Annotated in this window: 60 protein-coding genes and 1 tRNA gene (2 of these 61 only partly in view); 29 read left to right on the top strand and 32 right to left on the bottom strand. The window is 34.2% G+C overall.

Translation table 11 applies throughout. The features are described from left to right. Both cdvB and cdvC read left to right on the top strand, forming a co-directional pair. A protein-coding gene (gene cdvB, locus BFU36_RS02000; RefSeq protein ID WP_069281849.1) for a cell division protein CdvB crosses the window boundary here: on the top strand, positions 1 to 696 show its 3' portion. The gene continues 75 nt to the left of window position 1, outside the view; only the last 696 of its 771 coding nucleotides appear in the window; its start codon lies beyond the left edge, outside the window; it ends in the stop codon at positions 694 to 696. 13 nt (positions 697 to 709) lie between these two features. After that, a complete protein-coding gene (cdvC, locus tag BFU36_RS01995) occupies positions 710 to 1,825 on the top strand; it encodes a cell division protein CdvC (RefSeq protein WP_069284542.1) in 1,116 nt (371 codons plus the stop codon). Between the two features lie 27 nt (positions 1,826 to 1,852). On the opposite strand, the gene BFU36_RS01990 is transcribed toward cdvC, so the two are convergent. The 6 genes from BFU36_RS01990 to BFU36_RS01965 form a co-directional block, all read right to left on the bottom strand. Next, a complete protein-coding gene (locus BFU36_RS01990; RefSeq protein ID WP_069281848.1) occupies positions 1,853 to 3,877 on the bottom strand; it encodes a DNA topoisomerase I in 2,025 nt (674 codons plus the stop codon). An 8-nt stretch (positions 3,878 to 3,885) separates the two neighbouring features. Further along, positions 3,886 to 4,182: a DNA-directed RNA polymerase subunit K gene (locus BFU36_RS01985; RefSeq protein ID WP_069281847.1), complete on the bottom strand. Its 297-nt coding sequence runs from the start codon at positions 4,180 to 4,182 to the stop codon at positions 3,886 to 3,888. Further along, positions 4,173 to 5,294 carry an alanine--glyoxylate aminotransferase family protein gene (locus tag BFU36_RS01980; protein ID WP_069281846.1) on the bottom strand — a complete coding sequence of 374 codons (1,122 nt, stop codon included), beginning with the start codon at positions 5,292 to 5,294 and terminating at the stop codon, positions 4,173 to 4,175. Before BFU36_RS01980 ends, BFU36_RS01985 begins: the two co-directional genes overlap by 10 nt. Continuing rightward, positions 5,291 to 6,262: an NAD(P)-dependent oxidoreductase gene (locus BFU36_RS01975; protein WP_069281844.1), complete on the bottom strand. Its 972-nt coding sequence runs from the start codon at positions 6,260 to 6,262 to the stop codon at positions 5,291 to 5,293. The genes BFU36_RS01980 and BFU36_RS01975 overlap by 4 nt, the downstream gene beginning before the upstream one ends. A 189-nt stretch (positions 6,263 to 6,451) precedes the next feature. Further along, positions 6,452 to 7,069, bottom strand: coding sequence for an N-glycosylase/DNA lyase (locus BFU36_RS01970; RefSeq protein ID WP_069281842.1), 618 nt, complete (start codon positions 7,067 to 7,069; stop codon positions 6,452 to 6,454). After that, complete coding sequence (locus BFU36_RS01965) at positions 7,011 to 7,604, bottom strand: hypothetical protein (protein WP_231961216.1); 594 nt, start codon at positions 7,602 to 7,604, stop codon at positions 7,011 to 7,013. The genes BFU36_RS01970 and BFU36_RS01965 overlap by 59 nt, the downstream gene beginning before the upstream one ends. A gap of 44 nt (positions 7,605 to 7,648) precedes the next feature. Between BFU36_RS01965 and BFU36_RS13480 the strand changes: the two genes are divergently transcribed. Beyond that, positions 7,649 to 7,867 carry a hypothetical protein gene (locus tag BFU36_RS13480; RefSeq protein WP_083216339.1) on the top strand — a complete coding sequence of 73 codons (219 nt, stop codon included), beginning with the start codon at positions 7,649 to 7,651 and terminating at the stop codon, positions 7,865 to 7,867. Beyond that, entirely contained in the window at positions 7,864 to 8,190 is a 327-nt protein-coding gene (locus BFU36_RS01960; protein WP_069284540.1) for a hypothetical protein, read from the top strand. Before BFU36_RS13480 ends, BFU36_RS01960 begins: the two co-directional genes overlap by 4 nt. A 281-nt stretch (positions 8,191 to 8,471) precedes the next feature. Here BFU36_RS01960 and BFU36_RS01950 read toward each other — a convergent pair whose 3' ends face one another. Both BFU36_RS01950 and BFU36_RS01945 read right to left on the bottom strand, forming a co-directional pair. Next, positions 8,472 to 8,858, bottom strand: a complete 387-nt coding sequence (locus BFU36_RS01950) for a hypothetical protein (RefSeq protein WP_069281838.1) — start codon at positions 8,856 to 8,858, stop codon at positions 8,472 to 8,474. Next, positions 8,833 to 9,816: an NAD(P)/FAD-dependent oxidoreductase gene (locus BFU36_RS01945; protein ID WP_069281835.1), complete on the bottom strand. Its 984-nt coding sequence runs from the start codon at positions 9,814 to 9,816 to the stop codon at positions 8,833 to 8,835. The genes BFU36_RS01950 and BFU36_RS01945 overlap by 26 nt, the downstream gene beginning before the upstream one ends. Positions 9,817 to 9,912: 96 nt before the next feature. Between BFU36_RS01945 and BFU36_RS01940 the strand changes: the two genes are divergently transcribed. Continuing rightward, positions 9,913 to 12,345, top strand: coding sequence for a valine--tRNA ligase (locus BFU36_RS01940; protein WP_083216431.1), 2,433 nt, complete (start codon positions 9,913 to 9,915; stop codon positions 12,343 to 12,345). Positions 12,346 to 12,366: 21 nt separating this feature from the next. Here the strand turns inward: BFU36_RS01940 and BFU36_RS01935 are convergent, their stop codons facing one another. From BFU36_RS01935 to BFU36_RS01895, 9 genes are all read right to left on the bottom strand, one after another. Continuing rightward, positions 12,367 to 13,566 carry a pyridoxal phosphate-dependent aminotransferase gene (locus tag BFU36_RS01935; protein ID WP_069281830.1) on the bottom strand — a complete coding sequence of 400 codons (1,200 nt, stop codon included), beginning with the start codon at positions 13,564 to 13,566 and terminating at the stop codon, positions 12,367 to 12,369. A gap of 18 nt (positions 13,567 to 13,584) precedes the next feature. Next, on the bottom strand, positions 13,585 to 14,328 hold the full coding sequence (gene trpC, locus BFU36_RS01930; protein ID WP_069281826.1) for an indole-3-glycerol phosphate synthase TrpC: 744 nt from the start codon (positions 14,326 to 14,328) through the stop codon (positions 13,585 to 13,587). Between the two features lie 3 nt (positions 14,329 to 14,331). Next, on the bottom strand, positions 14,332 to 14,919 hold the full coding sequence (locus BFU36_RS01925) for an aminodeoxychorismate/anthranilate synthase component II (protein ID WP_069281824.1): 588 nt from the start codon (positions 14,917 to 14,919) through the stop codon (positions 14,332 to 14,334). After that, a complete protein-coding gene (locus tag BFU36_RS01920) occupies positions 14,919 to 16,184 on the bottom strand; it encodes an anthranilate synthase component I (RefSeq protein WP_069281822.1) in 1,266 nt (421 codons plus the stop codon). The genes BFU36_RS01925 and BFU36_RS01920 overlap by 1 nt, the downstream gene beginning before the upstream one ends. Continuing rightward, positions 16,162 to 16,776, bottom strand: coding sequence for an N-(5'-phosphoribosyl)anthranilate isomerase (locus BFU36_RS01915; RefSeq protein ID WP_069281820.1), 615 nt, complete (start codon positions 16,774 to 16,776; stop codon positions 16,162 to 16,164). The genes BFU36_RS01920 and BFU36_RS01915 overlap by 23 nt, the downstream gene beginning before the upstream one ends. Continuing rightward, a complete protein-coding gene (gene trpD, locus BFU36_RS01910; RefSeq protein ID WP_069281818.1) occupies positions 16,766 to 17,809 on the bottom strand; it encodes an anthranilate phosphoribosyltransferase in 1,044 nt (347 codons plus the stop codon). Before trpD ends, BFU36_RS01915 begins: the two co-directional genes overlap by 11 nt. Then, on the bottom strand, positions 17,799 to 18,524 hold the full coding sequence (trpA, locus tag BFU36_RS01905; RefSeq protein WP_069284539.1) for a tryptophan synthase subunit alpha: 726 nt from the start codon (positions 18,522 to 18,524) through the stop codon (positions 17,799 to 17,801). Before trpA ends, trpD begins: the two co-directional genes overlap by 11 nt. Positions 18,525 to 18,531: 7 nt before the next feature. Further along, a complete protein-coding gene (locus BFU36_RS01900) occupies positions 18,532 to 19,812 on the bottom strand; it encodes a TrpB-like pyridoxal phosphate-dependent enzyme (RefSeq protein ID WP_069281816.1) in 1,281 nt (426 codons plus the stop codon). A 198-nt stretch (positions 19,813 to 20,010) separates the two neighbouring features. Next, entirely contained in the window at positions 20,011 to 20,283 is a 273-nt protein-coding gene (locus tag BFU36_RS01895; protein ID WP_069281814.1) for an acylphosphatase, read from the bottom strand. Between the two features lie 96 nt (positions 20,284 to 20,379). On the opposite strand from BFU36_RS01895, the gene BFU36_RS01890 reads away from it, so the two are divergent. After that, the gene (locus BFU36_RS01890; protein WP_069281812.1) at positions 20,380 to 21,459 is read left to right on the top strand and encodes an inositol-3-phosphate synthase; all 1,080 of its coding nucleotides are present in this window, start codon (positions 20,380 to 20,382) and stop codon (positions 21,457 to 21,459) included. 234 nt (positions 21,460 to 21,693) lie between these two features. Here BFU36_RS01890 and ppsA read toward each other — a convergent pair whose 3' ends face one another. Further along, complete coding sequence (gene ppsA / locus BFU36_RS01885) at positions 21,694 to 24,081, bottom strand: pyruvate, water dikinase (RefSeq protein ID WP_143576819.1); 2,388 nt, start codon at positions 24,079 to 24,081, stop codon at positions 21,694 to 21,696. Positions 24,082 to 24,167: 86 nt separating this feature from the next. Then, the gene (gene cdvB1/B2, locus BFU36_RS01880; RefSeq protein WP_069281808.1) at positions 24,168 to 24,833 is read right to left on the bottom strand and encodes a cell division protein CdvB1/B2; all 666 of its coding nucleotides are present in this window, start codon (positions 24,831 to 24,833) and stop codon (positions 24,168 to 24,170) included. An 83-nt stretch (positions 24,834 to 24,916) separates the two neighbouring features. Here cdvB1/B2 and BFU36_RS01875 point away from each other — a divergent pair, with 83 nt between their 5' ends. Continuing rightward, on the top strand, positions 24,917 to 25,198 hold the full coding sequence (locus tag BFU36_RS01875) for a hypothetical protein (RefSeq protein WP_069281806.1): 282 nt from the start codon (positions 24,917 to 24,919) through the stop codon (positions 25,196 to 25,198). On the opposite strand, the gene BFU36_RS01870 is transcribed toward BFU36_RS01875, so the two are convergent. Then, positions 25,173 to 26,618 carry a UbiD family decarboxylase gene (locus tag BFU36_RS01870; protein WP_069281805.1) on the bottom strand — a complete coding sequence of 482 codons (1,446 nt, stop codon included), beginning with the start codon at positions 26,616 to 26,618 and terminating at the stop codon, positions 25,173 to 25,175. The genes BFU36_RS01875 and BFU36_RS01870 overlap by 26 nt on opposite strands. A gap of 91 nt (positions 26,619 to 26,709) precedes the next feature. Between BFU36_RS01870 and thrC the strand changes: the two genes are divergently transcribed. The 5 genes from thrC to BFU36_RS01845 are packed head-to-tail and all read left to right on the top strand — an operon-like array spanning position 26,710 to position 32,117. Next, positions 26,710 to 27,900 carry a threonine synthase gene (gene thrC, locus BFU36_RS01865; protein ID WP_069281804.1) on the top strand — a complete coding sequence of 397 codons (1,191 nt, stop codon included), beginning with the start codon at positions 26,710 to 26,712 and terminating at the stop codon, positions 27,898 to 27,900. Beyond that, a complete protein-coding gene (locus tag BFU36_RS01860) occupies positions 27,884 to 29,224 on the top strand; it encodes an aspartate kinase (RefSeq protein ID WP_069281801.1) in 1,341 nt (446 codons plus the stop codon). The genes thrC and BFU36_RS01860 overlap by 17 nt, the downstream gene beginning before the upstream one ends. Further along, on the top strand, positions 29,217 to 30,269 hold the full coding sequence (gene asd, locus BFU36_RS01855; protein WP_069281799.1) for an aspartate-semialdehyde dehydrogenase: 1,053 nt from the start codon (positions 29,217 to 29,219) through the stop codon (positions 30,267 to 30,269). Before BFU36_RS01860 ends, asd begins: the two co-directional genes overlap by 8 nt. Then, complete coding sequence (locus BFU36_RS01850; RefSeq protein WP_069281797.1) at positions 30,269 to 30,928, top strand: PHP domain-containing protein; 660 nt, start codon at positions 30,269 to 30,271, stop codon at positions 30,926 to 30,928. Before asd ends, BFU36_RS01850 begins: the two co-directional genes overlap by 1 nt. Beyond that, a complete protein-coding gene (locus BFU36_RS01845) occupies positions 30,891 to 32,117 on the top strand; it encodes an Nre family DNA repair protein (RefSeq protein WP_069281795.1) in 1,227 nt (408 codons plus the stop codon). Before BFU36_RS01850 ends, BFU36_RS01845 begins: the two co-directional genes overlap by 38 nt. Here the strand turns inward: BFU36_RS01845 and argF are convergent. Further along, complete coding sequence (gene argF / locus BFU36_RS01840) at positions 32,110 to 33,033, bottom strand: ornithine carbamoyltransferase (protein WP_069281791.1); 924 nt, start codon at positions 33,031 to 33,033, stop codon at positions 32,110 to 32,112. The two genes, BFU36_RS01845 and argF, sit on opposite strands and share 8 nt — an antisense overlap. Before the next feature lie 31 nt (positions 33,034 to 33,064). Here argF and BFU36_RS01835 point away from each other — a divergent pair, with 31 nt between their 5' ends. From BFU36_RS01835 to BFU36_RS01815, 5 genes are all read left to right on the top strand, one after another. After that, positions 33,065 to 33,703 carry a DUF4443 domain-containing protein gene (locus BFU36_RS01835; protein WP_069281787.1) on the top strand — a complete coding sequence of 213 codons (639 nt, stop codon included), beginning with the start codon at positions 33,065 to 33,067 and terminating at the stop codon, positions 33,701 to 33,703. Further along, complete coding sequence (locus BFU36_RS01830) at positions 33,679 to 34,758, top strand: ATP-NAD kinase family protein (protein ID WP_069281785.1); 1,080 nt, start codon at positions 33,679 to 33,681, stop codon at positions 34,756 to 34,758. Before BFU36_RS01835 ends, BFU36_RS01830 begins: the two co-directional genes overlap by 25 nt. A gap of 85 nt (positions 34,759 to 34,843) precedes the next feature. Next, complete coding sequence (locus tag BFU36_RS01825; RefSeq protein ID WP_069281784.1) at positions 34,844 to 35,584, top strand: replication initiator protein WhiP; 741 nt, start codon at positions 34,844 to 34,846, stop codon at positions 35,582 to 35,584. A gap of 221 nt (positions 35,585 to 35,805) precedes the next feature. After that, on the top strand, positions 35,806 to 36,132 hold the full coding sequence (locus BFU36_RS01820) for a hypothetical protein (protein ID WP_069281783.1): 327 nt from the start codon (positions 35,806 to 35,808) through the stop codon (positions 36,130 to 36,132). Between the two features lie 35 nt (positions 36,133 to 36,167). Continuing rightward, positions 36,168 to 36,983: a hypothetical protein gene (locus BFU36_RS01815; RefSeq protein WP_069281781.1), complete on the top strand. Its 816-nt coding sequence runs from the start codon at positions 36,168 to 36,170 to the stop codon at positions 36,981 to 36,983. On the opposite strand, the gene BFU36_RS01810 is transcribed toward BFU36_RS01815, so the two are convergent. Continuing rightward, positions 36,922 to 37,653, bottom strand: coding sequence for a hypothetical protein (locus tag BFU36_RS01810; protein WP_069281780.1), 732 nt, complete (start codon positions 37,651 to 37,653; stop codon positions 36,922 to 36,924). The genes BFU36_RS01815 and BFU36_RS01810 overlap by 62 nt on opposite strands. 105 nt (positions 37,654 to 37,758) lie before the next feature. On the opposite strand from BFU36_RS01810, the gene thsA reads away from it, so the two are divergent. Continuing rightward, positions 37,759 to 39,429, top strand: a complete 1,671-nt coding sequence (thsA, locus tag BFU36_RS01805; RefSeq protein WP_069281778.1) for a thermosome subunit alpha — start codon at positions 37,759 to 37,761, stop codon at positions 39,427 to 39,429. On the opposite strand, the gene BFU36_RS01800 is transcribed toward thsA, so the two are convergent. Continuing rightward, positions 39,426 to 39,791 carry a hypothetical protein gene (locus BFU36_RS01800; RefSeq protein ID WP_069281777.1) on the bottom strand — a complete coding sequence of 122 codons (366 nt, stop codon included), beginning with the start codon at positions 39,789 to 39,791 and terminating at the stop codon, positions 39,426 to 39,428. The two genes, thsA and BFU36_RS01800, sit on opposite strands and share 4 nt — an antisense overlap. Positions 39,792 to 39,988: 197 nt before the next feature. Between BFU36_RS01800 and BFU36_RS01795 the strand changes: the two genes are divergently transcribed. Next, positions 39,989 to 40,285, top strand: a complete 297-nt coding sequence (locus BFU36_RS01795) for a hypothetical protein (RefSeq protein WP_069281775.1) — start codon at positions 39,989 to 39,991, stop codon at positions 40,283 to 40,285. Here the strand turns inward: BFU36_RS01795 and BFU36_RS01790 are convergent. Together BFU36_RS01790 and BFU36_RS01785 are read right to left on the bottom strand one after the other, a co-directional pair. Further along, entirely contained in the window at positions 40,271 to 40,654 is a 384-nt protein-coding gene (locus BFU36_RS01790) for a hypothetical protein (protein ID WP_069281773.1), read from the bottom strand. The two genes, BFU36_RS01795 and BFU36_RS01790, sit on opposite strands and share 15 nt — an antisense overlap. Continuing rightward, complete coding sequence (locus tag BFU36_RS01785; RefSeq protein ID WP_069281771.1) at positions 40,641 to 40,841, bottom strand: hypothetical protein; 201 nt, start codon at positions 40,839 to 40,841, stop codon at positions 40,641 to 40,643. Before BFU36_RS01785 ends, BFU36_RS01790 begins: the two co-directional genes overlap by 14 nt. A 54-nt stretch (positions 40,842 to 40,895) precedes the next feature. Between BFU36_RS01785 and BFU36_RS01780 the strand changes: the two genes are divergently transcribed. The 4 genes from BFU36_RS01780 (at position 40,896) to BFU36_RS01765 (ending at position 46,326) form a co-directional block, all read left to right on the top strand. Beyond that, positions 40,896 to 42,773, top strand: coding sequence for an arginine--tRNA ligase (locus BFU36_RS01780; protein WP_069281769.1), 1,878 nt, complete (start codon positions 40,896 to 40,898; stop codon positions 42,771 to 42,773). Then, a tRNA-Arg gene (locus tag BFU36_RS01775) sits at positions 42,774 to 42,848 on the top strand. A gap of 557 nt (positions 42,849 to 43,405) precedes the next feature. Then, positions 43,406 to 45,922: an adenosylcobalamin-dependent ribonucleoside-diphosphate reductase gene (locus tag BFU36_RS01770; protein ID WP_069281767.1), complete on the top strand. Its 2,517-nt coding sequence runs from the start codon at positions 43,406 to 43,408 to the stop codon at positions 45,920 to 45,922. Between the two features lie 47 nt (positions 45,923 to 45,969). Continuing rightward, positions 45,970 to 46,326 (top strand): transcriptional regulator, encoded by a 357-nt coding sequence (locus tag BFU36_RS01765; protein ID WP_069281762.1) that lies wholly within the window; start codon positions 45,970 to 45,972, stop codon positions 46,324 to 46,326. Between the two features lies 1 nt (position 46,327). Here the strand turns inward: BFU36_RS01765 and BFU36_RS01760 are convergent, their stop codons facing one another. From BFU36_RS01760 to BFU36_RS01745, 4 genes are all read right to left on the bottom strand, one after another. Then, on the bottom strand, positions 46,328 to 47,374 hold the full coding sequence (locus tag BFU36_RS01760) for a hypothetical protein (RefSeq protein WP_069281761.1): 1,047 nt from the start codon (positions 47,372 to 47,374) through the stop codon (positions 46,328 to 46,330). Positions 47,375 to 47,448: 74 nt separating this feature from the next. Then, the gene (gene gatE, locus BFU36_RS01755; protein ID WP_069281760.1) at positions 47,449 to 49,350 is read right to left on the bottom strand and encodes a Glu-tRNA(Gln) amidotransferase subunit GatE; all 1,902 of its coding nucleotides are present in this window, start codon (positions 49,348 to 49,350) and stop codon (positions 47,449 to 47,451) included. After that, positions 49,343 to 50,677, bottom strand: coding sequence for a Glu-tRNA(Gln) amidotransferase subunit GatD (gene gatD / locus BFU36_RS01750; RefSeq protein WP_069281758.1), 1,335 nt, complete (start codon positions 50,675 to 50,677; stop codon positions 49,343 to 49,345). Before gatD ends, gatE begins: the two co-directional genes overlap by 8 nt. 37 nt (positions 50,678 to 50,714) lie before the next feature. Beyond that, positions 50,715 to 50,879: a 30S ribosomal protein S30e gene (locus BFU36_RS01745; protein WP_069281756.1), complete on the bottom strand. Its 165-nt coding sequence runs from the start codon at positions 50,877 to 50,879 to the stop codon at positions 50,715 to 50,717. 67 nt (positions 50,880 to 50,946) lie between these two features. On the opposite strand from BFU36_RS01745, the gene BFU36_RS01740 reads away from it, so the two are divergent. The 5 genes from BFU36_RS01740 to BFU36_RS01720 are packed head-to-tail and all read left to right on the top strand — an operon-like array spanning position 50,947 to position 55,361. Beyond that, positions 50,947 to 52,179, top strand: coding sequence for a C/D box methylation guide ribonucleoprotein complex aNOP56 subunit (locus tag BFU36_RS01740; protein ID WP_197490540.1), 1,233 nt, complete (start codon positions 50,947 to 50,949; stop codon positions 52,177 to 52,179). Between the two features lie 6 nt (positions 52,180 to 52,185). Beyond that, on the top strand, positions 52,186 to 52,887 hold the full coding sequence (locus tag BFU36_RS01735) for a fibrillarin-like rRNA/tRNA 2'-O-methyltransferase (RefSeq protein ID WP_069281753.1): 702 nt from the start codon (positions 52,186 to 52,188) through the stop codon (positions 52,885 to 52,887). Positions 52,888 to 52,891: 4 nt separating this feature from the next. After that, positions 52,892 to 53,302 carry a DUF61 family protein gene (locus BFU36_RS01730; RefSeq protein WP_069281752.1) on the top strand — a complete coding sequence of 137 codons (411 nt, stop codon included), beginning with the start codon at positions 52,892 to 52,894 and terminating at the stop codon, positions 53,300 to 53,302. Positions 53,303 to 53,305: 3 nt separating this feature from the next. After that, positions 53,306 to 54,250 (top strand): helix-turn-helix domain-containing protein, encoded by a 945-nt coding sequence (locus BFU36_RS01725; RefSeq protein ID WP_069281751.1) that lies wholly within the window; start codon positions 53,306 to 53,308, stop codon positions 54,248 to 54,250. Further along, entirely contained in the window at positions 54,216 to 55,361 is a 1,146-nt protein-coding gene (locus BFU36_RS01720; protein WP_069281750.1) for a tRNA (guanine(26)-N(2))-dimethyltransferase, read from the top strand. Before BFU36_RS01725 ends, BFU36_RS01720 begins: the two co-directional genes overlap by 35 nt. Here BFU36_RS01720 and BFU36_RS01715 read toward each other — a convergent pair. From BFU36_RS01715 to BFU36_RS01705, 3 genes are all read right to left on the bottom strand, one after another. Continuing rightward, a complete protein-coding gene (locus BFU36_RS01715) occupies positions 55,350 to 55,724 on the bottom strand; it encodes a transcription factor TFIIIC (protein ID WP_069281749.1) in 375 nt (124 codons plus the stop codon). The genes BFU36_RS01720 and BFU36_RS01715 overlap by 12 nt on opposite strands. A 188-nt stretch (positions 55,725 to 55,912) precedes the next feature. Next, complete coding sequence (locus tag BFU36_RS01710; protein WP_069281747.1) at positions 55,913 to 56,794, bottom strand: transcription initiation factor IIB family protein; 882 nt, start codon at positions 56,792 to 56,794, stop codon at positions 55,913 to 55,915. Continuing rightward, positions 56,791 to 57,057 (bottom strand): H/ACA RNA-protein complex protein Gar1, encoded by a 267-nt coding sequence (locus tag BFU36_RS01705; RefSeq protein ID WP_069281745.1) that lies wholly within the window; start codon positions 57,055 to 57,057, stop codon positions 56,791 to 56,793. Before BFU36_RS01705 ends, BFU36_RS01710 begins: the two co-directional genes overlap by 4 nt. A gap of 176 nt (positions 57,058 to 57,233) precedes the next feature. Here BFU36_RS01705 and BFU36_RS01700 point away from each other — a divergent pair, with 176 nt between their 5' ends. Then, on the top strand, positions 57,234 to 57,671 hold the start of the coding sequence (locus BFU36_RS01700) for a coiled-coil protein (RefSeq protein ID WP_069281742.1). The gene runs 468 nt beyond the window's last position; 438 of the gene's 906 nt are visible here — the first part of the coding sequence; it begins with the start codon at positions 57,234 to 57,236; the stop codon falls past the right edge of the window.

The raw sequence follows: 57,671 nt of genomic DNA, 5'->3' as shown, positions 1-57,671 counted from the left end.
ATATCCCTTAAGCTAAAGGACCAGCAAACCAGATTAGAGGAAGCTATAAGAAGGTTAAAGGATAGAGACAAAGAATTATTTGAGAAAGTAGTGAGAGCACAAGTAGAAGGAGATGATGCTAAGGCAAAAATCTACGCTCAAGAAATAGCTGACATAAGGAAGATAATTAAAGTGATCTATACTGCATTTCTTGCGATAGAGAAGGTTAGATTAAAGTTAGATACTGTTCAAGAATTGCAAGGAGTATCTTTAGTTCTATATCCGGTGGCAAAGATATTAGGTGATTTGAAAGATCAGATAAAGGGAATAGCTCCAGAAGTCGCGATAGCTTTGGATTCAATAATAAGCAGCGTAAATGGCATCGCTGTGGAAACTGGGACTATAAATGATAGGGGTGTAATTCCAGCAGTAGTAGACGAACAAGCTAGGCAAATACTAGACGAGGCTCAGAAGATGGCAGAAATTAAGGTAAAAGAATTACTTCCTGATCTTCCACATCCTCCGATAGAACAACCAAGACTACAAAAGGTAAGTATCAAGAAAGTTACAGAGAAAGAGATTCTAGATTACATAATGACTAATGGTGGGTTCTTGGATATTGAGCACTTCAGTAGATCATATGGGGTGGATAAACAAGAAGTACTAAAGTTGTTAGAAGTGATGAAAAGTAAAGGTCTAATCTCAGTGGAAAGTTAGAATGGTGAACCTAATGAGCGCCCAAGTAATGCTAGAAGATATGGCGAGAAAATATGCTATACTAGCCGTGAAAGCTGATAAAGAGGGTAAGGTAGATGATGCGATAACATATTATAAGAAGGCAATAGATGTATTAGTTCAAATCATAACCTTATATCCGGATTCAGTAGCTAAAACCGCATATGAGCAAATGATAAACGAGTACAAGAAAAGAATAAATTATCTTCAAAAGCTAGTCCCAGTTTCAGAGGATGGAGATAGTACCGGAAAGGGTAATGAAGAAGTAATAATAACTGAGAAACCTAAAGTCTCATTTAATGAAATTGTAGGTCTAGAAGAAGTTAAAGAGGCATTAAAAGAGGCTATTATATATCCTACTAAAAGACCAGACCTATTCCCGTTGGGATGGCCTAGAGGAATTTTACTTTATGGCCCACCAGGATGCGGTAAAACTATGATAGCAGCTGCTGTTGCAAACGAGATAGACTCGATATTCATCCAGTTAGACGCTGCTTCAGTAATGTCTAAATGGTTAGGCGAGGCTGAGAAAAACGTAGCTAATACTTTCAAAATGGCTAGAGAAGAATCAAAAAAACAAAATAAGCCAGCAATTATATTTATAGATGAAATAGATGCCTTGCTAGGAGTGTATTCAACGGAAGTAGGTGGAGAAGCTAGAGTGAGAAACCAGTTTCTGAAGGAAATGGATGGTCTACTTGATAAGTCAGAGAATTATAAGGTTTATGTTGTAGGCGCAACCAATAAGCCCTGGAGACTTGACGAACCTTTCCTAAGAAGATTCCAGAAAAGGATTTATGTTAAGTTACCAGATTATGAACAAAGACTATCATTATTCAAGTATTATACATCAAAAATTAAACTAGCTAATGATGTGAGTCTTGAAGAATTAGCTAAGATGACTGAAGGTTATACGAGTAGTGACATCAGAGATATAGTACAGTCAGCTCACATTAAAGTGATAAAAGAAATGTTTAAGAATAACTTAACAGAACCTAGACCAGTTTCGATGGAAGACTTTAAAGAAATATTGAAGGTTAGGATGCCTAGTGTTAATCAAGAACTTATAAAGGCTTATGAAGCTTGGACTGAGAAGTTTAAAGCACTATAATATTCAGATACCCCAGAGTATACCTCATTAAATCGGCTTGGCATGACTTTCATCATTACTCATAAAATCTTTTATGACGTCCTTTATATATATACCTGTAATTTTACTGCTGTATAATTTCTTCAATATTTTATCTTCAGCATAACCAGTTCTTTCTTTCCAGACATTCAAAGAATCTAATAGTTTACGTTTAGCAGTATAATGATACACACATAAATCGTCCTTATAACTTTCAAAGTTACAATACTTGCATTTATTATATCTTAAAAATCCCAATGCTTTACCTAACCATATCCCCACGTTTTCCTTATTTTTTTCATATTCTTTAATAAATTGATTTAATCTCTCTATATTATATTTTACTACCTCCTCTTCTGAAACCTTACCTAACTTTATCATCTCTAATCTATTTTCCATGTCTGCAGTCAACTTTACATCAACTATAACTGGGAAAAACTTATTCAATATATCTGCTACGTAAAATCCAAGTTCAGTAGGCACTAGATACCTCCCATTTAATTTAACATATTTCCTCTTTATCAGTAATTCGATTATTCGACCACGTGTAGCTTCCGTCCCTAGCCCAGAAGATTCCATCCACTTAAGTAAACTCACCCTAGTGAATCTGGCATCAGATTTATTTAATACAATTCTAGCTCTGCCACTCGTGACAATACCTTCCTCACCAACTTTAAGATCAATCACTTTATCCTCCTTAATATAGTGATAAGGGTATAAGTCGAGCCAATTCCTCTCGACTATTTTATTGAACGATAGGGAAAACGAAACGTCCGTTCTGATACCCTTAATTTGATAGGTTACTATACTGACTTTAGCATCTTTAGATATTGAAGCTAAAAATCGTCTTACTATTAAATCATATAATTTGAACCTGTTTCCAACTAATTTAGTATTAAGTTGACCGGTAGGATGGATAGCTGGATGAGCAGGGTCATCCTTCTGACCCTGCCTAACAATAAATTTATTACCAGTCATCTCTTTTACTAGCCCTATCAATTTTCTATACTGTGTCCTCTCGAGATTTTGTACAATTTCAAATATATTGACCGTTTTAGGAATTCTTTGACTATTAGTTCTAGGATAACTTATTAGACCATCTAAATACAATTCTTCAGCTATTTTCTCCACATTATATGGTGAGATTCCGAACAGTTTACCCGCTTCAACTTGGAGGTCAGTAAGATTAAATGGGGAAGGTCTTTCTATAATCTTAAAATCCGTTTTCCTCTCTACGATCTTTACTCTTTTTCCGATAATATTATTCAGAAATTTTTTAGCGTCATCTAATTTATCGAATTGCTTGTCTAACGAGATATTAAACGTTAAATCACCAAACTTTACCGTTATTGTTATCCCGAATTTGGGTAACGGAATATGCAAATTTCTTTGAACTTCAGAATTAACGACTTGAACTAATGTAGGACTTTGTACTCTACCTGCACTTAATATAACTCTTTTTTTAGTTATACTATGCAACGCTATCATCAATGCTCTACTTATATTAATCCCCCATATCCAATCTATTTTGTGTCTAGCTATTCCAGCTGATATCATATTATAATCCAAATTTGAAATATTGTTAAATGCATTTATTATATCACTTTTGGTTAAAGCTGAGAATTTAATCCTTTTTGCTCTCTTAACGTCACCAAGAAATTTTATTATTAAATAGCCTATTACAGACCCTTCTACGTCGTAATCACAAGCATTGATAAAACTTTTCGCTCTCTTACTTAAAAGAGATAAAAGATTATAGTATTTTTTTGTATAATACGCTGTTTTATCAATATCCCACAAAGGTTTCCATTCAGCGTCAAAGACTGGAAAACCGTCTTTTCCTTCTAATCCAAATAAATGTCCAGCAGCAGGGGCTACAACATAATGAGTGCCTTTATAAAATATCACCCAATAACTGATACCATACTTTTTACACAATATGGGTTTATCTGAGAGTGCATCAGCAATTTTTTTAGCTGCTTTAGATTTTTCGGCAATTATAAGATTAAAATTGTTGATATTACATAAGTCCATCTCATGATTTAACTCTTCTTAACCGATATTAAAACCACCTTACCATTAGGTAACTTTCGTCTAATAGTAATCGGTAATGCACCCTTTTCAAGCTCAGCCTCAGCTATAGTCACAACGTCTAAATCTGGAGTATTTAAACTGCTTATATCAATAAGTGCAGGAGCTCCCATGGCCAACTGTAAAGCCCTAGCACTAACTATTCTGGCTTTCTCATACTTGGTTAACCTATTTTGCCATAAATAGACGAAAATCTCATTAAAATGTAAATCTTGTGAAGACAAAATTAAATTCCCCCTTAATCCCATATAACTTCTGCTTTTAACTCTTCCGGCAACTTACAATCGTTAGGTGGATCTTGATATATATTGGTGTGCAAGATCTCATTCATTGCATTAACTAATTTAATTAGAGCCCTATCATCAACTACACCTAAGATGCCTATTCTTATTATCTTAGTCGACAAGTTTCCCATTCCTTTACTAATCTCGATATTTCTCTTAGCTAATTCAGATATTAACGTATTAACTGGAATAGGAGGGAATGCTGCTATTACAGTATTTGAGAAATTATTCATATTCCCTAACACTTCAAAACCAATTTTACTCATAATTCCCCTTAAATATAATGAACATGCCTCATGTCTCTTCCATCTATTTTGGATTCCTTCACTATCTAATATTTTAGCAGCTTTCTCAGAAGCAAAAAATGCCCCAACTGTTGGCGTAAATGGTGTCTCTCCCTTATCTTGAAATTTCAAATGTAATCCTAAATCTAAATATGCTGGCAAATCAGAACTATTTATCTCATTAATCCCGTCATCTGATAAAGCTACAAAGCCTAGGCCGGGTATGCTAGCTAAAGCCTTTTGACTTGCAGTAGCTACTGCATCTATTTTCCACTTGTTAACATAAAGCGGGAAAGCAGCAAATCCTGATACAGAATCCACTAGTAATTTAAGTCCACTACCTTTAACCACTTTACTGATAGTTTCTAGATCCCTAAACGCAATACCAACACTCGTCTCGTTATGAACTAGAGCTACAGCTGTAGCATCCTTATTTTCCTCTATAGCCTTTTTAACCTCATCTATGGTAAAGAATTCCCCTTCTTTCTTCTCATAACTTACTACCTTTACACCTCTTCTATTCAAGGAATCTTTTAGCCTATTACCAAACTCTCCATAGGGAAATGTTATCACTTTTTCCCCTCGTCTTAATAAGGAGAAGACCATTGACTCTACGGCTAATGTGCCGGAACCGCTTAATAAAGCAACTCTAGTGGCATTGAAGTGATTGATCATTAAAGACTCTAAGTTCTTTACCGTTTCTCTAAACTTATCAGATCTATGATTAACAAGAGTTAGAGAAGCTTGCAATACACTTAGTGGAACGTTTACTGGACCCGGAATTAGCATCAAGTTATTACACCAATCTCCTTTAACGTGTTTACAAGGTTATTTGTAGTTACTACAGCTACTCTGTGCTGAGCCTCTTTAGTTTGTGCACCAATATGAGTTGTTACTATTACTCTCTCATTCCTTAATAATTCATATTCCCATTCCTCTTTTGGCGGCTCGTGCCAAAATACGTCAGTTGCATATACTATGTTCTTCTCTCTGATATATTTTAGAAGAGCTTTGCCATCCACTATCACTGCCCTGCTAGTGTTAATTATAATAGCATTATTTTTAACATATTTGAAATTATGTTCATCGAGTATTGGCTTAGCGTTTTTATCTACAGTTACATGAAAAGAAATTACATCGGCTTTGCTTAATAACTCTTCTAAACTATTAGCTATTTCTACTCCTAATTGTTTAGCTCTATCTTTAATATCTACTATGTCATAAACTATTACGCTCATATCTAATGCTTTACAAACTTTTGCTACCTTAGTTCCAATCCTACCAAAGCCAATAATCCCTATTGTTTTTCCAGCTAACTCAGTGCCTTCAACTTTCTTAAATATGTTAGCCTTAGCCATATTCATAGACTCATAAAGTCTTCTAGCAGCGACTATCATCAGCCCTATAGTTAGCTCGGCTGCAGAATCTGTAGAAGCACCAGGGGCATAAACTATTCTTATATTCCTCTTAGAGGCTTCGTCTACATCTATATTATCCAATCCTATACCAGCTCTTGCTATAACTTTAAGATTCTTCCCTCTCTCTATGATTTCTTTGTCTACCTTAGTTCTACTTCTCACTACTAGTATCTCGTATTGATCGATTATCTTCAATAGTTCTTCTCTAGATATTTCTGGCTTATAGTCCACAGCTAAACCATAACTTTGTAAAGTTTTTATCATGTATTCATCAACTGGATCGGTTATTATTACTTTTAGATTTAATTTATTTAAAGAGTTAACATTCTGGATAGTCTCCATACTACATCACCACATGGTGAAGTAGAATTAGTTTAACATGATGATGATGATGAGATAGGAAAAGCACTTACAGAATAAGAACTAGAGAAATAATTATTACCTTTAATCTTTAGATACACTCGATTTACCAATCGTAGTTGCATTTTAAAGTCATTAAAAGGTTCAATTACTGGTTTATATTTTTTATTGCTATTTTACAATAGTTTTAGTCTCTTTATACCATATAAATAAGTCGAGCACACCTACGTCTAAATTTAATGTATATGATATACTTCTTAAAATATTTTCAAGAAATATGTACTTCTTTTTAGTTAGATGTTTAACTTCTCTTAATACTCCAATTTCTTTTAGAAAGCTGATTATGTGTCTATCTATTATAGCTAAATTGAAATACCCAACATTTCTCAGAAAATGACTAGCTTCCTTCATTCCTAGGCCTTTAATTCGTAACAACTTTTCCCTAGCTAGAAATTGATCTAAGTCAGCAATGGGCTTAATCTGGCTTTTCAGTTTTGTATATACTTGCTCACGAGCTAAGAACATATATCTAGCCTTTAAATTATAGAACCTATACCCACAGGATATTAGATCGTCACGTAATTTATCCTCACTAGCGTAATAAATATCTTCTCCTAAACATTGTAATGCTTTATAGGCTGAAATAAACGAGGAATTAGCAGTAAGTATACAAAGGACTAACTCCTTAAACCACACATCCTCACTAGCAGAATTATTTAACTTAAACTCCTCAACCCTTTCTAACACTTTTGCTCTTATTTTGAGATTTTGAACTAGACTTCTTAGCACGTTTTTTACTCTTCCTCTTTCTCTTTTTAACTGATCTCTTCTTGTTCTTTACAACGGGTTTAGGTGGATTGAGATCTGACATCGAGAGTATTTTAGTTCCCTTATCTGAGTAGATTATGATAAATGGTAAATCTTTTTTAACTAATGTAAAGCCAACGACACTATTAACATTTAGATCAATCCTTTGAATTATAACTTGTTCATTGTTTAACTGTTGAGGGACTCCTACTGCTAATACATTTAATGGCTCTGAGAAATAGAAATCCAAATTACTCAAGTTTCCATTTAAATATCTCTCATTCTTATAGGTTATGATTACAATATCTGTTGTGGGATCAGGGGAAACTGATTCCAAATCAAATTTGCCATCTATAATTTCCTCTTGTTTAACTTTTTGTAGCGTAAAGATTTGCATTATATCAGCTATATTTAAAGGCTGTAGCTTATAATACTCTGCCAAATTCATAACAGTAGTATAAGGTAATTTGTAGACTAAAAATTCTTTTAAACAATACTGAGGTATAACAGAATGCATAAAAATATAAGTTATTATAGATGTTGAAAATATGGTGAAAAGGATTGAGCATAAGGATTAAGGGTTCCAACTCCTACGGTCATTTAGGCTGGCTTACAGTATATTGCAGGATTTGCAATAGGAAATTGGTAATAGGAACTGATATTGTATATAAGTGTCCAAAATGTGAGAAGAAATATTCTGCTTACTTCTGTGAAGCTGATAAAAGAGGTCTCAAGGGTAAATGTCCTTATTGTGGAACAGAGTTGGTACAAGTAATATGAGCGTAGTTCAGTACTACATTGATAATTTAAAATTTTCCATAATATATGAGGAAAATCGTACTATAATTTATATGGATATCAATCAAGAAATTAAGCAATTTTCTAAGAATAAGCTAGTCGATGATGACAAGAATAAAGTAATTTATGTAGATATGAATGAGAAAATTTCTAATGGCTCACTCAAAAAGATAATAATATGTAAGACGAGAATTTCTACCTATTTATGCAATGCTATAGTAGAAGTTAAGAACATACAAATAAATGAGAAAATATTATACGAAATTTATAAAGAAGTTCTTGAAGTTTCTAAGAGAGTTATATAAAAGCCTTGGCTTCTGAATCTATTATTGATTTCTTGAATAGTTTTTGTAATATACATTGCATCGTTAGAAATTATTTCAAGATGAACATTCATATCCCTAATTGATTGAGAGTTAAAATAAAGTAATATCAGTGTATTTTGACTAGGAGCACATATATAAGACGCGCCTACCTTAACTGGCTCACATATATCCTTAAAAATATTATTAATTGATTGAGTTAAGTACCTCAACTTCAAAGGATCATCAGATAGGACTTGAAACGATAAGGAAAACATTATCTATCACACTTTTATATTAGTATTTATCTTCTTTACTGGTATCTTAAGCTTGTCAAAAATTCTCTTCACATATTCGGCATACCTTCCTTCACCCTCTACTATTTTTAACTTTAATTTTCTATACTTCATAATCAAGACGACTCTTCCATCCTCATAAACTATGACTTTGCCAACAACTCTATCTTGTATATTTTTCAATAGATGAACGTAAACAAAAGTTCCTTTATTAGGTAAATTAACGATTTTTGCATCACCAACTACATAAGTAGGGCTTACCTTTTTACCTGATAACTCGAGTTGTGATATACTTTCTTTTTCTATTTTGAATATCAAAGTCCTTATAGCATGTTTACCAGATCTGCTCTTAGAATTCTCTACTAATATATCCATTTCCTTTCACACTTTTAATTGATTCTACTATACCATCTAAATCTATCTTATCTTCCAAATAAGCGTCTATGAGTACATCGTTTTTAAAGAACGTTTTCATCAAAGTTCTCCTCAAGGATATACTCGAATATTTGTAGATATTAAGCAACATTAGTTGAATATTTATCCTTTTTTCAAAAATTTTTAACTTATCATCTAAATAGTCATCCAGCTCCTTACCCTTATGAATAGCTTCAAACGCGTACTCAGCTGAAATGGCAGATGGTCTAATTCCTTCTCCGCTCAACGGAAATACAAGTCCTCTTGCCTCACCTACTCTACCTTTCTTAATAGAAGGGATTCCGATACTAATGGGGGCACCTCTAACGTCCTTAATCCTATAATCCTTAAATCTCTCTCTCAAGTATTCATTTAGTAGACTCTTAGAATTTTTATATTCCAAAAACCCTGCCCCTACATTATATTCATTTTCTCCACTAGGAAATATCCAATAAAATCCAGTATACTTGGTATTAAACTCAATCACCGCCTTATCATCAAAGCTCTTAGTTTCAATTATTGCTCGTGTTGTATAAACTACTTGCCTATCTAATGGATATGGACCCCTGCTATCTATAACATAATCAAATTTCTCTTTTAATGCTTCATGCGAAACTACGATCTTTGCGTGTTTACGCATACTATTTATCCAATTCCACTTATCTATAACTAGCCATTTAGTATGAGAGTACTCTACGTCATAAATCCTTTCTCCATCTATGCGAAAGGAGAACCTCTTTATGTTAAACTTAACTTCCCAATTAAAAGGTGGTGTATAGATATTTGGTACAATATCACCACAAGGTTTAACATACTTCTCATTTATATCAAAGATTGTGACTTCATGATTGGCTTTCTTTGATAATAAATACGCTAATGTGGATCCTGCCACTCCGCCTCCAATTATTGCTACCCTCATTCCTAAATCTTATAAATTATATGATTTTATATTTATATAAAGTAGCCATTATTAGGTGATGATCTATTGTTAAACCAAGATATAATAACAAAGAAGATGGAAGAGTGGCCAAAACATTATAACCCTAAAGAGATTGAGGAGAAATGGCAGAGGATATGGTTAAGTGAAGAGTATTGGAGAGATGTATTTAGGTTTAGAGAAGAGGACACTAATTCCCCAACTTATGTAATAGATACTCCTCCGCCTTTTACAAGTGGAGAGCTACATATGGGTCACGCATACTGGGTTACTATATCAGATACTATAGGTAGATTCAAGAGATTAGAAGGTTATAATGTACTTTTACCACAAGGTTGGGACACTCAAGGCTTGCCTACTGAATTAAAAGTACAGTATAGATTGAAAATTCCTAAAGAGAATAGAGAACTATTTCTCAAGAAATGCATAGAATGGACTGAGGATATGATAAAGAAAATGAAAGAAGCTATGATAAGATTAGGATACAGACCAGAATGGGAAAGATATGAGTATAAAACTTATGAGCCTAACTATAGAAAAATCATTCAGAAAAGCCTATTAGATATGTATAGAATGAATCTCATAGAAATACGAGAAGGTCCTGTGATTTGGTGCCCTAAATGCGAAACGGCATTAGCTCAAAGTGAAATAGGATACTTAGAGAGAGAAGGTATTTTAGCTTATATAAAATTTCCAGTCAAGGAAGGCGGTGAAATCATTATTGCAACTACTAGACCAGAATTATTAGCTGCTACTCAAGCAGTGGCAGTTAATCCAACTGATGAAAGATATAAGGACTACGTTGGTAAGACGGCAATTGTACCTATATTTAATCAAGAGGTAAAAATTATCGTCGATGAGATGGTAGAGAAGGAATTTGGTACTGGTGCTGTAATGATTAGTACTTATGGAGATCCACAAGATATAAAATGGCAATTGAAGTATAATCTAAAAACGAGAATAGTAATTGATGAGAAAGGGAGGATAGCAAATACTAATGGGATTTTAGACGGATTAACTATAGATCAAGCCAGGAAAAAGATAATTGATATACTCCAAAAAAATCAATATTTAGTAGAAATTAAACACATAAAGCATAATGTTTTGTCTCATACAGAAAGAAGTGATTGTTTATCCCCGGTAGAATTCTTAGTTAAGAAACAAATATACATAAAGACATTACAATTTAAACCAAAATTATTAGAAGAATATAAAAAGATGAAATTTAAACCCAGCAGAATGTCCTATTATTTAGAAGAATGGATAAACAACATAGAATGGGATTGGAACATCAGCAGACAAAGACTTTACGGAACACCGTTGCCTTTCTGGTATTGCGACAATGGTCATTTAATACCTGCTAGAGATGAAGATCTGCCAATAGACCCAGTTAAGGCTAAGCCACCAGTAGACAAATGCCCAAAATGCGGATTTGATTTGAAACCAGTTACAGATGTAGCAGATGTTTGGATAGATTCCAGCGTAACTGTACTTTACCTAACCAAATTCTATGAAAATAAAGAGTTATTTAATCGAATATTCCCAGCCTCCTTGAGATTACAAGGAACAGACATAATTAGAACTTGGCTCTTCTATACATATTTTAGAACTCTGATGTTAGCTAATAATATACCATTTACCAATGTTTTAGTCAATGGGCAAGTTTTAGGTCCGGATGGAACTAGGATGAGTAAGAGTAAAGGAAATGTTGTTTCACCTTTAGATAAGATAGATGAGTATGGCGCTGACTCTATAAGAATGACGTTGCTTGATGCAAGTATAGGCGATGATTTTCCATTTAAGTGGGATACCGTTAAAGGTAAAAAATTATTGCTTCAAAAGCTTTGGAACGCTTCCAGACTGGTGTATCCCTTTATAGCTAAAATAAGGATTGATAAACCAGAAAAATTGAGCAATGTAGACAAGTGGATCTTGCAAGAACACAAGAAATTTGTTGAAAAAGTGATTAATGCATATAGAAACTTCGACTTTTATGTAGTGATTCAAGAGATGTATAGTTACTTCTGGGAAATAATAGCGGATGAATACTTAGAAATGATAAAACATAGACTATTCCAAGATGACGCCTCTGCGAAATACACGATTCAGAGAGTGATAAGGGATATAATAATACTACTTCATCCAATTGCTCCTCACATCACAGAGGAGATTTATAGTAGACTATTTGGTTATAAAAAGAGCGTACTATTAGAAGGATTACCAAATGTAGACGATATTATTATAGATAGTGAAATTGAAAAATTAGGAGAAGCTATAAAGAAGTTTAACTCTATGGTAAGGTCAGAAAAAATAAAGAATAGAATATCAATGAATACACCAGTTAATGTAAAATTCTACGCAAATAAAGATGTTATAAAGTATTTAGAAGACGTGAAAGATGATTTAATGAAAACGCTGAAAATAGTCAACTTAGAGTTTATTGTTACTAATGATGGAGAAGAAAAAGTAGAAATAAAAGTTAATAATAGCTCTCAGTCCATGGGAGTTTAAATCATTTTACTTTTCTTACTATCAGGGTTTCATCATCCCTTCTATAAACTCTCTTATCCTTTCTACACCTTCTTTTATAACGTTTTCGTTAACAGCATAACTTAACCTTAAGAACTGCTTACCGACATTTAACGGAAATACCTCCCCTGGTATCGTCACTACACCTTTACTCTCAATAAGCCTTATTGCTAAAGTCTTAACATCAATGTTAGCTATTTTTAAAATTTCTCCTACATTAGGAAATATATAAAACGCACCATTAGGTTTCGAGACCTGTATACCTTTAATCTTACTTAATTCATCATATATTAAATCCCTTCTCTTCCTGAATAGTTTTACCATTTCATTGACTTCATCAAAAGTGTTAAAGGCTTCTAATGCACCCTTTTGAGCGAAACTCGTAGGACAAGTGTAAATGTTTGAAGCTAAAATGCCCATTTTCGTTATAGCTTCTTTATTGGCTATTATATACCCTAGCCTCCAACCGGTCATTGAAAAAGTCTTACTAAACCCATTAATATAAATCACGTAATCCCTCCAATTACTATCTTCAAGCACACTTTTCATTCTACCTTCGTATACAAAATGATCGTATATCTCATCTGAGAGTAATAATATTTTATTCTCTCTAGCTATTTCTATTATTCTCTCTACATCACTATGCGAAAAAAGAGAACCAGTAGGATTATGAGGATTATTGAAAACTATCATTTTAGTCTTTTTAGTAATCTTACTTCTAAGATCCTCAATATCAACTGAGAACCCTTCTGATTTATTCCACTTTAGGGGAGAATAAATTGGCTTACCACCTAACAACTTTACTACTTCTGCATATGAATAGAAGGATGGGTCAAATAGAATCACCTCATCTCCTTGATTAACATATAAGATAAACGCGAGGAAAAGTGCCGTCTTAGCACCTGGTGTTACAATTACTTCGTCAAGCTTAATATCGCTTCCATATTTCTGATTTAAATATTCTGCAATCTTTCCTCTTAATTCTTCTATACCTAAGGCTGAAGTATAGGAAGTGAATCCTTCATCTAAAGCTCTCTTAGCCGACTCCCTTATCCGCTTAAACGTCAAAATATCTGGTTGACCTACTCCAAAATCTACGATCTTAATTTTCTTATTTTTCTCTACGTTTCTAGCAATTTCCTTATAAAGTAATGTACTTTCTCCGGTCAACTGGCTAATATTAGAACTGAATGATGAGGACACACGAATAATTAATAAAACTCATATAAATTCTTTGATCTTCTCTGGATTATTCATTAAAGATGTTCCAACCAGAAAAGCATTAGCGCCAAATTTCTTTAACTCCTCTATTTCATTTTTATTTGATATTCCACTTTCAGCAACCTTTACTATGTTAGAGGGTATTAGAGAGAGAATCTTCTTCTGCTTCTCCTTATCTATTGCTAGAGTTTCTAAATCTCGTGAGTTGACTCCTATGAACCTAGCTCCTAGTCTTAAAGCGATCTCTAGTTCTGACTCATTAGTGACCTCCACTAGCGGTTCCATATTATAGGTCCTTGCATATTCCAATAATCCCTCTAATTCCCTTTCAGTTAAAATTCTGACTATCAAAAGAACGGAATCTGCTCCGAGGTTATAAGCATCATCTATTTGAGATTCCTTTACAACGAAGTCTTTCATAAGAATAGGTAGTGATACTGAATTAGCTATCTTTCTTAGCACCTCATAAGAACCGTTAAAAAATTTCTCCTCAGTTAATACACTAAGACCTACTGCATATTTTTCCATAAATTTAGCGTAATGTATTGGATCCATCTCTACTTTTAGCCCAGACGGGGAGTTTGTCTTATACTCAGCTATAATTGCAGTAATATTTGATCTATTAAATTCAATAATCCTATCATATAAAGAAATAATTTGTCTTTGACGAGACATACTAATAGGAGTCCTCTTTAGAGATAAATCTACTACTTCCTTAAGCCAACCTTTTAAGTATCTAGGCATATGTCATATTCTGTTTAGGAAATTATAAAATATCTTCTGACCTAGTTGTGTCCCTATGCTTTCTGGGTGAAATTGAACACCGAATATTGGATACTCTACGTGGTGTATAGCCATAATCTCACCGTCCTCTTTCGAGACAGCATCAATGACTAGAGGTGATTTGACATTATCAACTACAAGACTATGATATCTTGTAGCCTTAAACTCCTTAGGCAATCCAGAGTAAATTATTGGTATTTCATTGTTAACCAAGATAATATTACTAATTTTCCCATGAAATACTTTTTTAGCCCTCCTAATTACAGCACCGAAAGCATAACCTATAGACTGATGACCCAAACATATTCCTAGTATGGGAATCCTCTTTCCGAAGTATTTAATCACGTCCACACTTATACCTATGTCCTCCTTCTTTTCCGGCGTACCAGGACCGGGAGAGATAATTATCCTGTCCGGGCTGATCCTCTCTATACCCTTCAAGCTTATCTCATCGTTCCTAACTACTATTGGATAGCTTCCTAATTCTCCCACAGCTTGTGCTATGTTATACACAAAACTATCATAATTATCTATTATTAATGTTAAGTCCATTACTTAACACCTAGGGCTATTTTTAGTGCCATTAACTTATGTTCAGTCTCATAATATTCAGATTCTGGATTAGAGTCATAAACAATGCCGGCACCTGCATGAATTCTTAACAGATCTTTATTTATGAACGCTGTCCTTATAGTTATTGCAAACTCAGCATTTCCATCAGAGGAAATAAACCCTACAGCTCCAGCATAAGGTCCTCTTTTATATTCCTCTAAAGTTTCTATAATATTCATTGCCATAGGCTTAGGTGCACCACTTACTGTACCTGCAGGGAAAGTAGCTTGTATAACGTCTAAAACATTATTTCTCTTCTTTAACATTCCAATAACCCTAGAAACTATGTGTTGCACATGACTATATTTTTCAATAAACATGAGCTCCGGTACTTTGACAGTTCCAGGTACAGAAACTTTACCTAAATCATTCCTAGCTAAATCAACTAACATCAGATGCTCAGCCTTATCTTTTTCAGAGTTGAGTAACTCAAGTTCAAGTTTTAAATCCTCCTCTGGGTCATTGCCTCTTGGTCTAGTTCCAGCAATAGGATAGCTTTCCACAATATTATCTTGAATTCGGAATAGTAACTCTGGGCTAGATCCTATTAGATATCTATCCTTAAATTTAAGATAAAACATGTAAGGGGAAGGATTAATTTTCCTTAAATTATAATATATTTTAAGTGAGTCTCCTTTAAACAAATATCTATAAAATCTAGATAAAACTACTTGAAACGCATAACCAGCTCTTATGTACTCTAAGGTATCTGAAACTGATTTCATGAAATTATCTTTATTTAGAGATTCATCGTAAAAGCTTAGAGAGAAATTCTCTACATCTTCACAACCGCCTATGCTACTTATATCAGCGTTAACGTATACCTTACCATCGTTGTGGTCATAAATTATGATATTATTTGGGATAAAAAATTCCGCAGTAGGCCAATTTTCAGCATTAGGCTTAAGATCCTTTACCTTCTCCCAAAATCTTATCGCATCATAACTAATATAACCAATCATTCCGCCTTTAAATAAGCCTGGTATCTCAAGAATTTCCATATTTCTAATATAACTTTGAAGGACTTCCAATGGATCTCCATGAATTTCAATGTGACTTTTAGTATCCCATGCAATGATACTATATCTAGATTTATATTGTGGACCTACAATACTTTCCAGCAGAGAAGCTACTTCGTACTTTTTCTCAATACATTTAAATACATCAAACGGTGATGCAAAATCACTTATTGGATAGACTTCCACGCTTTACTACCTCTACTAACTTTTTCACTTTATCTAACGACTTCTTCCCGGGATAAATTTCTATGCTACTCGAAATATCAATCCACTTAGGATTAAAAGTGATAAACTGATATATATTATCCAAGTTTATTTTGCCACCTACACCTAAATATGGATATTCACTAAACAACTCTCTCACAACTTCCAAGTCTACACTAACACCTTTAATTAATGAGTCAATCAGTACGAGATCAGCAAAATCCACGACTTTCTTAAAGTAGCCCTTATATTCGCGAGATGCCGGCACATAAAAAATTATCCTTTTAGTGTCATATGATTTTAAAATTTCCAATTCTTTGTCATTCAATACTCTATGGATTTGCAAATAATCTACATTTTTAAGTTCCTTAAGTAAATCAATTATATTTCCATTTACTTTAACACTAACAATAGGCTTATTGATACGGCCTTTAATTATTGATAGTAGTTCAGTTTTAACAAATCTAGTACTGATAGGATCTGTTATGACACCTATATAATCCACGTCTAATTTGTCAAGTTCTAGAATATCTGAAATCGTAGCATTTCCACAAATTTTTAATTTAATTACCAATTACCTTCACCAACAAATTATTTAATTTATTCATATCACCATTTGCAGAAATCAATTCTTTTATTTTTTCTACAAATTTTTCTTTTAACAATTCTCCAGCATAATTATAACCTTCTTTAAAATCACTTACCTTTCCTAAGAGGAAGAGCCCAACTGAGGCATTAACTCTTATAAACTTCTCCACATACTCATCCTTTCCAATAGATGCCCTAAGCACTCTAATTGCTGAATCCTCTGCAGAGTTTACAATTAATTTATCAATAGGAACTTCATCTATACCAAAATCAGAGACATTTAACGTTAGTTTTTCAATTGAGGACTTTTTAATTATATACAAATAAGTTTTTCCTTGAAGAGTCACCTCGTCTATTCCGGGCTCTCCGTGGACTAATATAACCTTATTAAAGTCCATAACTGATATGCTCTCAGCTAATAGGTCAGCGTAACCCTTGGAAAAGACTCCCATTAGCTGATATTTTGCTCCAGCAGGATTAGTTAAGGGTCCTAATATATTAAATATCGTCCTTATGCCTAAGGTCCTTCTTACATTAGCAACATTCTTCATTGCTGGATGATATAGGGGAGCAAAGAGAAATACAAAATTGTACTTAGATATTAATTCCTTAGCCCTTTCTGGACCTATGGTTATGTTATAACCTAATGCCTCTAAAAAATCAGCACTACCGCTCTTACTACTAATTGCTTTATTCCCATGTTTAGCTACCGGGTTAACTAAACTAAGCAATATCGCTACAGCAGTACTAACGTTAACAGTTCCAAAACCATCTCCACCTGTACCCGCAGTATCAACCGCATTAGGTACATCAATTTTAATTGCCATTTCCCTCATAGCCTTAGCAAAACCTACAATTTCATCTGAACTCTCTCCCTTCATTCTCAACGCTACTAAAATTGCTGAAGTTAAAATTTCAGGGATTTGACTATTAATTATTTGTTTAGCTAAACTCTCTGCTTCTTCTACAGTTAAAGATTTTCTATCGACTAATTTCTTTAAAATTTCATTAATATTCATCTAACAATCCCCTAAACTTCTTAACTAACCTAATAGCGTTTTCCAAATTACCTTTCCCCATTTCTTCTATAAACAACGTACCTATCGCTATACCATCTGCTCCTGCTGACAAAGCTTCTTTGATATCATCATCGTTTGATAAACCAAAACCAACTACAAGTTTATTCTCTACCAGTTTCCTAACTCTAGTAATTAACTCGTTTAACGATACAGGAATAGGAATTCCTGTAGTAGGTCTAACGCCATAGTATAAAAATAAATCTGAAATCCTTGACACTTTGTTTATTAGTAAATCTGGAACAGAAGGAGAAGTAAATATTACGTTCTTTAATCCAATCGCTTTAATCTCCTTATCATATTTCTCAAAATCATCTATATAATCAATTAATAAATCTGGGAATAGAACACCGTTGATGCCATTTTCCCTTAACTTGTCTAAAAACGTTTTAAGTTCATTAATCCAATCCTCTAAATAAGTTAAGGCAACAATAGGTATACTTAAACTATCCCTTACTTGTCTCATTAACCTCCAAATATCCTTAATTTGAGTCTTAACTCTATCATAGCTTTTCCTTATAACTGGGCCGTCATACTTAGCATACTTTGGGGGTATACCTAATTCCAAAACGTCAGCACCAGCACTCTCTAAACTAGTTATAAACTTTAGGAAATTTTCCACATCGGGGTAACCTAGGGTCATATAAACTACTAGCATCTTTTCCCTATTTCCCACTATTTCCCCACCTCTTCATCATTGACTCGTAGTTAGATAAGTCAAGTAAACCATGTCCGCTTAAATTGAACACTATTACTTTCTTTTCATTATTCTTCTTAGCCTCATTTGCCTCATCTATTACTGCTTTTATCGCATGAGCAGATTCTGGAGCTGGCACAATACCTTGGGTTTGCATAAATATTTTAGCTGCTTCAAATATCTCTCTCTCACTATATTCTCTCCATTCAACTATACCTTCTTTCATTAACAGACTTAATGTAGGGGCTACACCATGATATCTGAGTCCTCCTGCATAAATTGGGGGAGGAACATATTCATTACCAAGAGTTATCATTTTAACTAATGGTAATAATCCAGCAGAGTCTGGGTAATCATATTTATATTCTCCTCTACTAAACTTGGGTACTTCAGCTGAACTCACCGCAATGTACCTCTTGCCTTTCTTATTCCCTATAAAGGGATAAACAAATCCTCCAAAATTACTCCCTCCCCCTACACATCCAATCAGAATATCAGCTTCCTCACCTAATGATTCTAATTGGGTAATTGTCTCTAGCCCGATTACGCTTTGATGTAACAAAACGACGTCTAGCACACTTCCTACCAAATATCTATGCTGATTTTTAAGAGCATATTCTATTGCCTCACTCATAGCAATTCCTAAAGAGCCTGGATGATTAGGGTTCTTTTCTAATATTTTTCTGCCATATTCGGTTATATTCGTAGGGCTCGCATAAACATTAGCACCATATAGTTGCATTATACTTCTTCTCATCGGTTTTTGTTCATAGCTAACCTTTACCATAAATATAGAACTTTTCATATTATACATCCTAGCAGCTAAAGCTACTGCAGTTCCCCATTGTCCTGCTCCAGTTTCAGTAACGACGTGTTCTATTCCTTCATTTTTAGCAAAATAAGCTTGGGGTATTGCTGTGTTAATTTTATGAGAACCTGTTGGAGTTGCGCCCTCGTACTTAAAGTATATTCTTGCCGGGGTCTGTAAGAAATTCTCTAAACCTCTAGCCCTCATTAGAGGAGTAGGTCTGCCTATTAATAGATATTTTTCCTTAACCTCCTCCGGGATCTTAACGTATTTCTCTATAGTAAATTGTTGCCTTAATACTTCATGAGGTAATATACTACGTAATAGATCTATCCTAGAAAATTCAGCATCTTGTGGATCTCTAGGTGGAGGTAAGGGTCTAGGCAAATCTGGTATTATGTTATACCAGTACTTAGGTATAATTTCCTCTTCCTTTACCATTGGAACATCAAAAACACCTAGGCTAATAAACTTAACTTAACACTTAAAAAGATTTCTCCTCTTTATCATTAATTAATACTTCTTTAACAAACACGTTACTTTATATATGTTCCTAATACACTGATTGGAGATAAAAGGAATATTCGTCATAATACTAATAAATAAACCAATTTCCTTTTTTAATGAAAAAATCTCCTATTAGTATGTTTCGAAATCGTGAAATTCACCCTTATATTCCTCAAATAAATACTCTACATTACTGACTTCTGCTAATGGTGGGCCCTTCTTAACATATTCTATAAGCTTCTTTAATGCCTCTTCGTGACCTTCTGCTACAACCTCTACTGTACCGTCATCTAAATTTCTAGCATATCCTTTAATTCCTAACCTATGAGCGTGAATTTGGACGAATCTTCTAAACCCTACTCCTTGAACATAACCATATACGCGTATGTGCACGCGTTTCAACATATTAATCCTACCTCAGAGTCGCTCCACGTCCTCATTGCTCAGACTAATCCCTTTCATCACAACATATATTTATTTGGCTATTTAACTTTAAAGTTGATGATAAGAGTAGCTATTGCAGGCTTAGGCAATTGCGCATCTATGTTAATTCAAGGAATCGAATATTATAAATTAAGGGGAGAAGAATACTACGAAGGGCTAATTACACCTAAGATCGGTAATTATAGAGTTACGGATATTGAAGTTGTTGCAGCATTTGACGTATCTAAAAACAAAATAGGTAAAGATCTTTCTGAAGCTGTTTTTCAACCTCCCAATATAGTACCTAAAATAGTAGATATGAAGAAAACGGGAGTAAAAGTTTCTCCTGGACCAGTACTAGATGGTGTAGCTAGTCATATGATCAGTGTATTTAACCCCTCTTATAGTGGCAGTGTTGAAGGAGTTGTGGAAGAGTTAAAGAATAGTAGGGCTGAGATTCTAGTAAACTTATTGCCAGTGGGTAGTGAAAACGCGACTAAGACTTATGCTAATATAGCTTTAATGGCTAATACTGCATTTATTAATGCTATCCCAGTCTTTATAGCTAGTGATCCATCCGGCGAATTCCCTAAACGTTTTACTGAGAAAAACCTACCTTTAGCTGGGGATGATATTAAGAGCCAATTAGGTGCAACAATATTTCACAGAGCAATTACCTCTCTCTTTAGACTGAGAGGGGTAAAGGTAGAAGAGACTTACCAACTTAACGTAGGAGGAAATAGTGACTTTCTTAACATGAAAACTGAGGAAAGGTTAATCTCTAAGAGAATAAGTAAAACTGAAGCAGTAACTAGCACATTAGATTATGGTTATGAAATGAAGAGTGAGGGAAAAATTAGGATAGGACCTAGTGATTATATACCATTTTTAGGGAATACTAAGGTTGCTTACATTTATGTTAAAGGGAGCGGATTTGCCGGAATGCCAATAAAAGTTGAGGCATCATTAGAAGTTGATGATAAGGCTAACTGTGCTGCCGTATTAATTGATGTAATAAGAGCAGTAAAGGTAGCACTGGATAGAAAAATAGGTGGGCCTCTTGAAAAAGTCTCAGCATTTTACTTTAAACATCCGCCAATTCAGGCTAAGGATGACGATGAAGCCTATAGATGGCTTAAAGAGTTTCTTGAAATGTGAAATCTGCGAAGAAGATATAGCCTTTTTTACTTGTAGGTTATGCAGTAGACAAGTATGTCATGCGGATTACGTTAATGGAATATGTAAAGTCTGTGAAATGAGTTTATGCAAAGTTTGTAACAAAAATTTAGCTATTGGGTCTTGTGAAATCTGTGGGGAGATAATCTGTGAAGAGTGTACTGCCTATTTTGATGGGGCGAGAAGAATATGCAAAAAATGTTATGTAAAATGAAGTCATTTTTTACTTTTGCCTTTGTTATTTAACTTCTCGAGAATTAATTTCTGTTCTATTGAAGCTACTTGACGCCTTACATTAATTACTGCATCTGGGTTTACACTTATGCTATCTATTCCAGCCTTAACTAAGTATTCTACTACCTCTGGATAAACACTTGGAGCTTGGCCACATATAGAAACTGTCTTACCATATTTATGAGCAACTTTAATCAATCTTTTAATGGACTGCATGACTGCAGGATCTCTCTCGTCATAATATCCCATTCTAGCAAGAAGCTCTGAGTCTCTATCTACGCCAAGAGTTAATTGTGCTAAATCATTACTCCCTACACTAAAGCCATCTACTATTTTAGAAAACTCATCAGCTAAAACCACTACTGATGGAACCTCAGCCATAATCCAAACCTTGAAATCTGAAGACCTCCTTAATCCTTCATCTTCCATAATTCTAATAGCTTTCTCCAACTCCCAAGTAGTTCTCACAAAAGGAAACATAACCCAGACGTTTTTGAGACCCATTTCTTCTCTAGCCTTACGTATAGCCCTAACTTCTAATCTAAACGCTGGTTCATACTCTTTACTTACATATCTAGAAACTCCTCTCCAGCCTATCATCGGATTTCTTTCATCTGGCTCAAACTCTTCACCACCAATAAGTCTCTTATATTCATTAGTTTTAAAATCTGAAAATCTGACAACAACTGGTCTAGGATAAATTGCACTAGCTACCTTAGCTATTCCCTCCGCTAATTTATCTATGAATAAAGCCGCATTACCTATTTTAATCAAATGTAATGGATGGTATCTTACCCATTCACTCACTATAAACTCGATTCTCATTAACCCTATTCCGTCAAAGGGAAGATCTAAGTACTTGTCAATTACGTCTGGCTCCCCTAAATTCATATATATCTTTGTAGCTGTAACCGGATAGAGGCTAAGTAAAACTTCCCTACTTAAACCTTGAGACACTGATGGCTTCTTCTCCTCTTCACTAACCTCCTCTGATGGTAATACCTTACCTTCATATACTATACCCCTTATAGCATCAACCGTGATCATCTGCTCATCTTTTATTAATTTTGTACCATCTCTACTGCCTACTATTGCAGGTATCCCTAATTCCCTAGATACTATCGCAGCATGGCTCGTCATCCCTCCTTCATCAGTTATTATTGCCCCGGCAATCTTCATGAGTGGAACCCAATCAGGATCAGTCATTTTAGTTACTAAGATCTCTCCTTTCTGAAATTCCTTTACCTTGGGATCCTTAATATCTAATATTACCTTAGCTTTTCCATAAGCTATACCAGGCGAGGCTGGCAAACCTCTTATTAAAACCTTAGCAGGTCCCTTGATTTCTTCCTCCTTAACCTCTTTTTTACTAGCTTTATTCTTGCTGGACCAGAATGTTTCCGGTCTAGCTTGAACTATGAATACGTTATCGGGAAACTTTAAGTCAGCATCAATAGCCCATTCGATGTCCATTGGTTTGCCATAATGCTCTTCTATTCTCAGACCCAACTTGGCTAACTCTATCGCCTCCTCATCAGATATGCTCATTGAATTAGCTTCATTATCGTTTAGTTCAACTTCTATGTTCCTTTTACTTTTAATATCATAAACTATCTTAATTTTCTTGTTTGATACTTTTCTTTCAATTATCTTCAGATCAGATTTTCTTATTACAAACTCGTCCGGAGTAACCTTACCACCAACTACCGTCTCTCCTAAGCCCCAATTAGACTCAATTACGATATGGTTATCATCGCCAGTTATTGGATGTATTGTAAACATTACTCCAGCTGACCTAGAATTAACCATCTTTTGTACCACAACTGCAATGAGTACTGATGCTTGATCTATTCCCTTACTTTTCCTATACTCTATAGCTCTCGCATTATATAAACTAGCCCATACTAATTTAACCTTGTCCAATAGCTCCTCTTTGCTGACATTTAAATAAGTGTCTTGCTGCCCTGCAAAACTAGCCTCTTCAATGTCCTCAGCAGTAGCAGACGATCTAACTGCAACTAAAATTTCTTTACCTACTACTTTACATAACTCTTCATAAGCTCTCATAATCATGGAAGACAAATTGTCTGGTATTTTAGCACTTATTATTAGGTTTTTAATTTTTTTACTCGCATCTTCTGAAGTAATTAAAGAATTAGAAAGAATTTCTTTGATCTGATCAACAAGTTTATTATATTCTAAAAAATATTTAAAAGCTTTAGAACTAATAACAAAAGCCGGGGGTACTCTAATCCCAGAACTCATTAATTCCCCTAAATTAGCCCCTTTCCCCCCAGCTAAATCAACCATGTCCTTTCTTACCTTATTAATATCGAGAATAAGGTCTTCTTCACTTAAAGCTTCAACCAAAACAATTCCCCATAAAACATTCTCCTCGAACCTTAAAAAACTATTTTTATAGTATAAGCCTTTTTAAAAAATCTATTTATCAATTATTATTTCTGTTCCGTACCGGCAGTCTTCTGAGTGGATGTTACGAAACTTGGTAACTCTGGGAACTTCTCTTTCATCCTTTGTTCTGCTACTACTGAAGCCTCCTCTAATATCTTTCTAGCCTCAGGACTTGAGGCTGCATAATTGACTGGAGCACCGGTGAAGTCTCCTGCTTCAATTACGACCTCTTGTAATCCCTCTTCTAACTCAGCTAGCTCTAAACTTATCTCTGGCATAACTCCCCTCATAGCATTTCTCAATTCTCTTATCACTCCCAATACCGGAATTAAGCTATTGAATACATCACCTAATTCAGTTATAGTCTCTAACCTTAATTGGACTTGCTCTAGTGCTATTTGCGTAGTTATTAGCTGTTTGGATATCTTCCTAATCTCAGCTATCTCATTAGCGTACATTGCAGCTCTGGCTGTATCCTTAGACATTTGAGCTTCTACGACTTTTTCAAATAACATCCTATCTCTTTCTTGTAATCTAGATATGTAAACGTCAAGACGACTTACCATAGTCCTTAGCCTATAGTTTGCCATCACTAACCTGTACCTTAAAGGCTGCTGAGGCTTGAATGCGTTCTTTATCCTCTCCCCTATGCTTGGCTCTTGTTTTCCACCCCAGTTTTTAACGAAATCTTCTACTTTACTCGAGGCCATACGTGATCTCTATTATAATTAGTTAGATCAGCATGCTTTTAAGTAAGGTAACACATAATACCCTAAGTTTAGAATAATATATTATGAACCCTTTTACGGTAAAGCTAAGTGGAAAAAGCCTTAAAATAACTAACAATTTGGATTTTCCTGTAAAAGTTTTGGAGATTATTCTAAAATATAGGGTAACTGTAAATATGATAGATGATAAACTAGGACTTAAAACTATAACTGAAAATATAAAAATAGATAAAGAACTAAAGAGCAAGGAATTTTTTGAAATACAAGTTAAATTTGAGGATATAAGTGAAGTAAGTATAGTATATAAGGATGATGTCACATTTAGGAGGATTGATATAACTTTATGAAATTGTTTAAGATTTGCTCAGCCTTTTTAGCTACATTTTCATCTGACTTTAACTCCTCAGGCCATTCCTTACCCATCTCTTCCTTGAATTTACGAGTAGCGTCTATACCTAGTTTACTACCTAGAGGAGGGTATGGTACACTAGGATCTAACGAATCTGTTAACACATTATCAACTAACATAATATCACGTTTTGGGTCTACATTAGCTGATATTGCGTATAATACTTGATTAATGTCATGAACATTAACGTCACTATCTACGATTACTATGATTTTTAATAAACTCAGTTGGCCTATTCCCCAGAGTGCCATCATGGCCCTCTTTGCTTGTCCCGGGTAATATTTCCTTATAGAGAATATACCTATTCCAGTAAATAATCCGTACTCTGGCAAATTCATATCAACTAGTTCCGGAACGATCATTTTAGCAAAAGGTAAGAAAATCCTTTCTACTGCCTTCCCTATCCACGCATCCTCTAGTGGAGGTTTTCCTACTGAGGTTACATGAAAGATAGGATTGTCTCTGATATATACCTTTTCCAATTTAAATTTAGGATAGTAATCCGGAGGTGTATAATATCCCATATGATCTCCAAAAGGTCCTTCAAGCCTAAGGTCTTCAAGATCGGCATAACCTACTAAAACTACTTCAGAATAACTAGGCACTAAAAGTTGGTTGTCTACCTCAGTCACATCAACACCTTCACCCCTAAGAATGCCAGCAAACATATATTTGTCTAAACCCGGCGGAACCGGAGAAGCTGCGGTAAATGCTACTACTGGATCTACTCCAGTAACTATCGCAACTGGTACTTTAGATATTCCTTTTTCTAAATATCTCTTAGCTGTTATTGATCCCCTCTTAAAGGCTTGCCAATGAATTATAGCTTCATTTTCATTTAGTATTTGAATTCTATATACACTTAAGTTATGTATATCCTTTTCTGGATCCTTAGTTATCGTAATTGAAAACGTTAGATACCTTCCAGCATCTTTAGGCCAAGTTTTAATCGCAGGGATCTTTAGTAAATTTAAGCTACTATCCTCTTTAAAAGCCGGCGATTTAGCTTTGGGCATAATTTTTCCTAATCCAAGAACGTCTTTCAGAGACTTTATCTTATCTAAAAAAGTGACAGGGATATTAGAAAAGTTTGACAAAAAGTTTTCTGAAATTAATTCCAAATTCTTAGTATTAAAGATTTCATAGAAACTTTCAATTGAATAAAATATATTAGAAATTACCTTCCAATTCTCATAACCCTTTATCTTTTTGAAGAGAAGAGGAGGCAAATGTTTATATGTTGCTTGTCTTGTAATTTCTGCTATTTCCAAATCTACACTTACTTCATCATTAATTTCAATTAATTTATTTCTTTTTTTCATAAATTCTATATACTCTCTTAAATCCCTAAAAGGCATATATAATTATGTTTCAACAAAGCTTATATTTTGTAAAATAAACCTCTTTAACAGCTGGTGAATCGTTGTTGGAAACAGATTAAGCGGTATTATGAAGTGTTTAAATTGTGGATATGAGAGTGAGATAGACCAAAATCAAATACTATGCCCCAAATGTGGTGGATTACTAGAAATAATAGTAGAGCCACCAAGAGACTTTTCATTTAAGAATCTGCAAGGTAAGGGAGTTTGGAGGTATAAAGATCTAATACCGGGAGAATATAAGACTTTAGTGAGCATAAATGAGGGTGGAACTCCATTAATACAATCAACTAACATAAATCGCAATTTATACTTTAAATTTGAAGGATTAAACCCAACAGGTAGCTTTAAAGACAGAGGAATGACAGTAGCGGTGAGCTCTGCAGTAAGTTTAAACTATAGAACTGTAATAGCAGCGTCTACTGGAAATACTGCAGCCTCAGCAGCAGCCTATGCATCAAGGGCAGGAATAAAGAGTTTTATAGTTTTGCCAAAGGGTAAGGTAGCCATAGGTAAGCTAGCCCAATCAATATTATATGGTGCTATAATACTAGAAGTTGATGGGAGTTTTGACGTAGCTATGGAAGCTGTAATGAGACTGTATAGAGATTTAAGAATAGTATATCCCTTGAACTCCTTTAATCCGTGGAGGCTTGAAGGACAAAAAACAATAGCTTTTGAAATCGTGGAGGAAATAGGAGTACCGGAAAACGTCATAGTTCCTGTTGGCAACGCTGGAAATATTTACGCAATTTGGAAGGGATTTAATGAATTGTTAAAAACTGGTGAAATTGATAAGGTGCCTAGAATGATTGGAGTTCAAGCTGAAGGAGCATCACCCATAGCTAGTGCCATAATTAAAGGCAAAGATGAGCCAGAATTCACGGATAATCCAGACACATTAGCTACTGCTATAAGAATAGGTAAGCCAGTAAATTGGAAGAAGGCTTTTAAGGCGATAAAAAGTTCTAATGGAAGTGCGATCATAGTGTCTGACTCTGAGATTTTAGAGTCACAAAAAGATCTAGCTAGAAAGGAAGGAATAGGAGCCGAGCCTGCTTCATCAGCTGCATTAGCAGGCTATTATAAAGCCTTAAATGAGGGTATAGTGAATAAAGATGAGAAAACTGTTTTAATTTTAACCGGTCATTCACTTAAAGATCCGGATAGTATGGCTAAGGCACCTAGTAAGAGGATCCTTGTTAATCCGTACTACATAGAAAAAATTATCACTGGTGAAATAAATGGATTTAATAGTTAAAATAGGAGGTTCAATTCAAAAAGATGAAAATGATTATAAATTAATAGTAGATAAAATAAGGGAACTACATAAGAAGTATAATAGAATAGTAGTTGTGACATCAGCGATAAAAAATGTAACGAATGAATTATTGAATATTACAGTAAACACTGAGATTTCTGGAGATATTGTAACTGAAATCTATGAAAGGCATGTAAAATTACTATCCAAATTTACGGATGGTAAAGAATTCGAGAACGCATTTAAAGGTTTATCAAAATTAAGTGACGAATTATTTAGAATAGCCTGGTCTATAAGAGTATTGGACGAAGTAACTCCTAGAGTAAGAGACTATGTCTTGTCGTTTGGAGAGAGAATGGCTACGATATTACTCTCTTCTATATTAAGAAGCAATGGGATAGAGGCTGAAGGTATACCCTATCCAATTCTAATAACTGATAGTAACTACGGAGAGGCGAACGTAATAGAAGATCTATCTAGGAAAGAGACATTAAATGTGATAAGTAACGTGAAATCAAATGTTATCGTGATCCCAGGATTTATAGGCAAAACTATTGATGGAAGGTATACAACATTAGGTAGAGGTGGAAGTGACTATACGGCAACCCTGTTTGGTAAATTACTAGGTATGAATGAAGTTAGGCTGATAACTGAGGTACCGGGTATAATGACCGGAGATCCTAAAAAATTCCCTAATGCGAAAACAATTCCTAGATTATCGTTAGAAGAAGCTATAGAACTATCACAATTGGGAGCTAAGAGGCTACATCCTAGAACTTTTGACCCATTGTTTGACACTAGCATAAAAGTTTTCGTAGAATCTTTATATGAAGACGGATTTACGATAATTGACGGAAAATGTGACAGCAATGATGGACTAAAAGGGATTTCGTTATTAGATAATTTAAAGTTAATAACTGTTGAGAGCACTAAAATTGTAGGTAAAATCGGTTCAGCTGCTAAGATAACTACTGAGGCAAAGGAAACTGGAGTCAATATAATATCTATTTCTCAACCCGCAAGTGAAACGACAATTCAGTTAGCAGTAGACTCAACATCAGCCAGTAGATTATTAAATAGGTTAGAGGAATTAAAGGGTTCACTAGTAAAGAACGTCGAAGTTAAAGACATTGATGTAGTAGGAATAATAGGGTGTGGAATAAGAAAGAAGGAGATTTCGACTAAAGTATTATCCATAGCAGCTAAATACGATCCCTTGTCAATTTCAAGAGGTATATCTAATGTTAGTTTAACCTTTATAGTTAATAAGGGAGAAGGAGATAGATTATCAAAGGAGTTACATGAGGTGATAGTAAGTGGTTGACAAAATACGAGTTTCATTATTAGGCTCCACCGGAATGGTAGGACAAAAAATGGTAAGAATGTTAGCAAATCACCCCTACATTGAGTTGGTAAAAGTTAGTGCATCACCATCTAAAATTGGTAAGAAGTATAGAGAAGCGGTGAAGTGGATAGAGCCTGACGAAATACCGGAAAAAGTAGCTGACTTGCCTATGGTATCCACTGATATTGAAGATCATAAGGACGTTGATGTAGTACTCTCAGCATTACCTAATGAGCTTGCTGAGGATGTTGAATTAAAACTAGTTAAAGAAGGCAAAATTGTAGTTTCTAATGCTTCTCCGTTCAGAATGGACCCCGATGTACCATTAATAAATCCTGAAATCAACTGGGATCACTTAGAATTGCTTAAAAGGCAAAAACTAAATAAAAATTGGAAAGGATTATTAATTAAGAACCCGAATTGTACGGCAGCTATTCTTTCAATGCCTTTGAAACCACTAGAGAGATTAGTTAAAGCTAAAGGTATTTATGTAACCACTCTACAAGCTGTAAGTGGAGCTGGATACAGTGGCTTACCGTTCATGGCAATTGAAGGAAACGTTATACCGTGGATAAAAGGAGAAGAAGATAAGATACCGAGAGAAATCAACAAGATGCTAGGTAAACTAATCAATAATAGCATCAGCCAAGCTGGCCTACAGATTTATGCTACTACCACAAGGGTTCCAGTAAAAATAGGGCATATGGGCGTAATAAATATAGTAACTGAAGGGAAGGTAAATGAGGAAGAAATTAAGAAGAGCTTAAGAGAATTCAGATCCCTACCTCAAGAGAAGAACCTGCCTACAGCACCTAAAGTTCCAATAATGGTTCTAGATGAAGAAGATAGGCCACAGCCAATGAGAGATTTACAGTATTATAATGGTATGTCAGTAGCTGTAGGTAGAGTAAGAGCAGAGGAAGGATTATTACGCTTAATTGTCTTAGGAGACAATCTCGTAAGAGGGGCTGCTGGAATCACGATCTTAACTTTAGAGGTAATGAAAGAATTAGGTTATGTATAATGTTTTTTGATTTTCATGTACATTCTTTTTATAGTGATGGAAAGAGTTCTCCTAAGGATCTAATAAGATATGCTAAAAAATTGAACATTTATATCGCTCTCACTGACCATGATACTTCACGAGGTTTGGAAAGTGTGAAAGAAGAGAAGGTAATACCAGGACAAGAGGTTACTACACAATATGGACATGTAGTGATACTATGTAGTTTCATACCCTCCCCACCCAGTGTAATAACAGAGTTATTAGAATATGCTAGGGAAAACTCTTGTGTAGTTTTCCCATCTCATCCATTTGATATATTCAGAAAAGGTATAGGAGAAAACGTATATAGATATAGATTTAATCTAATAGAAGTATATAATTCAAAGGCACCTAGTTTCGCTAATAATAAGGCAAAAGAAGTATCAGAACAATTAGGATTACCGGGTTTAGCAAATAGTGATGCACATGTAATGAGAGCAATAGGTTCAGCATATAATGAACTCTATGATATAACAGAATTTAATACGGATGAAATTCTGGATAACCTACTGAAAGGTAAAATTAGAAATATTATTAGAGGATTATCATTTAGAGCTAAATTATCTATTGCAGAATGGTATATTCAGAGGAAGTTAGGATTTGCGCGCAATACCGGCGGAATTATGCGTGAAATGTAAAGGCCACAAATATCTTTGTGGCTTACCATATTGCCCGTTAATGGAACGATTTAGAAGTATAGTTAATAGTTTACAAAAAGTAAAAATCAATCAAGAGTCCAAGCTAGTTGATGGGTCTACTCCGCCTAGTGCAATAGTAGGAGAAAGGGGATATCCTAAGGTTACACTTATTCTAAATCTGCCTCCTTCTATACATGGGGAAGAAGCTAGAAATTATGAAAATCCGTTAAATTGGTGGGGTAAGGTGAGTTTAGGAGAGATAATAAAACTTAGGTCCTCTCTCATATCTGCTATGCTTAAAACTGACGCTAGCAAAGCATTAGACCTATACAACACTGAAATACCACTCACAGTAATATCTGAAAACCCAGTAGACTCTGAAGCTAAGTTAAAAAAACTGGAAGCTAAGTTAAAATTTGATGGCAGAGTTCTTCCAAGGGGTCCAGGTGGACCCGCTGAAGAGTTTAAAGTAACTGATAATCCCAAAATTCCAGCTAAATTGGACAAATTAATCTTTGATGATGTAAAAGCTCAAGAGGCTATTTATGAATTATATAAACATAACATAGATTATTATAAAATAATTAACGCATTGTCCTTTGGTCTCCTCGGACAAAGAAAAAGGAGAAAATTGGTTCCAACGAGATGGGCTATAACTGCAGTTGATAGTATGATAGGGAAGGAGTTACAAGAAAAAATTAGTGAATATAATGAATTAAACCAAGTAGAAGTATATTATTCTTCGTATTTAGGGAACTACTTTCATATCATCTTGTACCCATCGAAATATACGTCTACATGGATCGAAATTTGGCATCCATTAAGTCTTTGGTCTACTGAATTATTGGTGTCTGAACTATCTGAAAATTATTGGGGAGAGTATGATTATATGGATGGAGGATATTTAGCTGCTAGATTAGGTGTGTTAGAGTATTTAGAGAAAATTAAGAGGCAAGCTGGGATAATAATTATTAGGGAGATAACTAGCGAGTATTATGCACCAGTAGGAAATTGGCACATAAGGGAAACAGTTAGAAGAGCTATGGAAAATAGATTGGGAAAATTTGAAAGTACATTAGAAGCTATACTTTTCGTAAACAATAGGCTTAAAGCTAAAATTGATTTACTTGAGTTAAATAGTATTAGGAAGATCTTAAAACAAAGAAAAATTGACGAGTTCTTTAAATAAATAGGGAAAATACTGACATGGCAGTATATAATCTATTCTCAGCTTGATCCCAGACTACACTCCTTGGGCCATCTATTACATCTTGATCTACTTCCTCGCCCCTATTGGCCGGTAAGCAATGCATAAATATTGAGTCCCTAGCAGTGTATTTCATTAAGTCTGAAGTAACCTTGTAGTTGCCTAATAATTTCTTCTTTCTTTCAGCTATTTCCTCTTGACCCATGCTGACCCAAACGTCAGTATAAACTACGTGTGCACCTCTTACTGCTTCATAAGGATCTTCATGAAATTCAATTATAGCACCAGTTATCTCACTTATCTCCTCTATCAATTTATAATAGTCTTCTCTAGGTCTTAACTCCTTAGGGCTTGCCACATGTAACTCTAACCCAAGTTTAGCTACTGCTGACATTAAACTTAATAATACATTATCTCCGCCATCACCTACAAAAGCTATCTTAACGTAGCCTTTACCGAATTTCTCCCTTATAGTCATAATATCAGCTAATGCTTGCAAAGGATGAGATAAATCACTCAATAAATTGAATATTGGTACTTTAGAAAACTCTTTAAGCTTTATTAGAGTTTCATGTTTTAAAACCCTAGCACCTATCCCATTAACCATCTTGCCTAAAACCCTAGCAGTATCTTCTACTGGTTCCCCTCTAGATAGTTGTATATCCTGCTTATTGAGAACTATTGGTATACCACCTAGCATCGATATTGCTAATTCGCTGCTGACCCTAGTCCTAGTACTGGGTTTTTCAAAGAGTAACGCAACTTTCTTCCCCTCTAAAGACTTAGGTACACTACTCGAGTAAACGAAGTTTTTCATCATAAAAGAGACATCTAACATCTTCTCTATCTCATGAGCTTCGAAATCCAATAGGCATAACAAACTTCTACCTTTGAACATAATTTAATACTACCTTTACCAATATTTAAATATGGATATCCAGATGATCTTAACGAAACTCATAGAAGCTAAACAAGGAAATAAGCCAAAATTCGATGAAGGACATATTATAATGGCACTCCTGCAAATTAAACAAATGCAGCCAGTAGGGAGAATAATATTAATGAAAAACTTAGGTCTGACTGAAGCTTCAATGAAAACAATGTTAAAAAGACTTAGAGAGTTAGAGTTAATCCACACGGATCCTGTAGGGGGAAATACACTTACCGAAAAAGGAGAAAGATTAGTGTCTTGCATTCAAAATAATTCAATGATAAAGGAGTCTGAACTAAAATCCTTGAATTGGAAATCTTACATGATAGTCTTACATGAAGGATCAAAGCTTCTCAATAACTTCTCAGTGCTCTATCTTAGAGATGAGATGATAAGACTAGGTGCAGATAAAGCACTTATATGTATTATTGCTCGAGATGGAAAAATAGAGATACCACCTAAGACCGATGAAATGTCACTCAAGGGGTTAATAGAAGAGATAAGGGAAAATTGTAACGATTGTAGAGAAGGAGACTTGATAACTTTTATTACACCTAATGATCAACATTTAGCATTTTTAATCTTAGCTCAACTAATTCAAAAGTTAGAGATATGCAAAGAATCGGGTTCTTGGTAAACCCCTACGCGGGTTCAGGTGGAAGAATAGGAAATAAGGGAAGCGATGATCTGCATGTAGAAAACCCTGAGATAAGAGATAGGGTACTAAGATTTTTAAAGAATGCACCATTTGAAGCTGAGTATATTATTCCAAAATTTAAAATGGGAGAGTTATATTTTAAAAAAAGCAACCTAACATTTAAATACTCAACAATTGACGTAGGCGACTCAGCGATAACTACTAGAAATGATACGATACTATCAGTGAGAGAGTTCATCAGAAATAATGTGGATATTATAGTTTTCGTAGGAGGAGACGGTACAGCTAGAGACGTATATGAAGGACTTAAAGGTAATGAGAAGATTCCTATTTTAGGAATTCCAGCTGGAGTAAAAATGCATAGTGGCGTCTTTGCCTCGACACCAGAAGCTGGAGCATTACTGCTGTCTAAATTCCTTAAAGGTGAGGCGAAAATCGTAGAGGGGGAAATTCTTGATGTGGATGAGGAGGAATATAGAAAAGGAAGATATGTAGTAAAACTATACTATATAACATTAACTGTAGCTAGCGATAATTTATTAGCTCCTAGTAAAGATGAGATAAGCTATGAGGAAGCCGAACTCGAAGAAATAGCTGATTATGTGATAGAAAACTTGAAAAATGACATATTTTACATTTTAGGTCCAGGAAGTACTGTTAAGTATATAGAAAAAAAGCTAGGGATTTATAATACCAATTTTCTTAGTGTGGACATTGTTAAAAACAAACAACTAATAAAGAGTAATGCAAATTATTTCGATTTATTAGATTTAACCGGGGAGTTAAAGATTATTTTAACACCTATAGGTAAACAAGGATTTATATTAGGGAGAGGTAATCAAGAAATTGGTCCTAAACTTCTTCAGAAAATAAACAAAACCGATATAATTATAATATCTCCTTTGAAAAAAGTATATACCATTGATTGTTTAAGAATTGATACTGGCGATAAATTTATAGATGAAAAACTTTCTGGAATATATAATATTATAGTTGGATATAATAAATTCTATGCAATAAAAACTTGTTACTAAGTACTACTTAGGATAAAAAATGCCAAAATAATTCCAAAGTTATTCTTAGCTTCAGATTTAAGCAGAAACTACAAATATTAGTAAAATGACTGGCGACTATGAAGACAATGACATGGAAGAAGTAATCCAGCAACTTACAAATGATGAGAAGTTCAACGGCAGTCCTAGATCAAAACTCGTCGAAGCAGTTATTATACTATTATATGCTAGACCTTTAAGAACTTCAGAAATAGCGAGCAATTTAGGTTATGAAACTAAATACGTTAGTAGCTATCTCAGCTACTGGAAGAAGAAAGGGTTAGTTTATCAAGAAGGAGGCAGATGGCATTTGAGTAGAAAAGGTGAGGAATTAGCAAAAGAGATACTAGATTCATATACTAATTCTAAGTTCAAAGAAATGCTAGTTCTTGCTAAACAGATACTGGATAGAAAAGAACAAGTTAAACAGACAATGAACTACAAAGAGGAGAAAAAATCGGACAACAAAAATCAAAAAGTTTTGTGGTTTATTGATAACCAAACTAGTAAAGTAAACAAAAAAGGACAAAAACAAGAAATAACGGATTGTATAAAGGAGATTCTAGAAAAATTAGAGGAAGACGAAAAAGAAATATTAATAAATTTACTTAATAAATATAAAGAATGGGGCACAACATACATCTATCTGGATCAACTTCAAGAAGAAATTAGAGCTGACACTAATTGGATCTTTAAAGTGTTAAGAGGATTACAGACTAAGAGGCTTATTTATATTTACCAGGATCCTAGGATGGGAATAAGGATAGGTCTATCTCAACAGTTAAGGAAACTAATTTCAGAATGTTAAGATAAGTCGCATGAATATACGTTCTACTTCTGTGTTCTTGATTTTAATATATACTACTACTATAGATTCTCAGTTAACTGAATTCCTTTGTTGGGAGAAAATTATTTTAAAATAATTATACAAACATACTAAAGGAAGATAATAGACTTACTGGGCTTGTTGTAGTAGTAGTAATGTATTTAATCTATTTATCCAAACTAATAAGCAAGAGGAGGAGAAGTATGTCAGCTAATAAGTCAGTGAAAATGTCCGAAGACGAGATAAATAAAGTATTAGCCAAAGCAGAGAAAGAAGCCGAAAAGAAAGATCATAAGAAACAGTGGATAGAGAGAATGATAAAAAGTGCAAAGACGTATTATAAGTTATGTCCATATTATGACAAGAAAAATGGTAAATGTTTCCTTACATTAGGTGAAAAATGCCAGCGTGAAGGAAAGTATGAAACTTGTCCTATATTCATAGGGTTTCTAGATAACAAATATCAAGAGATTATTGAAAAGAAGAAAATGTTACCAATGGACTTTCAAGATTTGGCACTTATGGTTTAAAGCTTTATAAAAACTGACTTCTAAATAATAACAGATTGCCTAAAAGAAAGAAGGATGAATCTGAAGAAAATAAGAGTTCTGAAGAGAAAAAACCTAAAAAATCTTCTAATAAAAAGAAGAATGAAAAATATGTTGATCCAGACAAACTACTAGATGAATACCTGGACGAATTAGTAAATTTATTAGGATTGTCCTATCTTAACTTTTCAAGAGAAGAATACAAAGAAATTTTAAAGGAGCCTTTTGCATCTGCAGTTGGCGAAGTTAAGTCTAAGCCAAAATTATCAACAATTTTAAATCGCTTGCGTGCTATGGGGGATAATTTGATGGAATTAATAGCTTACAAAATACTTCGTATTAAGGATCTTGAGAAACTTTCTGATGATCAACTTGAATTTGTAACAAACTACACTAGACAAGGTATAGTTCAGCTAGCTGATAGATTATATAGAGAGTTAATTAGAAGAAATAAGAAAGATTTGATAGACATATTAAGGAATAATTGGACACTTTACTCAAATGGGTTTCGTTCTCCTATAAAGTGCCCCAGATGCGGATTTGAGTCTGTAATGCCCGATTTATCTTGTAAAGTGTGTGGTTATACTTTAAGTATGAGGGAGTTGAAGAACACTATAAATGTGATGTCTACCTTACAAGACTATATTAAATTTGATAAAGAGGGTTTTAGCGAGATTCTGAAGTCCGGATTTTTTTATTATACTTCAGAAGGGCCTATACCACCTTCTAAGTTTAAGCCTGTTCAAGGTTTAATATATTACGAAGTTATCCTTAACAAGGAAGAGAAGCAGAAATTAGAGAGCATCTCACGCAGCGTTTTACCGGGGAGTTAATTATTCCTCCACATTCTTCACATCTATAGCTTTTTTCTTCAAATATCCTCCTAGAGTTTTGAAAGGCATGAAACAATTCGTAATTGTCTTTTAAGAGGCTTTTCTCCCACTCTAAAATATCATTAAAAACCTCGTCCATTGTGATGATTTTATATTCATTAACGTTCTCAAATCCGTTCAGCTCCATTAGAGAGGTATTGTAGAATGGCAATAAGTATAAAATATCATTTACTTTATATTCGAAATTCATGAGGTTAACGTACGTATAATCACCTTTAGCAGTAGCATATATTAAATATGCCATCAAGAAGTCTGAAGTGTAAGGTAAGATTATTTTCTTGATTCCACCTTTCTCTGCAACGCATTTAGATTCTGATATGAGTTTCCATATCTCATCATTAATATTATTTGCAGGCTCAATCTCAAGACTCAAATATCCTACATTAAATTTTCTATAGAGTCTACTGATTATATTGATTAATAGTTCAGATAACGGTTTTAGATAAGCAGGATATGCAATTATAATCTTATCGTTTTCTACTAAGGCTTTCCTAGGATAAAACTCTCTTTTAATTCTCTTCATAATCTCGTCTTTAGCGCAAACGGAACATAGCTTTCTCCCCCCTATAGTAGTTACTATATCTCTTTTATTACATCGCTCACAGAGCATAATAGCTGAGGCTTCTGCTATCCCTTAAATAATTTTCTGTGTTTTTATTGAAAGGAAAAACTTTTATATAAGCGATACTAATGTTCTCACGGAACGGTGTAAGATATGGCTGCTCCAGTCTTACTCTTTAAGGAGGGTACAAATAGAACTACTGGTAGAGATGCGTTAAGAAACAACATATTAGCAGCTAGAACTCTAGCTGAAATGCTGAGAACTAGCCTAGGGCCAAAGGGACTTGATAAGATGTTAATTGATAGTTTTGGAGACGTAACCATTACGAATGACGGTGCTACTGTAGTAAAAGATCTTGAGATTCAACATCCAGCAGCTAAGTTATTGGTTGAAGCAGCTAAGGCTCAAGACGCAGAGGTAGGTGATGGAACTACTAGTGCAGTAGTATTAGCAGGCACGTTATTAGAAAAAGCGGAGAACTTATTAGATCAGAACGTTCATCCAACTATAATTATTGAAGGATATAAAAAAGCAGCAGCTAAAATATTGGAAATTCTTCCGCAACTAGGGGTAAAAATTGATGTAAAGAATCTTAATGACGCTTCTACTAGGGCTAATCTCAAGAAGATAGCCTTTACTACATTAGCTAGTAAGTTCCTTGCTGAAGGTAAAGAATTAGACAAAATAATTGATATAGTATTAGATGCAGTAACTAATGTAGCTGAGCCTTTACCCAATGGAGGATATAATGTAAGTTTAGATTTAATAAAGATAGATAAGAAGAAGGGCGGAAGTATAGAAGATAGTATGTTAGTAAAAGGTTTAGTATTAGACAAAGAAGTGGTTCACCCTGGAATGCCTAGAAGGGTGACTAAGGCAAAGATAGCTGTATTAGACGCTGCATTGGAGGTAGAAAAGCCTGAAATATCAGCTAAGATAAGTATAACATCACCGGAACAGATAAAAGCTTTCTTGGATGAGGAGGCTAAGTACTTAAAGGATATGGTAGACAAGCTGGCTTCTATTGGAGCTAATGTAGTAATCTGTCAGAAGGGTATTGATGATGTAGCCCAGCACTTCTTAGCTAAGAAGGGTATATTAGCTGTGAGGAGAGTGAAGAGGAGTGATATAGAGAAGTTGGAAAAGGCTTTAGGAGCGAAGATAATCAGTAGTATTAAAGACGCTACGCCCGATGATTTAGGTTATGCTGAGTTAGTTGAGGAAAGAAAAGTAGGAAACGATAAAATGGTATTCATTGAAGGAGCTAGGAACCCAAGAGCCGTTAACATCTTACTTAGAGGATCTAATGATATGGCATTAGACGAAGCTGAAAGAAGTATAAATGATGCATTACATGCATTGAGAAATGTTCTACTAGAGCCTTATATATTGCCAGGCGGTGGTGCAGTAGAGTTAGAGATAGCAAAGAAATTAAGAGAATATGCTAGAACAGTAGGTGGAAAGGAACAGTTAGCAATTGAAGCATACGCTGATGCTTTAGAAGAAATACCAATGATCTTAGCAGAAACTGCAGGCATGGAGCCCATATCTGCTTTAATGGATTTAAGAGCAAGACATGCTAAGGGTCTAACTAATTCAGGTGTTGACGTATTAGGCGGTAGAATAATTGATGATGTACATGCTTTAAACATTATAGAGCCCATTAGAGTTAAGGCTCAGGTTATAAAGAGTGCCACTGAAGCAGCTACTGCGATATTAAAGATTGATGATCTAATAGCTGCTTCTCCACTAAAGAGCGAGAAGAAAGGAGAGGAAAAAGGTAAGGAGTCTGGCGAAGGATCAAGTACACCATCCTTTGATTAGAAATATTTTTTATTAACTGTTAATGTTATATTAGATTCGTTTATATCTTCTAAATATCCGTCAATCTCTTTTAGTATTTTTTCGGCTGTTTTGATTATATCTTCGTCCTTATAATTATCCTTAATTGCATTTAATAATTTCTTAGTTATATCCATACCTAGAATTAAACTGAGTTCTGTAAAATCTGGACTAAGTAGAAAGTCTATTATTTTCTTAGGATCCCCTCCATAAGAGGAAAAGTTATACTTTACTTCTGCTTCTCCAAGTATTCTTCTGGCTTCATCTAGCCTCTTAGAATCAATTATATTTGGAGACAACACTTTACTTACAACATGCCTCAGGAAGTCTGGCTCTTTCACCATTGTCGCCTAATTATGATAATCTAAATTCTGCAATATAAAGATGTATTCATTCGACTCACCTTACATAATTAATAATTTTAGAAATTATTACTCATTATTCATACATAACGTTGTTATTATTGATCACCGATTGTGTTTTCATAATACGCATAATGCTTAAAAGTTAGAAATGAGAGGTAAACGTGAGTGTGGATAGTATGAGTAATGAAAGCAAAAAGAAAAGTAAGAAATCCACTTCTAATGTTGAAAACAAGCTTAAAGTAGTTTACTCTGATAAAGACGTAATTGTTATGACTGCACCTAACGAAGATGAGTTGAAACAGATATTATTAGACTTATTAAATGAGAAACCCATGAATTTAAAGGAGTTACATAGTATGTTATCCGGAATTGCTAGTGAAGATAAGATAAGAAGAGCGTTAGCTGATCTAGTGGAAAAAGGTAAAATTAATCTATTAGAAGACGGGAAATACGTTAAATTAGGTGCTGAATAAAAATCTATATGGACATTTTTGATACTCCTTATTGCAAAGCGTAGCTTGTTGAGTTACTAAAACTCTGCTTATTGCTTTACAATATGCGATGAATCCTTTCTCGCTCTTTATGAGCTGGTAATTTTCACACGCACTATCAATTACATTTTCTAAAACGTTTATTTTGGGATAAAACTTAATTTCCTGTTCTATACTCTTATCCTCATCATATTTCTCTAATCCTTCCTTAGATTCGTCTAAAAAATATCTGCAAGCTCTAAAATTCCCGAAGCATCTCGAACTCGAGACTACGACATCAGTAGGTTTCTCCAGAGCAGGAGATGTGCAATATCCATTTTTGTAATATTTACAAATGTTATGTTTCTGCAACTTCCCTCACAATCACGTGAACACCTGTAACGTCTTCTTCCTCATTATCAGTCCACTGAGGCAAATGAAGCCTAGTTATCACTACGTTTTCATCCTTTAATAATTCCTTAAGTGATGAACTAACTTCATCAATTTTTGGATTTCCACTATAATCCTCTACTATTAAAATTTCTACTCTCTTCCTCATAACTATATGCTAATTTCAAGTAAATATTAAAAGGTTAAAGGCATAAAACGAGTTGTGGATCTAATAGGAGAAGCTAAGATTGAGATAGCTAAGTTCGTAAGTAAACAACTAAACGTGGATATGAGTGAAGTTTTAAAAAATATTACCTATCCTCCCAGAGAGGACTTTGGAGACCTATCAATACCACTCCCATCAATAATAAAAGGCAATATAAAAGAGAAGGCTAAAATACTAGAAGGTTATGCTGGAGATCTAATAAGCTCTACTAATGTGGTAAATATTTATCTAAATTCTACTCTAAACGTGAAGAATCTGTTCATTAAACTTTTCACTAATTTTGACGAAGAGTATGGATTTGAGAAAATAGATAAAAAGAAGAGAATAATTGTAGAGCATACTAGTGCTAATCCAATCCATCCACTACACATAGGACACCTAAGAAATACAATATTGGGTGATTCCCTGAGTAGAGCTTTGAAGTTTAGAGGACATGAGGTTAACGTTAGGTTTTACGTTAATGACACTGGGAGACAAGTTGCGGTATTGATTCTTGGTTTGAAATTATTAGGCTTTCCTGAACCAGACCCTAACTTAAAGAAGGATCTCTGGTTGGGCTTGATATACGCAATGACTAATGTTATTATAGAGATAAAGAAGCTTAGAGAAGAAATAAAAAAAGTTTCAGAAGTTGAGTACAAGGAGAAGATTAGACAGTTAGACGAAATGGTTACTGTAGCAAATGAGTTAAGAAATAGAAACCAAGCATTATTTGATAAGTTAATAGATGAGATAAATAAGATAGACGACGTTGAAACAGAAATTGGTAAAATCATTAAAGAATATGAGAAAGGTGAGACAGAGCTAAAGAGTATCATTAGGAAATATGTCAAGGTAGCTCTAGATGGCTTTATGGAAACTCTTAGTAAGCTTAATATAAGCTTTGATAACTTCGATTTTGAAAGTGATTTATTATGGGAGAACAAGGTAAATGAAGTTTTAGATAAACTAATCGTTTTGCCTTCTAGGATAAATTATAAGGGAGTTCCAGCAATAGATTTACAAAACTCTCTGGACAGTGATGTTAGAGAAAGGCTGAGAATACCTAAAGGTCTAGAAATACCTCCTTTAGTGCTAACTAGGTCAGATGGTACTACTCTTTACACCGTTAGGGATATTGCGTATAGTTTGTATAAGTTTAATCAATTTAATGCAGATATCGTAATAAACGTGATAGCAGAAGAACAATATATTCCCCAGATTCAGTTGAGAGGTGCTCTTCACCTTTTAGGGTATTCAAATCTAGCTGAAAATTTAGTCCACTACTCTTATGGCATGGTTAACATTCAAGGATTTAGATTAAGTGGTAGATTGGGTAGAATCTTAACCATAGACGAGATATATGAGAGACTATTAGATATAGTTAAAATGAAGCTTAAGGAAAAGGGAGGGGTAATGGATAACGCAGATGAGATAGCTAATGCTGCACTGAGGTATGCTATATTATCAGTCTCTGCGAATAAACCATTATCTTTTGATTTGAATAGAATAGTTAATTTTGAACAGAATAGTGGTCCTTATTTACAATATACATACGCTAGGGCTTTCAATATTTTGCAAAAGTCGACTGATACACTTTCAATAGATAAAGTAGATTTCACTGACATAATTGATGAGAAGAGAAAAATTCTTGTTCATATTGTTAAGTTTCCCGAAGTGTTTAAGAAATCTGTTGACGAGATGAGATTGGAGGACCTAGTTTCGTTCTTAAGAGAATTGGCTGATACGTTTAATAGCTGGTATGATAAGGAAAGAGTTCTGCAAGAGAATAATTTAGGCAGAAGAATAGCAAGACTATATTTAGTTAAAGGCGTTGCTACAGTACTAAAGAATGGGCTAAAAGTTTTAGGAATAAAAGTATTAAGTAGAATGTGAGGACCCGTAGCTCAGCTAGGATAGAGCGAGGGCCTTCGGAGCCCTAGGTCCCGGGTTCAAGTCCCGGCGGGTCCGCACATTTGTAATTATTTAAAAGTTTTTCTCATTAAGCAACTAGTTAAAGTTGAACATCGCAGTAAAAATTAGCGTAAATAAAAGATCATTTCAAGATTTCTAGAGTCTTTAACTCAACTCCTAATTTTCTCGTGCTATTGGTACATTGATGTTTTCATATTTTTGTGATTTTTATTTAAGGTATGAGGATTTTTGTGATTAATTATTTATATGTATTATCTCAGTAACGATCGAAAAGTGTTATTCTGCCCCTAAATTAAATATCGGTAATTATATTTTATTTCCATTAGTATTTCGTTTTTGATTATTTAGCTGCTTTAGCTGGCATCTTGTTTGCCTCTCATATTCTATCAAGACTTAGCTAATTTATTAAAACTTTTAAAATATCGGTATTTATCTATATTGATAAATAAATTAGAAATAAGAATAAAGGAAATATAATTTTTACTCAAATATATGATTGAGCTTACTATTTACTGCGAGTGTTCATGGTAATACCAAGAATAAAAAGAAAGAAAAATATATCCTCGCTTTCAATATTATATAATTGACTTCTAATGGAGAAGCTAATATACGCTACGTCATTGCGTAAGGTCAAGGTAGTGAAGAGAAATGGTAAGCTTGATGAATTTAGGCTAGAGAAGATACTATCTAAATTGACTATATCAGATGATGTTGTAGACGGTATTATAAAGGATATTCAGAATGCTATTAAGGATAATAGCATTGATACTAGGACAATAGCTGATATAGTGGAAAGGAATCTGATAGAAAACTCATTAAAATATCCAGAGCTAATGGAATTAGCAAAGAGATATGTTTTAGCTAGAATTTATAATCATGTTTACGGTAAGGGAAACTGGTCAAAATTTGATGAAAAAGATCTTCTTCTCTCCTATAATGCCTTGAAGGTTTTAGAGGCTAGATACCTACTAAAGGATCCCAATACTCTTAGATATATTGAAACTCCACAGATGTTGTTCAGGAGGGTCGCCAGATTTTTAGCGAGTGTGGAAGGTAAGATTTATAAGAAAAGTGAAGTTGAGGTAAAGAATCTAGAGGAGAAGTTCTATGATATCATAAGTAATTTGAAGTTCATGCCAAATTCTCCTACATTAATGAATAGTGACACAAGACTAGGGATTCTTTCAGCTTGTTTCGTAATACCAGTAAAAGATGCAATGACTACTCCTCAAGGTGACGGGATTTATGATGCTTTGAGGGCAACAGCTTTAGTTCATCAACAAGGAGGAGGGACTGGATTTGATTTCTCTGAGCTAAGACCGAAAGGGGATGTAGTGGCTTCGACTGCAGGCGTAGCATCTGGACCGGTATCATTTATGAAAGTTTTCGATGCATCAACCGATGTTATTAAGCAGGGGGGTAAAAGAAGAGGAGCTAATATGGGAGTTATGCATGTATGGCATGCTGATATTAATGATTTTATAAAGGCTAAGACTGGTGAGCTTAAGGACGTTCAATTACAGAACTTTAACATCTCTGTAGGGGTTTATGACTATTTCATGGAAGCAGTGGAAAGAGGAGAAAGTGTGCCTTTGATTAATCCTAGGAAGACTAAGATCGTGGGAACAGATCACGATTATTATATCACTAAAGCTAGAGGTTATATGAATGAGGAGTGGATTCAAGACGTCATATTAGGTGAGCTAGAAGAGAAAGGAGGAAGTGTGTATCTAGACGATTCGAAGATTATTACTATTGATGAAGCTCTTGTTATTGCGGAAAAAGAGGGAGCTATAACTAAGTACGTCAATGCTAAGTCGTTATTTGACGAAATTGTAAAAGGTGCGTGGGACAGTGGTGATCCTGGTTTACTATTTATTGATACTATTAATAGGAGACATCCAGTTTGGTATTTAGGTAAGATAAATGCTACTAATCCATGTGGAGAAGAGCCTTTGTTGCCATGGGAGAGTTGTAATCTAGGTTCAATTAACTTGGAGAAGTTTGTAATAGAGAGAGACGGAAAGGCTGCAATTGATTGGAATGGTTTAGCTGAGACTATTCAATATGCGGTAAGATTTCTTGACAACGTGATTGATGCAAACCGCTATCCATTAAAGCAGATTGAGGAGGCTACAAAGAGGACTAGAAAGGTTGGATTAGGTGTTATGGGATTAGCTAGGATGTTTATCAAATTAGGCATACCTTATGATAGCGTAGATGCTATATACTTATCTTACCAGCTAGCTAAGTTCATATACTATTATGCACTTAAGACGTCAATTGAGATAGCTAAAGAGAAAGGTTCATTTCCAGCTTATGATCCTAAGCTATATAGGGATGTATGGGAAAGTGCACTAGAATTTAATGAAATCCTAAGAATAGTTAGGGTTAATGATAAAGTGAGTGATTATGTTAAAAAACTTACAGAGAACGTGGATAAATTAGACTTCTCCTTATTAAAGGAAGAGAGGATAAAATATGGTTTGAGGAATTCTACCGTTGTTTCTGTGGCACCTACTGGCACTATATCTATAATTGCTGGCACTTCTTCCTCTATAGAGCCATTATTTGCGTTGGCTTTCGTCAGGAATGTTGCTGTAGGAAAGTTCATAGAAATAGATCCATTATTCTTAGAATATTTAAGGAAGTACGAGCTAGATGATCCAGAAGTTATTCAGAGGATTGCGGAAACTGGGATGATAGGTGAAAATATATTCATGCCTAAATCATTGAGGAGACTATTCAGAACTGCTCATGAGGTTCAACCGATCTATCACGTCTTACATCAAGCGGTTTGGCAACAGTGGAATGATTCAGGGACTTCAAAGACTATAAACTTGAGGAGCGAGGAGCCTGTTGATACAGTTGCTAACGTTTACCTATTAGCGTGGAAATTAGGGATAAAGGGAATTACTGTATATAGAGATAAGAGTAAATCACAGCAAGTGATCTACTTTGGAGTGAAGAAAGAAAGAGAGGAGTATGAGAAGAAGAAGGGGGAAGAGGGGGGTAGTAGCAAACTAGTTCCATCCTCACTTAGATTAGAGAAAAAATTTGTGGAAGTATCAGAGACGTATGCTGGCGGATGTAAGACTTGTGAATTATAAAAAAACATTTTTATTTTTTCATTAAGATAGTATAATGTAGTGAGTATATGTCATTACAGTTACCTTGTGAAGTTTCAGTAAAAGAGATTTTGCCTGCAGTTAGGTCTATTGTAGCTGAAAAATTAGTAAAAGAGAGGAATATGTCTGAATATAAAGTAGCTAGTATAATGGGTTTAACGCCAGCTGCTGTATCTAATTACATTAAGAGTAAAAGAGGAAGCGGTTTAAGATATGTTCTAGAGAAAGACCCTAAGTTTATGAAATTATTATCAGAAGTTGTAGATAGGATTGCATCTAATAATGCTAGTTTGGCTGGTTATTATTGTATTTTATGTTCCGAGGGCAAAAAAGTTTTGAATAAAAATGGATATAATCTAGCTCCTTGCTATTATGAGAGTGTTTAAGTCATATAGCTTTTCTTTTTAGAAATATTTCTGGCAGTTTCTTTACTTCAATTGATATTTTTGCTATTCCCCATCTCCTAATAGGTATTTTTATTCTATCATATTCCGAACTTATATTTAACGGTTCAATTACTTTTGATATTCTAGCGCTTAAATATAAAGTAGCAATTACCGGTTTATCTTCAAAGTTCTCTAATATTATGTCTAAAACATTGCTTTTTTCACTAAACGAAAAATGCAATGGAACAACTGAAGCTGGTTCAAGTCGATAAAGAGATAGAGGAAAAGGTGGTTTACAATCTAGTTCTATAACCTCATTTTCCATATCCCATAAAAGTCTGTGAATTTTTGCCTCCTTTGTGCTTTTAGATTTCACTATCATTATCTTCTTATCACTTTCAGCCTTAATTTCCCCCAAATTAAATTTCAAGTTTAGTTTAGAATTACTTATTATTGAATATGATTCAGTTAATTCCAAGCTAATGGCAAAAGTTTGATTAATCGGCTTTTCATCCTTCTCTAAGTAATATGGATTAATGTAATAGAAATATGGATTTAGAAAATTAGTTTCTAACTTGACGTTATTTTCTTCTAACCTAAAATCGATTTGAGTGTTTGACGATGTTAACCCTTCGCCTATTTCTCCTTCACGCAGTAGTATTTTTCTATTTCCGTTAAAATAATATCTTTCCCAAGGGGATGGGTTAAATATGGACTTGCCTTCCTTACAAGGTATGAGATAATTAATTAGTTTTATGAAATTCTTTTCCTCTATCCTATGGAATTTCCAGGGTATAGATACCTTATTTATAGGTGTTCTTACAATTAACTTTTTTTCATTAGTACCTCCTTCGGTATTCACTATGGATAGATCTGGTCCTACGATCGTTGCATTGTACCTCCACTCAACCTTTTTTGCATCCAATAAATTTAATATCTGAGGCAATTGTTCAAGATGTAAAAGCTCGTCTTCTAATTTAATTACTTGACTTTCAAGTTTTCCAGATGGATAATCAGAGGCTACCTTTAATATATCATCGATTTTCATAAGCGGTCAAGCTCATCATTTTTATCCGACAAATGCCTTCTCTTCATTTCACTTATCAGTCCGAGGGTAATTCTTCATCCTATTAAATCCTTTAATTTTGCCTTAATTAACTCTAGCACTAACTTACCGTCTGCTCTTCCTTTAACTCTACTCATAACTTTTGACATAACAATATTTATCGCTTTCTCTTTTCTTTTATTTATCTCATCTATGTTAGATTTTATTGCATCTTCAACAATCTTCTCTAATTCTTCTACGGGAATTATTTCATATTTCTTCATCACTTCAGATAGACTTACTGAACTTTTGCTACTGGTATATTCCAATAGTATTTCCTGAATTGAGTCCTTACTTATTCTATTTTCATAAATTCCCTTAACTATTTCCTCAATATCCTCCTCGCTGATCTTAGAGATATCTCCGCCCTTTGATTTAACGTATTTCAGCGTATTAGTAATTAGTGTTGCTATTATTGATGGCTGAACTCTTTCTGAATATTTTGAGACTAACTCTTCAAATAAATCTAGTTTTGGATCTCTTAGAATTTCTTTAGCTAGCTCCTCACTTAATCCTAATTTAACGTACTTTTTCAGTTTAACTTCTGGTGGTTCTGGAACTAATTTTTTTGCCTCTTCAAGTAATTCCTCATCTACTCTTCTTGGCGGAATATCAGTTTCTGGGTACATTCTTGCTGAGCCAGGTTGTGGTCTTAAGAATTTAGTATTACCATCTTCTAAGGCACCTCTAGTCTCCTTAGGAACGCCATTCAAAGCTTGAATTACTCTATCTCTAATTGTCTCTATGGCCCTTTCTAACTTCTCCTTAGGTCCGGTTATAATTATAAATCCATCATCTTCTGACACGTTTAATGCCCTTTTTACCTCATTTACTTCCTCAGCGGTTATTCCGTAGTTTGGTAATTCATCAGAGTGCATCAATCCCCCTAGTGCAGCTAACGCTCTAACGTAATCAGCTAATTCTGTTCCAAACCTTCTCTTAGGGGATAACTCCCAACCTAATATCCCTTTAAACTTCGGTAATCTTAATCCATAAATCAATTCTCCCTTATCTAAGGCATTTTTAATTATTTTACTTTTAGTATTTTTAAATAATTCACTTAGATCTTTTACTTGCATATAAGATAATATTAGATCTTTAGTTACACCTCTTTTCTCGAGCTCTTCCTTTATTTTCAAGAGATTGAACTGCCTCATTGCTTCATTTTTTATTATTAATGGAATCAATTCAAGTCTTTGAACTCCCTTTATCTCTATCTTAACTCCTCCTTTAATTGACACGTTTAAGTCTTGTCTAATAGTACCTATTCCTCTTTTTACTCTTCCAGTCATTCTGAGCAATTGGCCTATTTTTAAAGCTACTCTTTCCGCTTGTTCTGGTGTTTTTATATCTGGACCAGTTGATATTTCTATTAGCGGAACTCCTAATCTGTCAAGAGAGTATGTGACTTCATTATTGTTTTCTTCTACCTTTCTAGCTGCGTCTTCCTCAAGAGCTATTGTCTGTATTGTCACGTTTTCCTCTTCAAGTTTACCTCCTATGGCTACTATAGCAGTTCTCTGAAATCCTGTGGTATTAGATCCATCAATTACGATTTTTCTCATCACGTAAACTTCGTCAACAATTTTGCTTTTTAGGGCTAATGCTATTGCCAAGGTTGTCTTCAATGCTTCATCATTTATAGGGTGAGGAGGTTCTTCGTCTGCCTCAACATTACAGCTCGAGTTTGATGATAATCTGTAAATATATTTCCTACCCCTTTTCCACTCAAATAATGCAGCTATATCCACTTCTCCTAGTTCGCTTATTGATGGCCTTAAATACCTTTCTAAGACTCCTTTATATTCCTCATCTAAATTAGTTTTACAATTACAAAATAATTTGTTTTGAGTATTTAGTTGCTGATGTATCTCTAAACCTACTTTTAATCCTATTTTTTCATAATCTATCTCACTCATGAGACCACCTAGGGTATAGATCCATCGTATGTCTGGGATTAATTTCTCCAACTAGATTTGTTCTCATAATCTTTCCTATGCTTTCTACGTCTTGATAATGTGCTAGTGTCCACATGAGTTTAACTAACGCTACTTCTGGTAGCATATCTTCTAACGGCACAACTCCAGCATCCAATAATTGCCTACCAGTAGTATAAACGTTCATGTTAACTCTTCCAAATAAACATTGAGTGGTCATCCCAATAAATATTCCATCTTTTACAGCCTTTCTGAAGAGTTCCACGTAATCCGAAGAAGTATGACCTAATCCAGTTCCAGCTATTATTATTCCTCTCACTTTTGAGTAAGAGATGAGCGAATCTATTATCTCAGTTCTTAAGCCTGGATAGTAGTATAATAAAAATGCTCTATCATCAAATTTAGCATCTAATATAGTCTCATCCTTCTTTTCTATATAATCCTTCCTAAGCATCTCTACTCTTTTCTCTCTCCAAAAAACTTTAGCTAGTGGTTTATCATTTATTGATTGAAATGCATCACGTCTGCTACTATGCATTTTTCTAACTTTAACTCCCCTGTGTGCCAGTGTATATGTGTCTGAGCTTTCACCGTGCATGTTTATTACAACTTCGCCGAATGGAGCGTTCTTTGCTAGTAAGATAGATGATAGCAGGTTTATCGACGAATCGCTGCTTGGTCTATCACTACTTCTTTGGGAACCTACTAATACCACTGGTCCCTTCAATGATTGTAAGGAGAAAGCTAATGCAGATGCAGTGTAACTCATAGTATCAGTTCCATGAGCGATTACAACTCCTTTGTTGCCTGAATCAAAGGCTTCCTTGGTTTTCTCTGCTATTTTTACCCAATATTCTGGTTTCATATTCTCACTAAGAATCGAGAATAATATTTCTGCATCAATACTCGTTATATCTGAAATTTCTGGCAAAAATTGTAAGATTTCCTCAGTCTTTAATGCTGGTCTCACTGCTCCAGTCTCATACTCTACCTTGCTTACAATTGTTCCTCCAGTACTAATTATCTTTATCTCACTACTCTTCTTTTCATTAATGTGTATTTCCTCAGCTACTTGTTTTCCAGTTCTTAACTTATTTAATAATTTTATTTCGCTTATATTGTCTAAAGATAAACCTATATTATAACCATTATCCATCTTTATTACTATTATTTTTTCATCTTTTGAATAACTAGGCATTAGGATACCTTCTATCCTTATACCCTTACTTATAATTTCTAATAAGTCTCCGATATCTGCATTAATGTTCTTCAATAGTTCATAAGCTTTTCCTCTATATCCTTCTAACATTTAAGAAAAGATAGATAAGTTTAAACAAAAAAATTTGTTATCTAGCAACTGCACGCTCTTCTGGTTTAGCCTTTAATATTCTCTTCTCATATTCTTTCTTGTTTCTTACTCTTGGTACTTCTTTATGTTTCTCCTTCGGCTGAATTTTAGGTGTTTGACTTCTTACTTTTCCAGCTTTTGTTAACGATCCGTGGGATGGCATATAGAGATCAAAATATAAATAACACATTTAAACTTAAAAATTTGCCAGATAGGTTTTGTAGTGATAAGTGATGAAAATATATTTGATTGAACACGTAATTGGATCCTTTGCTTACGATCAAGATGGTAAACTAATAGACAGTGTAATTAACCAGAGGGAATTGGGTAAGCTAACCGAAGAGCTGATAAATAATGAAAAGGGAGTCCCATTCTCTTCAACAATTGAGCTACTGAAAAAACTAAAGATAGATGAAGTTGTAACGGAAAATGAAGCTGAGATTCCGAAATTACAAGAGCTTGGATATAAGGCAATATATGAACCTCATAATAAAGTATCAAGAATATTTAGAGATAATGTACAGAAGATTGCAGTAGAGAGTAAGTTTGCTAAGGATGAAGAAGATTATTATAATTTTCTCTATGAGTTATCATTAGAATATACAAGGAGGAAGTTGAGATCAGCCTCGCAAAGAAGGGATCTTTTGGCGATTCAGGCAGTAAGAGCAATAGACGATATTGATAAGACTATAAATCTGTTCTCAGAAAGGTTAAGGGAATGGTATAGTATTCATTTCCCAGAATTAGATAAATTAATAGAGGACCATCGAGAATATGCTAGTATAGTTTCTAAGTTTGGTGATAGAAATAGTATAAATAAAGAGGATTTGAGCGAAATAGTTTCAAATGATACCAAAATAAATAGGATTATTGACGCTGCTAAGAAAAGTATAGGTGCTGATATCTCAGAAGACGATTTAACATCTATGAGGATGATATCAGATACTATAATTCAGTTATATGACATAAGAAAGAATTTGACTAATTATTTAGAAAGTGTTATGAAAGAAGTAGCACCTAATGTTACAGCTATAGTTGGACCAACGCTAGGTGCTAGATTATTAAGTTTAGCTGGTAGTTTAGAGGAATTGGCTAAAATGCCAGCAAGTACTATTCAAGTTTTAGGGGCAGAAAAAGCGTTATTTAGAGCGTTAAGAGGTGGAGGTAGACCTCCTAAACATGGTGTTATATTCCAATACCCAGCGATACACACTTCTCCCAGATGGCAAAGAGGCAAGATAGCTAGAGCGTTAGCAGCTAAATTAGCTATAGCTGCCAGAGTTGACGCTTTTAGTGGTAGATTTATTGGCGATCAGTTAAATGAACAATTGAAAAAGCGGATTGAAGAAATTAAAGAGAAATACGCTCAACCTCCACCAAGAAAACCACAACAGCAACCTCAAAAGCCTAAAAGAGAGGAAAAAGGTAAAAAAGGTGGAAAGAGAAAGAATAAGAGGAAGTGAAGTTAGATGTCGGAAGTAATTAAGGTTAGACCGATAGAGAACCTTGAGAACGTATATGAATGCGAATTTAACGATAATACTACTAAACTGTGTACTAAGAATTTAGCTCCAGGGTATAATGTTTATGGAGAAAGATTAATCAAGTATGAGGGAGTGGAATATAGGGAGTGGAACGCGTTTAGAAGCAAGCTAGCGGGTGCTATCTTGAAGGGTTTAAAGTATAATCCTATTAAGAAGGATGAAAAAGTGTTGTATTTAGGCGCAGCTTCTGGTACCACGGTCAGCCACGTTTCTGATATTGTTGAGCTTCGAGGAAAGGTGTATAGTGTAGAGTTTTCGCCTAGGGTTGTGAGAGAATTATTACTTGTAGCCCAAAAGAGGCCTAATGTGTTTCCAATATTAGCTGATGCTAGATTTCCACAAAACTATAGGACAATAGTAGAAGACGTTAACGTAATTTATGTGGATATAGCTCAGCCAGATCAGACAGATATTGCAATTTACAACGCTCAATTCTTCTTAAAGAAAGACGGTTATATGTTTTTGGTTATAAAGGCTAGAAGCATTGATGTAACTAAAGATCCTAAAGAGATTTATAAATCTGAAGTAGAGAAAATGGAGAACGCTGGATTTGAGACTATCCAAATCATAAACTTAGATCCTTATGATAGGGATCATGCAATTGTTTTAAGTAGGTATAAAGGGTAGGATTTTGATAGATAAGATATTTGAAATTGGACTTAAAGATTTATTCTCCTCTACGCCTGCAGAATATATTACGTTAAAAGAGGCATTGGAGGGAAAGCGTGTCATTAAATTGAATAATGGTTTTTATCATGAATTAAAGGAAGATGAGATTGATAATCTTTCAAAAAGAGTTCCAATATATCTTTGGTCATTAGTTAAGATTCCTTTATTGTTTACTAAGTCCACTGAGCTAGGTGAATTTCATATTAACGGCGGGGAATGGGAAAGGAAATTAGTTTCAGTTTTATTGCATAAAGAGATAGGCAATGTAATATTAACTACTGATGTAGAAAGACTATTAAAGGAGTATCCTTCATTAATATTTATAATTTTGAGTCCTACACTATTTATGGAATCAGAATCAAGTGAGATGTAAAAAATGAATACAAAGATTATCGATGAAATATTGGATACGCTTGAATTAAAAAAGTACAGTTACACTTTAATTAAATACCCAGAACATAGTAGGAAATCAGTTGACTTAATAATAAATTCGAGAGAACCGGCAATAGTTAAGTTTTCAGCAAATGAAAAAGTTAGTAAAGACGAGATAGCTGATCTAAAAAAGTTAGCTGTTTCGAGCAATAAAGCATCTTTGATAATCACTAATGAGGAACAAGATGATATAGTATCAATTAAGGCTGATAACGTTTTCGCAATATCTCCCGAAGGTCTTATGAGAGTACTGAACGGCGAGAAAATCTTCTTATATAGGACTAGGGGAGGTATATTTATAAAAATAAGACATGATGTGTTGAAGACTAGAAGAGAGATGATAGGATATAGTATAGGCGATTTGGCTAAGCTTCTGGGAGTTTCCAGAAAGGCTATATACGATTATGAAAGAGGAGATTCTGATGTTTCCTTAGAAATAGCGGAGAGATTAATAGATTTGTTTGGAGATGAAATAATAGGAGATATAATAAGAGATTCAGTAAAAGTTAAAAGAGACCTAGAAGAAGAGGATGAAGTTTCTGATACCTCGGTAGAGAATTTTAAAGTCAAGTTAATACATATTCTAAAAGAAGAAGGATTAAAGGTACTTTCTCTTAAACTTACTGCTGTAGATTTAATAGTCAAACCTTCCGGTGATAAAAACGAGAAATATATGATTGTGATAGAAGGCAAGGATTACGCTAAATCGTTAAAGAAGTTTAATGAAGCTAAGAAAATTGCCTCATATACCAACTCAGAGCTATTAGTCGTTTCAAGAAGTTCAAGAGTCATGAGAGAGTGTGAAAGTTTAGGATATAAAACTTATGAGGAGAATAGTATACACTCTTTAATAGATGAAATTAAAGGAGATAGTGGAGGGAAAAGCTAAAATACTCATACCAGATCCTTCTGAATATACAAAAGAAGGTAAATTTGATCCATCTTGGGCTCCCGTATTCTATAATCCTAAAATGGTACTTAATAGAGATATAAGTGTAATAGTTGTAAGTACACTAAGGCCAAAGATAGTAGTAGATACTTTGAGCGCTACAGGTATAAGGGGCATAAGATATTTTCTAGAATCTTGGAGAAGTGAGAATTTAATATTCAACGATAAGAATACAGAAGCTGTAAATCTGATCAAACAAAACCTGAAGCTCAATGGAATTGATGATAACGTAACTAAAGTGTATAACAGAGATGCTAACTCACTACTTTATGAAATAAAGGCTGATTATGTGGATATAGATCCTTTTGGAACTCCAGCTCCATTTATATTATCCTCAATAAATGCTACCATAAGGAAAGGAGTGGTAGCAATTACAGCTACTGATCTATCAGCATTAACTGGTTCTTCCGTTTTATCTGCTAGGAGAAAATATGATGTTATTAACTCAAAACTATCGTCGTCGAAAGAATTGGGAATAAGAGTTTTAATAGGCAAAGTTATAAGAGAAGCATCCATAATGGAGAAGACTGTATATCCTCTATTCTCTTTTTATTCTGACTACTATTATCGATTATTTCTTAGGGTCGATAAAGGTGCTAAGAAAGCAGACAAGGCTATTCAAACTCTTAAATATTTTGGAGAATGCCAGAAATGCGGTTTCCAACAATTCTTAGACGAAAGATGTAATAAGATCAAATGCCCTAGATGTGGAGGAGAGATGACTGTAATAGGTCCACTATATTATGGTTCTATCAATGATAAAGAGTTCATTCAAATGATTGAAAGTTCTATGGAAAAGTTCGAATATGTTAGTACGTTTAGTAAGTTAGAAAAGCTTGTCAGTGTCATTAAGGATGAGTGTATTTACGATTCTGTGTATTATAAACTTGACAAGATTGCTTCTAAGAATAAGATTAAAAATATACCACAAATTAATAAAATTCTAGAATGTTTAGGCGATGGAGTTAGAACTCATTTTGATTCAGTTGGAATTAAAACTAATAAAGAATATGAAGAAGTAATTAATTGTATGAAAAAGTTAAGCAGCTAATCTATCTAATATCCAATTGGATAATTTCCCACATGACTGAGGACTAACGTGAGCCCCATTTCCACATTTAGTTAAGCTTTTACAATTGAGGCAAGGAATATCTTGTATACTTTCTAATTTAATGTATATATTTAAGTCATAAGTATTATTTATTGGGAACAGTTTAACTACGTTTTTACCGTTTTCTTTTACAGCTTTTTTAGCAATAAGTTTCTTTTCGACGAGTTTTTTAACAATTATACTAACTTCCCTAATTGGTATACCCATACTTTTCGCAAGTTCTTGTTGAGAAATCCCTTTTTCTCCCATTTCCCTTATTTTTTTATGAATTAACTCCTCATAATTTATTGAATCTGTATCCATCTGTTACACCCGTGTTGGCTAAATATTATATATGTATGCCACACTTATTTACTTTACTGTTTTTATCTAACGTTAAGCTAAGGTACTAAAAATTGATAAGTTTTTAGTTCTTCTTGTCAAACTAAGAATAATTATACAATATAGTTAGATACAATATATTAGGTTTAATCTAAACTGAAAATTAAAATCTAAAGCATTACTGTAATGTCAAAACTATCTATTATTTCCTTATATCTGTTTCTTATAGTTACTTCTGTTATGTCTAAAGCCTCAGCTACTTCCTTTTGTGTTTTCTTAATGTCCATTAAAGCAGAGATGAGATATACAGATGCTGCGCTAAGGGATAGATAACCTTTTCCGCTCGTTAGTCCTTGTTTGTACATATAGTCTACAAGCTCTGATGCCTTTGTTCCTATTATTGGAGGTAATCTCAGTCTATCAATTATCTTTGGTATATACTCAGTTGGTCTCAATTTAGGTCTAAACTCTGGTATCGATTTTGCTGCGCTTTGAACTCTTTCTAAAGCCTTCCATAATTCGCTAGATGAAATTGAGTACCTTGATTTGAACTCTTGTAAGTGTCTAGGTATGTTATTTACTTGACATGAATAGTATAATGACGCTATCACTAGGACGTACTGATCTATCCTTTTAGTTAATCCATTCTCTACCATTTTCCTTAATATCAGTGACGCTGTTTCTTTGACGTGTTCAGGCAGTTCTAGCTTTGCACTTTCATCATTTAGTATTGATAGTAATGTTACTAATTTTTTGTCTTTTTGAGATACTCTGATCTTATTTTGAATTCTTTGCATTTTAATTGTTTTTATTCTGTCTTTAGCTCTCCCGAAACCGATTATAGTATGAAACCCCCAATCGTGAACCTTCGGAGTTGATGGGCTCCCGACTCTTTCTCTCTCATTTCTATCCTTAGAATTATACGCTCTCCAATCTGGTCCTAAATCTATTATGTTCTCCTCTATCACGTATCCGCAATTAGTGCAAACTAATATACCTTCCTTATGATCTTGTGTTATTACATTTTCTAATCCACAATTGGGACATTTCATCTCTTTCTCCTCCTTTGCTTAAAACTGACAAATATTTTACCAAGGTGAGAAATTTCGTAATTAATATTTACTAAAGCATATGGTTGTTCAACGTTTCCTATTACGTCTAAAATCCTCCCTATTTCTGCTCCATTTGAATCGTATGCAATTTTTCCTATTATATTAATATCTACATAATTAATATCTTTTCTTAGTTTAATTAGAGCCTTATTTTTAAGTATAGGTTTGATAAATTCTCCAATCTCCGTAAGGTTGTTTTTCATCACAGAGATAAATTAGACAAATAAACGTATATTAATAATTGATTATAATACCAATTGCGAATTCTGATATGTTAAACGTTGATTTTTGTGGTTTCAATTTTAAAAATGTGTCATAGTTCACGGTTATTATGTCGGAAATAGTTATTTAAATGTTTGCAACATTATTGTAAGCAAGCATGTCTTCAGAAACTGCTGAAGATGAAGCATATTTATATCAAAAATTGGCTGAGGTAAGAGACCTCATAAATAAGCTTAATCAAGATAAGTTAGATCTGATCGAGAAAATAAAGAGGCTAAGGGAGAAGAGAGCAGAGAAAATAAAGAGGCTAAAAGAGCTAAGGGAACAAGTAAATAATCTTAGGCAGGAGTATAAGATGAAATTAGAGGAGTTTAATCAGTTAAAGGAAAAGAAAAAACATCTTATTGAAATTATACAACAGATAAGGAAGGAATTCGAAGAGGTTAAAAATATCTCTTCTCAGAACCTTCGTAATCCCAATGCTATAGAGAAGAAGATAAAGGAATTAGAGTGGAAGCTTCAGACTGATGAGAGGATTACTTTAGAAGATGAAAAGAGGATAGTTCAACAGATAGCCGAGCTTGAAAAAAAGTTA

It is taken from the genome of Sulfolobus sp. A20 (assembly GCF_001719125.1).
In the GTDB taxonomy this organism is placed as follows: Archaea; Thermoproteota; Thermoprotei_A; order Sulfolobales; family Sulfolobaceae; genus Saccharolobus.
This window is presented reverse-complemented; position numbering and strand designations above follow the sequence as displayed.

What these genes read in the sequence shown, in the direction of transcription:
- cdvC (WP_069284542.1), top strand. Translation starts at nt 710, where the DNA reads ATGAGCGCCCAAGTAATGCTAGAAGATATGGCGAGAAAATATGCTATA.
- BFU36_RS01990 (WP_069281848.1), bottom strand. Translation starts at nt 3,877, where the DNA reads ATGGACTTATGTAATATCAACAATTTTAATCTTATAATTGCCGAAAAA.
- BFU36_RS01985 (WP_069281847.1), bottom strand. Translation starts at nt 4,182, where the DNA reads ATGGGATTAAGGGGGAATTTAATTTTGTCTTCACAAGATTTACATTTT.
- BFU36_RS01975 (WP_069281844.1), bottom strand. Translation starts at nt 6,262, where the DNA reads ATGGAGACTATCCAGAATGTTAACTCTTTAAATAAATTAAATCTAAAA.
- BFU36_RS01965 (WP_231961216.1), bottom strand. Translation starts at nt 7,604, where the DNA reads ATGCATTCTGTTATACCTCAGTATTGTTTAAAAGAATTTTTAGTCTAC.
- BFU36_RS01960 (WP_069284540.1), top strand. Translation starts at nt 7,864, where the DNA reads ATGAGCGTAGTTCAGTACTACATTGATAATTTAAAATTTTCCATAATA.
- BFU36_RS01950 (WP_069281838.1), bottom strand. Translation starts at nt 8,858, where the DNA reads ATGGATATATTAGTAGAGAATTCTAAGAGCAGATCTGGTAAACATGCT.
- BFU36_RS01945 (WP_069281835.1), bottom strand. Translation starts at nt 9,816, where the DNA reads ATGAGGGTAGCAATAATTGGAGGCGGAGTGGCAGGATCCACATTAGCG.
- BFU36_RS01940 (WP_083216431.1), top strand. Translation starts at nt 9,913, where the DNA reads ATGGAAGAGTGGCCAAAACATTATAACCCTAAAGAGATTGAGGAGAAA.
- trpC (WP_069281826.1), bottom strand. Translation starts at nt 14,328, where the DNA reads ATGCCTAGATACTTAAAAGGTTGGCTTAAGGAAGTAGTAGATTTATCT.
- BFU36_RS01925 (WP_069281824.1), bottom strand. Translation starts at nt 14,919, where the DNA reads ATGGACTTAACATTAATAATAGATAATTATGATAGTTTTGTGTATAAC.
- trpD (WP_069281818.1), bottom strand. Translation starts at nt 17,809, where the DNA reads ATGAATATTAATGAAATTTTAAAGAAATTAGTCGATAGAAAATCTTTA.
- trpA (WP_069284539.1), bottom strand. Translation starts at nt 18,524, where the DNA reads ATGCTAGTAGTTTATATGACCCTAGGTTACCCCGATGTGGAAAATTTC.
- BFU36_RS01900 (WP_069281816.1), bottom strand. Translation starts at nt 19,812, where the DNA reads ATGGTAAAGGAAGAGGAAATTATACCTAAGTACTGGTATAACATAATA.
- BFU36_RS01895 (WP_069281814.1), bottom strand. Translation starts at nt 20,283, where the DNA reads ATGTTGAAACGCGTGCACATACGCGTATATGGTTATGTTCAAGGAGTA.
- BFU36_RS01890 (WP_069281812.1), top strand. Translation starts at nt 20,380, where the DNA reads ATGATAAGAGTAGCTATTGCAGGCTTAGGCAATTGCGCATCTATGTTA.
- cdvB1/B2 (WP_069281808.1), bottom strand. Translation starts at nt 24,833, where the DNA reads ATGGCCTCGAGTAAAGTAGAAGATTTCGTTAAAAACTGGGGTGGAAAA.
- BFU36_RS01875 (WP_069281806.1), top strand. Translation starts at nt 24,917, where the DNA reads ATGAACCCTTTTACGGTAAAGCTAAGTGGAAAAAGCCTTAAAATAACT.
- BFU36_RS01870 (WP_069281805.1), bottom strand. Translation starts at nt 26,618, where the DNA reads ATGCCTTTTAGGGATTTAAGAGAGTATATAGAATTTATGAAAAAAAGA.
- thrC (WP_069281804.1), top strand. Translation starts at nt 26,710, where the DNA reads ATGAAGTGTTTAAATTGTGGATATGAGAGTGAGATAGACCAAAATCAA.
- BFU36_RS01860 (WP_069281801.1), top strand. Translation starts at nt 27,884, where the DNA reads ATGGATTTAATAGTTAAAATAGGAGGTTCAATTCAAAAAGATGAAAAT.
- BFU36_RS01850 (WP_069281797.1), top strand. Translation starts at nt 30,269, where the DNA reads ATGTTTTTTGATTTTCATGTACATTCTTTTTATAGTGATGGAAAGAGT.
- argF (WP_069281791.1), bottom strand. Translation starts at nt 33,033, where the DNA reads ATGTTCAAAGGTAGAAGTTTGTTATGCCTATTGGATTTCGAAGCTCAT.
- BFU36_RS01835 (WP_069281787.1), top strand. Translation starts at nt 33,065, where the DNA reads ATGGATATCCAGATGATCTTAACGAAACTCATAGAAGCTAAACAAGGA.
- BFU36_RS01830 (WP_069281785.1), top strand. Translation starts at nt 33,679, where the DNA reads ATGCAAAGAATCGGGTTCTTGGTAAACCCCTACGCGGGTTCAGGTGGA.
- BFU36_RS01825 (WP_069281784.1), top strand. Translation starts at nt 34,844, where the DNA reads ATGACTGGCGACTATGAAGACAATGACATGGAAGAAGTAATCCAGCAA.
- BFU36_RS01820 (WP_069281783.1), top strand. Translation starts at nt 35,806, where the DNA reads ATGTCAGCTAATAAGTCAGTGAAAATGTCCGAAGACGAGATAAATAAA.
- BFU36_RS01810 (WP_069281780.1), bottom strand. Translation starts at nt 37,653, where the DNA reads ATGCTCTGTGAGCGATGTAATAAAAGAGATATAGTAACTACTATAGGG.
- thsA (WP_069281778.1), top strand. Translation starts at nt 37,759, where the DNA reads ATGGCTGCTCCAGTCTTACTCTTTAAGGAGGGTACAAATAGAACTACT.
- BFU36_RS01800 (WP_069281777.1), bottom strand. Translation starts at nt 39,791, where the DNA reads ATGGTGAAAGAGCCAGACTTCCTGAGGCATGTTGTAAGTAAAGTGTTG.
- BFU36_RS01795 (WP_069281775.1), top strand. Translation starts at nt 39,989, where the DNA reads ATGAGTAATGAAAGCAAAAAGAAAAGTAAGAAATCCACTTCTAATGTT.
- BFU36_RS01785 (WP_069281771.1), bottom strand. Translation starts at nt 40,841, where the DNA reads ATGAGGAAGAGAGTAGAAATTTTAATAGTAGAGGATTATAGTGGAAAT.
- BFU36_RS01770 (WP_069281767.1), top strand. Translation starts at nt 43,406, where the DNA reads ATGGAGAAGCTAATATACGCTACGTCATTGCGTAAGGTCAAGGTAGTG.
- BFU36_RS01765 (WP_069281762.1), top strand. Translation starts at nt 45,970, where the DNA reads ATGTCATTACAGTTACCTTGTGAAGTTTCAGTAAAAGAGATTTTGCCT.
- BFU36_RS01760 (WP_069281761.1), bottom strand. Translation starts at nt 47,374, where the DNA reads ATGAAAATCGATGATATATTAAAGGTAGCCTCTGATTATCCATCTGGA.
- gatE (WP_069281760.1), bottom strand. Translation starts at nt 49,350, where the DNA reads ATGAGTGAGATAGATTATGAAAAAATAGGATTAAAAGTAGGTTTAGAG.
- gatD (WP_069281758.1), bottom strand. Translation starts at nt 50,677, where the DNA reads ATGTTAGAAGGATATAGAGGAAAAGCTTATGAACTATTGAAGAACATT.
- BFU36_RS01745 (WP_069281756.1), bottom strand. Translation starts at nt 50,879, where the DNA reads ATGCCATCCCACGGATCGTTAACAAAAGCTGGAAAAGTAAGAAGTCAA.
- BFU36_RS01735 (WP_069281753.1), top strand. Translation starts at nt 52,186, where the DNA reads ATGTCGGAAGTAATTAAGGTTAGACCGATAGAGAACCTTGAGAACGTA.
- BFU36_RS01725 (WP_069281751.1), top strand. Translation starts at nt 53,306, where the DNA reads ATGAATACAAAGATTATCGATGAAATATTGGATACGCTTGAATTAAAA.
- BFU36_RS01720 (WP_069281750.1), top strand. Translation starts at nt 54,216, where the DNA reads ATGAAATTAAAGGAGATAGTGGAGGGAAAAGCTAAAATACTCATACCA.
- BFU36_RS01715 (WP_069281749.1), bottom strand. Translation starts at nt 55,724, where the DNA reads ATGGATACAGATTCAATAAATTATGAGGAGTTAATTCATAAAAAAATA.
- BFU36_RS01710 (WP_069281747.1), bottom strand. Translation starts at nt 56,794, where the DNA reads ATGAAATGTCCCAATTGTGGATTAGAAAATGTAATAACACAAGATCAT.
- BFU36_RS01705 (WP_069281745.1), bottom strand. Translation starts at nt 57,057, where the DNA reads ATGAAAAACAACCTTACGGAGATTGGAGAATTTATCAAACCTATACTT.